Origin of the sequence: Psychrobacter sp. NPDC078501 (genome assembly GCF_044900935.1) — a bacterium.
Taxonomy (GTDB): domain Bacteria; phylum Pseudomonadota; class Gammaproteobacteria; order Pseudomonadales; family Moraxellaceae; genus Psychrobacter.
Genome location: NZ_JBJDOS010000004.1, coordinates 248,607 through 306,277, shown reverse-complemented (window position 1 = coordinate 306,277; position 57,671 = coordinate 248,607). Strand labels below are relative to the sequence as shown.

The window sequence follows — 57,671 nt, the reverse complement described above, 5'->3', positions numbered from 1 at the left end:
TACTGAGTGGTGACAGTAACTGTTTAAGATTTTTTAATCTTGTGAGGTTTAAAAGTTCATATTTCATTCATTGTGGAATCTTTGATTCTCTAATTTTTCTACGAAGATATATTTACAAATTTAATGTTCTAATAAAAGGTAACTTATTAATGTCAGGTTTACTCTTTACTAATAGTGAATCATAAAAGTAAAACGAAATGCTTAAAGAGCAAAATCTCATCCTACTATCAAATAATAAAATTAACAAGGAAACACCATTCACTAAGTAAATACTTAGGCTGTTTAATAATGATAGTCTATAAGTGGCCTACTCTAGGAGCTATAATCATCATCTAGAAATTAGATGCAGCAAAATTAATATAAACAGTAAGTAATCATTGATACCTTTAATTATGCTTAACCGTTATCTATTAATAAATACCTATTGGTGACTGTCGGTTATTTAGCATCGTATCTAGGTCAGACTAACGATATAATTACTGGTATTACTATTCATAAATAAAGCTTCCTTAGACTATGACTATCAATCAACAAGACCTCACGACATTACAATCAACATCAAATACTATAAATAACGATAATATCGAGAAAAATTCTGTCGAAGAAAATATCTCTCAAACTGTAAATAATAGTGCTGAAGAAGAGCTGCCTGAAGAAGATAGCATCGATATTACGCATCTGCGCACTCCTATAAAGGTAGACTTATCTCCTGTTTACAACTTTTTAGGTGCTCGAACCACGCAAGCTTGGGTAGATGCCGCGATTAAAAACCTACCTATGATCATTCAAGATCATGCTAACTGCGAAAAAAAGGCCGCTGGCACCGCGATGAATTTGATATTTCGTTATGAGTTCTCGTATGACTTGCAGCGTAAACTCGCACAGCTGATACGTGAAGAGATGCTGCACTACGAGCAAGTACTGGGTATCATGAATGAGCGCGGTCAGGAATGGAAATACCTAAGTGCTGGGCGCTATGCTAAGGGGATGTTGAAGCACAAACGCACTTACGAGCCAGCAGCGATGGTTGATGTATTGATAATTGGGGCATTTATTGAGGCGCGCTCTTGTGAGCGTTTTGCCACTTTGGCCGAAGTCATCGATGATGAGCGTTTAGCAAAATATTATCGTTATCTACTCAAGTCAGAGAGCCGTCATTTCGAAGATTATCTTGCACTCGCTCAATCGTTATCAGATGAGAATATAGACGAGCGAGTCGCGTTCTTTAAAGAAGTAGAAGCTGAATTAATCAGTAGCCCAGATGCTGAGCTACGTTTTCATAGTGGCACACCTGCTTAAAGCCCATGCCTTACCTAAACCTATTACCTATTACCTATTACCTATTACCTATTACCTATTACCTATTACCTATTACCTATATAATGTAGAAAGTAAAAATGTAGGAAGCAAAAAAAGGCACTGTGTTTGATACGAGTTATATACTCTTACCAAACACAGTGCCTTTTTATCTATATACAAATGCCTAGTTATGTACAAATACTAATAGCTATTGATATAGTTAATTTTTACTTGTCATCTTCCATCAATGGACTGTCATACTGTTTGTTACTCTTAGCGACATTATGCGGATCATGATCTTCTGTAGCCTTTTCTGCTGCGGCTGGATTTGCTTTCTGTAATGCATCATCAGGAACAATACCATTATTGTCATCTGCATCTTTCAAATTATGATCGTTATTGACGCTTTCGTTATGTGAGTTATTCATTGGTACTCCCTACTATGATAATTACTCGTCTAACCCAAGAAACACTATATATCTTTTGAGATTTAAACCCATTTAGTCTTTCTCATCAGGATTTAAGATACGGGTTTGTGCGTTATCAATATTGGCATAACGATTTAAATCATTAATACCCTCACTCTTGGGTGCTGCACTACCGACAGTATCTTCATTGATATTGTCATCAAACGCGGTACTGCCCTCTTGATCACGGCGATCTGGTTGACGCGCTGGATTGTCATTATCATTTACATGTTCTGAGTCGACAACAGACTCATCAAAAGTATCAGTTCCTTTGTTCTCAGTAGTATTTCTTTCAATTGCACTATGATCATCAGATCCTAGTACCTTTGTCTTGTCTATTGCTGAGTCTTTGGCTTGCATTATCATATCCTCTTTTTATATTTATAATTTTGTCGATTTGGTTAGCCCGCTGTTAGCTATACTCCTTTACTCATTACCTTTTTGGCTCAAGTCGTAGGCACTTAATTCTGCTGCATTCTTGCCACCTGCTGGAAGATTTTCTTCTTTACGTGGATCAGCATAAACTTCGTCAGTCTCTTGCGAGTCTTGCTCAGGGCCATCAATTTCAGGCTTGTGCTTGCGCCCTGCGTAGCTATCTTTAGGGTTTTCTAACTCATTAGCAGCAGGGTCATCCACGATTACTTTTTCTTCTGTTTCCGTTGCTACTGGTGTTACTGGTTCTTGCATAGTCATGGCGTATCCCTCGCTTTATTATTAATTATTAGGACGATGTTCGATGTTATAGATTACTTATCAGTACGTAGATCATCATCAATAAAAGGCGTTTGCTCTTCTTCACTTAATGATTCAGGGGCGTCGACTTTTTTATTCTCTGCTAAGTTTTTCTCAACTTCCTGACCATTTACCTGTTCTGCAGCTTGTTTTATATCTGAATTGTCATCATTAGTAGTACTCATGGTTTATTTCCTATTATCATGATTTGATTACATGGTTTTAAAACATTAAATCGATATACGTTTTGAACTTGTCCCAACGCCCAAATGAGTAACCAATACTTATCAAGTAGCGTCAGAATTGATATTAATTATAGGTATGACCTTGGGTAATGCACCAGTGTACTGCCGTATCAATATGTGAATAATTGTGAGGTTGCAAGTCAGTTTGTAACTTTTGCAATTGGTGAGCAAAAAAAACCAAGCACCAGTATTTACCAGTGCTTGGTTAGATATATAATCGAATAGCTGATTATCGCCTAAAGGTATCTTTGCAAATTAGCTAGACTCTTCGACACGATTAATCGTTTTTAATAAATGCTCTTGTGCGACGTGTGGCTCCTCACCTGCTGCTGGCTGTAATTGCTGCCAAACGCCAGTGCCATCAAGTGTCCACGCTTGCGTATTATCCTGTAAGTAGTTAATTAAGCCATCCTGATAAATCTGCTTAAATAGCTTCTTGTTCTCAATCGGGAACGCCACTTCTACGCGATGGAACAGGTTACGATCCATCCAGTCTGCACTACCGCAGTATAGACGCTCATCGCCATCATTATAGAAATAATAAACGCGCGTATGCTCTAAAAACCGTCCGATAACAGAGCGTACCGTGATGTTTTCAGACAGTCCTTTTACTTGTGGACGTAAACAACACATAGACCGCAAAATAAGCTCGATCTTAACGCCTGCCTGCGAGGCATCATATAACTTATCAATGAGGCGGCGCTCAGTTAGCGCATTGGCTTTGATAATAATATGAGAACGTTTGCCCGCTTTGGCATGAGCGATTTCATCATCGATAAAGCTCATTAATTTCTCATGCAAAGTAAAGGGTGCATGTAGCAGTTTTTTGAGGTTGGCAGGCTTACCCATGCCGGTTAGCTCTTGGAATATCTTGTGAACATCTTCTGAGATATCAGGATCTGCACTAAACAGACCATAATCTGTGTAGACCTTGGCATTTGCCGCGTGATAGTTACCAGTACCCAGATGCACATAACGACGGATTCGGTCGTCCTCGCGGCGTACGATTAGCATGAGCTTGGCATGGGTTTTGTAACCGACGATACCGTAGACCACGACCGCGCCTGCTTCTTGTAGATAGTTGGCAACTGCGATATTAGACGCTTCATCAAAACGCGCACGCAGCTCGATGACGGCCGTGACTTCTTTACCATTACGAGCGGCGGCGGCAAGTGCTTTGACAATTTCTGAATTGGTGCCTGAACGATATAGCGTTTGTTTAATCGCCAATACTTTGGGATCGCTGGCAGCCTGCCAAAGTAAATTGATAATCGGAGAAAAGGCATGAAAAGGATGATGAACAAGCACATCGCTCTTACGCATGGCAGCGAACATACTGGTCGATTTATCTGACTTATCCATTTCTCGGCGAAATGCCTTTGGCACGACATGAGTAAATGGCTGGTAGCGTAGCGCAGGAATATTAAAGTCAAACAGCAAGCGCGTTAGGTTAACTGGACCATTGACACGGTATAGCTGATTGTCATGCAGCTCAAACTCATTGAGCAGATACTCACTGATGTGCGTTGGGCAATCGGTTGTGACCTCAAGACGTACTTTATCACCGAAGCGACGGTTTTCAAGCTCGCCTTCTAGTGCTTTGGCAATGTCTTCGACATCATCGGCCAAATCTAAATCGGCATTACGTGTCAGCCTAAATTGATGACAGCCTGTCACACTCATCCCAGGGAATAGCTCACCGATATGCTCATGAATAATAGCGGATAGCATCACATGATGCTCTTTACCACCAGTCAGTTCATCTGGCAGACGAATCACACGCGGTAGACTGCGTGGCGCAGGTACAATCGCCAAGTTGATATCGCGTCCAAAGGCGTCTTTACCTTCCAAGGTAGCGATAAAGTTTAAGCTTTTATTCACTAGACGCGGGAATGGATGCGCCGGATCAATACTAATCGGCGTCAATACGGGTACGACTTGCTCCGTAAAATAACGCTTCATCCATGCAGACTGCTCAGCGTTTAGCTCATCACGTTTGAGATAGCGAATATCTTCGAGCGCAAGCGCTGGCAAGATGTCCTCATTGAGAATACGGTACTGCTCACTGATTGCGGCATGAGTGATAATAGATATCTCGTTTAGCACTTCGCTAGGACGCATGCCATGAGCACTGGTCGATACATCACCGATGTTGAGCTTTTGCATGATGCCAGCGACACGAATCTCAAAAAACTCATCGAGATTGGATGAAAAAATAATCAAGAAAAACAAGCGTTCAAGCAGTGGGTGACGTGAACTAGATGCCTGCGCTAATACTCGCAGATGAAACTGTAATAAAGACAAATCACGATTGATATAACTGCTCGGTGAATAGCTGCCATCTGCTGAGCGTTGCCATTCAATTTCGGCCAAGTCATTCTGGCTATTATCTACACTAATCTCTTCACTAATATTGTCATTAGCGCCATCTTCAACATTATTAACGTCAATCATATCGTTAACATCACTACTGCCCTGATTACTAGTCATCTCTACCACGTCACTACTCCTTTTGCGTTATCGATACGCCATCATCTTTTATCGTTCTGTCTTTTCTAGGGCATGTCCTAGTCTTATTCGAAATAGCCGATCCTACAACATTCGATCCTATAATCTAGGGCGTGTCCTCAATTCAAACGAGTGTCCTCTAAATGGGCTAAAAACAGCTAAATTTTGCCAAACATCGTCAAATAGTTGGTCAATATCTCGATATTATCTGCACTATTTTCCTTGTTTGACGGCAATTTATCTCATTTTTATCACCATTTTTATCACCATTTTTAAAATGAGGACACGCCCTAGCCCAACCCTCATGCTCTATATTTATGAAGCTGCTTGCGGTAATACGGCATTTTTCATACGTTTTTTGATAATACGTTGCTTATTACGCAAACGCTTATCACCTTGATTGTCTTCGTAGTACTTTGGATTGGTAAGCATCGCAATCAGAAGTGCTGACTCATCTCGGTTTAGATTGGCCGCAGACTTATCGAAATAATGATGCGCTGCTGCATCAATACCATAGATACCATTACCAAACTCCGCCACATTTAGGTAAGCGGTCATAATGCGCTGCTTATCCCATAGCGTCTCAATCATCACAGTGATGACAGCCTCTTCCGCTTTACGCACATAAGAGCGATGCGAGGTGAGGAACAAGTTCTTTGCCAATTGCTGAGTAATCGTTGAACCGCCAGCAGACATTTTGCCTGTCTCTTCATTTTTCTTTTGTGCCGCTTTGATACCTTTAAAATCAAAACCACTGTGCTGACTAAACGTCGAGTCTTCACTCACAATCGCCGCTTGCTTGGCAGATTTGGCAATCGCATCATATTCAGCCCATGTCTGAGTGACTGTGCCGCCCGTTAGGCGATGCGTCAACATAAACATGCTGTTGTTAATTGGCTGTGTTTTCCAAATTAATAGTAGCCCAACGACCAATATATGGAATGCGACAACCAATAGCATAATTGCCAATAACAGACGTTTGATAAATGTGCCAAAACTTGCCATGCGCGATATCCGAGTGGTTAAAAAAGTAATAAGATAAGGTAGATACTCTATTAATGACTATGAGACATCAACTAAGAATCGATGATTATAAACGGGCCATTTATAGCCAATCATTAACTGCTGAGCATTCGTCATTAATAATGATCAATAGCAGGTCATCTTACCTAATCTCACAATCGCTGTCATTATTTACCCCACTTCTTTATGATGTAATGACCGTTAAAGTATTTTATGTTTTAAATAAGCGCGTGCTGAGCATCATCGCTTTGCAATCCGTATGAAGATAAGAGACTACCCATGCACGATGATAATATAGAAGTATTACGAGCGCGTGTTACTGCAGCAAATCCAAGCCTCAACACTGCTGAAAATAACAATCAATGGTGGCTACTAGGGACCTCTGGTTGTCATTTGTGTGATATCGCTGAGCAAATACTTGCACAGTTTCAGTCGGTACAGCCAATCACTTACCAAAATGTCGATATTGCAGAATTTGATGAGGCGCTTATGATGGATTTTGCCACGTCTATCCCTGTGATTTTGACTCCATCAAAACGATTAGACTATCCATTTTCAGTCATGGATTTACAGCAACTGTTAGCTCACAACTAACGGCACTTTGTTTTGATGTTATAGAGCTTTTAAATTTCTTATATTAGAATATCTACCGCTAATTTTAGCTAGTATGGTATTTCAATATTTGCTAGACTACTTTTATATTCTGTTTGGTAAATTGATTATACTAATGCTAATGATTTACTGATCAATAATCTCAACTCTCTAACCTTGCACTCTGTTAAATCATATACATACAATTCTCAGCGAAAGCACCTAAGAGCAACTATTAGGGCGTGTTTAACACGCCTTAATAAATATAGTTAGCTGAATGTAAAACTGTTATGGATTTAAACGCGCTACTGGTATAAATTTTACTTGCGTGCTGCGTTCCCAGAGGCTGCGCAAAATTCATCCCAGTATCGCTATGACATTTTTAGAGTGTATCGACTATAGTAATAACTTAGTATGACTTTAAAACCAGTAAAAAATAAGCTGGTATACACAACAATAAGGACTGTTAATAACAATAAGGACTGTTAATTATGTACACTTTCTTAGCCTTAGCGCCAATTCTCGTTGTATTCATACTACTCATAGTTATGCGCCTGCCAGCTAAGATATCTATGAGTATTGCCTATTTGGTGACAGCTCTGCTAGCCTTTTTCATTTGGCACGCTAGTGGTGCTCAGGTAGCGGCTGCTACTGTTAATGGGATTATTGTGGCACTTACTATTTTATTCATTGTATTCGCAGCTATTTTACTGCTGAATACGCTGAAAGAAAGCGGCGCTCTTGTCGCCATACGTAAGGGCTTTATGGATATTTCACCTGATAGGCGCGTCCAAGCGATCATTGTGGCATGGTTGTTCTGCTCTTTAGTAGAAGGTTCATCAGGATTCGGAACACCATCTGCAGTGGGTGCTCCGCTGTTGTTGGCTTTAGGCTTTCCAGCGATGGCATCGGTCATGGTTATTCTTATCATTCAATCTACACCCGTATCATTCGGTGCAGTTGGTACGCCTCTACTACTTGGCGTTTGGTCTGGTATTACTGATAAACAAGATTTAGCACAGTCCATTGCCCCTACTACTGCCGAAAATTATTTATTACAGATTACAGCTAACGTAGGCCTTGTACATGCGCTTATTGGGTTTTTGATACCTTTAATTTTAAGTGCTTTTTTGACAAGGTTCTTTGGTGAAAAACGCTCCTTCATAGAAGGGCTTAAAGTATGGCCATTTGCCATTTTTGCAGGTCTTTGCTTTACTATTCCTTATTTTTTGGTTGCTAAATTTCTAGGGCCTGAGTTCCCTTCACTCATTGGCGGTTTCATTGGGTTGTTAATTGTACTTCCCGCTGCTAAGCGTGGTTTTTTGATGCCTAAAGATACTTTTGATTTTGCCCCTCGCGCAAAATGGGACAAAGACTGGCTGGGTACTTTAGACGAGGTAAAATATGATGATTCAGCAACCCCAAAGTTCTCTTTAATTCGTGCATTTTCGCCCTATTTCATTGTGATTGCCTTATTGGTCATAACTCGAGTGATTGCACCACTCAAAGCTTTTCTGGTAGGGGATTTAACAACCATTAGCCTTACTAATCTTTTTGGTACAACAATCTCTAGTAAGATACAGCTCGCCTATTCTCCTGGTAGCATTCTAATTATTACTTCTTTATTATGTATTTTACTGTTCAAAATGAATAGCCAAGCGGTAAAGCGCAGTTGGAGTAACTCGGCAAAGACCATGGTTGCTGCCGCACCAGCTTTGCTATTCTCGGTGCCTATGGTACAAGTATTCATTAATTCAGGCTCAGCCGCTGAAGTCGCTACTGCGCTACCGGCTATGCCAATATTACTGGCTGAAAGTGCTGCCGATGCTTTTCAAAATGCGTGGCCGCTAGTGTCTCCATGGATTGGGGCAATGGGTGCTTTCATCGCCGGTTCAAATACTATTAGCAATATGATGTTTTCATATTTTCAATGGTCAACAGCCAATCAGATCGGACTCAATAGCGACCTTGCAGCACAAGTAATAGCCTTGCAAGCTGTGGGTGGTGCGGCTGGTAACATGATTTCGGTGCATAATGTGGTAGCTGCTTGCGCAGTAGTCGGCTTGGTGGATAAAGAAGGCTATGTGATTCGCAAAACACTGCTAGCGATGATTTATTATGTCGTGCAAGCAGGTTTGATCGGTATGGCTATCATCTTCGGTCAAATATGGTGGTGGGCTTTAGCCGTTCTCTGGCCCATAACATTCTTTGGACTGATGTCTTTTTGTGGCAAATTTTCCCGTAGAAAACTGAATGGACGATAATCAGGCAAGCTGACGCTATTAAACTAGATCTAGTAGCGTTAGGTTAAGGTTGCCTTCTAGTTAAAACATAACAGCAATAAGAGATAAACCTATGAAAGACTTAACTAAAATCACCGAAATCGAAGATCTGCGCCGCGTTGCTGAGCGTAAAGTGCCGCGTATGTTCTATGACTATGTCGATTCAGGCTCGTGGACTGAGACCACCTATCGTAATAACGAGACTGACTTTGACCGTATCAAGCTGCGCCAGCGCGTATTGGTCGATATGGATAACCGCAGTCTGGCAACGAGTATGATCGGTGAGCCAGTCAAGATGCCTGTAGCCATCGCCCCAACGGGTTTTACCGGCATGATGTGGGCAGATGGTGAGATACATGCCGCACGCGCCGCTGAAAAATTCGGCGTGCCCTTTTCACTATCGACCATGAGTATCTGCTCTATCGAAGATGTCGCCACTCATACTAGTAAGCCGTTTTGGTTTCAGCTGTACGTGATGCGTGATCAAGCATTTATGGCCAATCTGATTCGCCGTGCCAAAGAGGCCAATTGCTCAGCACTTATCTTGACCGCCGACTTACAAGTGCTTGGACAACGTCACAAAGACATTAAAAATGGTCTATCCGCACCGCCTAAGCCAACACTAACCAATATCATAAACCTCATGACCAAGCCGCAATGGTGTATGAATATGCTGGGCACCAAACGTCGCACGTTTGGTAATATCGTCGGTCATGCACAAAATGTTGAGGATCTGTCATCACTCTCTGCTTGGACGGCAGAGCAATTCGATCCGCGTCTGAGCTGGGACGATGTGGCGCGTATCAAAGACATGTGGGGCGGTAAACTTATCATAAAAGGTATCATGGAGCCTGAAGATGCTATTATGGCAGCTCGCAGTGGCGCGGATGCCTTAGTCGTCTCAAACCATGGCGGTCGTCAATTGGATGGCGCGTTATCTTCTATCTCTGCCCTCGCAGACATCGTACAGGCAGTACAAGCCGAAAACAGCGATATCGAGGTATGGCTAGACAGTGGCGTTCGCTCTGGTCAAGATGTACTAAAGGCTATCGCATTGGGCGCAAAAGGCACGATGATCGGTCGCGCTTTTCTCTACGGATTGGGAGCGTATGGTGAAGACGGGGTGCGCCGCGCGCTTGAGATTATCTATAAAGAGTGTGATATATCTATGGCATTCTGTGGTCATACCGATATCAATACTGTCACGGATAATATCTTGGTAAAAGGCACGTATGAAAACCTCAAAGTGGGTCGTTTTTAGAGCGGTTTAATGTCTAGCGATCGACGTTTAAAACTGGCTATACATAACATAATTTGCTCATACCCTTTATACTGTCTCTATAACTTTTTGATGACAGTTAGCCTTTATGACCATTCAACAATTATTAAAAACAGCGCCCGTCACTACCCTGCTATTAGCCAGCTTTATCGGGCTATTTGTCATGCAGCTAGTCACGGGCGTCGATGCCAATAATCCCTCAACGGAGTCCCTGCTAAACTGGGGCGCAAACGCTCTGCCTTACACCATGCAGGAACAGCCATGGCGATTGGTCAGCAGTGCGTTTTTGCACATTGGTCTCATGCATTTATTGTTTAATGGCTTTGCGATGTATTTTTTTGGGCAGATTGCCGAGCCGATGTTTGGCTCAGCCAAGTTCTTAGCGTTATTTTTATTGGCGGCAATCGGTGGTAATTTACTCAACAGTTATGTCACGTGGCAAGATATCATCGCAGGTACCGGGCAGCCTGGTATATCAGCTGGCGCGTCAGGCGGCATCATGGGTATTGGCGCGGCATTATTAATCGCGGCACTATTTAAGATATCGGTCAATGGCATGGTGCTCAATCTCAAAAGCCTGATATTTATCATGGGCATCAACCTCGTCTATGGCTTTGCCGTACCAGGGATTGATAATGCGGGTCATATCGGCGGCGCACTCACTGGGCTCGTGATTGCCTTGGCTTTTGCGATTGGTTACCGTCAGCGTCTAGCCGTTGCTCTGCAAAACGCGGCGATTCAGCAGCGTAATTTCAATCCTTATCAAACCAGCTATCAGTATAATAGTCAATATAGTGGCCAGTATAGCGATCAACTTAACAATCAAGGGCATTATGATGCCGAACATAATGACCAGTCGCCTCACCTTGGTACCAATTCAAGCGAGCAAGATACTGCGTTTAACGACCATGATCTGAATACTCCAAATACGCATCGTGATGCTGCCAACAGCGTGACTGACATCCATTCACCGTTAGATAATAGCGCATTGCATAATACGGCTATTGAACCCAAAGCACTGAAGAAAGCCTCCACTATTTGGCAGCTATTACCTTGGATGGCGATGCTGCTTATCAGCATTGGCTTTGTCTGGTGGTGGCAAGATATTCATCAGCAAATCCTACAAGTACTAAAAGCCATTGAGTAAATGCTCATAGTTATCTATCATTGCTATATAGCTGCCGAAAACCGCATACTGATTCGTTTTATTGCTTCCCATTTTAAACACGTTTTGTCCAATCGCACCACTCAGTTATTTATACTCACTTACGAGACCCAATTATGTTAAATCTTGCCGCTCTCCCTAACATCACTACACGTACTATGGTTAGTGCGTTAACCGCTACTGCTCTACTCAGTGTCGCTAGCTTGTCTAACGCTGCTATTTTTAATGAAAACTTACCGACTGACAAGGACGCTGAGTTCAGCGTTGGGGTCAATGTCATGGCGGTCAATTCAGCCTACGATCTCGAAGACAACACTGAAGTGCGTGTGCTGCCAGGGGCGTTTTATGACAACAATCGAGTGTATTTGCGCGGCGCGCAAGCAGGTGTCTATGCAATCAATGATGGCGTCAATCAGTTTTCGGCCTATGCCAAGCTAGCAGGTAGCGAGTTCGATCCTGATGATGCCAATGGCGCGCTTCAAGGGCTTGATGAACGTAAGGCATCAGCAGAGGCTGGTCTTAGCTATCAACGCCGCACCCCTATCGGCGGCTTTCGCGCGCAGTTCGGTACGGATGTGCTCGATCGTAGCGGTGGCAATACAGCTCGCTTGACGTATCTTGCTCGAATCACCAAAGACAAGCTCACCGTCTATCCAAGCATTGGTTTTGAGTATCATGATGCTGACTACAACGAATACTATTATGGCGTCAGTGAAGAAGAGTCAGCAGAGACAGGTGTTGCTGCTTATAAATCTAACTCAAGCTTGAACCCTTATGTGAACATCAGTGCCAACTATGATTTCAATGATCGCTTTGCAGGATTTGCCAATCAAAACCTAAGCTATGTGCCAAACGAGCAATACGATAGCCCAATGGTTGACTCACGTACTGAGTCAACAACGACACTTGGTTTGCTTTATAAGTTCTAATTGAGCTTGGCTTTTCATGAAAAAAAAGACCTTACCATGTAATGTGGTAAGGTCTTTTTTTGGCTGATCACTTTATTCAACGGGTGAGATAGATTATTACCTGCCCTACCTTATGACTCTGTAGCGATCTTACTTGAATTATTTTCAAGTTTATTAATGGCTAATTGAACCAAAGCACATAAAGCATAGTAATTCATTTTATTAGAAGCTCTGTTTGCAGGATGCCAATAGTCAATGTAAAGAACACCTTCTGATAAGTAAGCTCTATCAGAAATTTTATGGTGTGAAATTTTTGTCCTTATTAGAGACCAAGTATTTCCACAAATCACTATTTTCGGTTGAATTATTGCAATTTGTTCAGAAATTAAATCCCAATCTTCTTCCACATATCTTGCTAAGTTTTTGCTACTAGATTTTTTTGCACCACTACTTTTTTTGATGTTGATAATAGATGAGGATAATAAAGCAAGCTTTACATCGGCTCCATCTTCTTGAAAAGGTATAATCTCTTTATTTTTCATAAGACCATGAATACCATATACCCATTGCGCCATAGGTTTGAAAGTTCTGCCAGAAACCTTCTCACGACGTATCAATGTTGGCAAATCCCATGATCCTTCAACTCTTTTTGAGTCATAAGCTTCTTTAAGCAAAAATAATACTTTATTTTTAGACTTATTCCAAAGCTCCTTATCAATTACTCCATCTGTTATGAATAGTTTACCCTTATGCGACTCTCTATTTTTCCAATCACCAAATAGTACTTCCAAAAAATGTCTCCTCACAGTTATATAATATATAAAAAATACAGCATGCCTTATAAGACTGAATAACTCTTTTCTTAAAGTATACCTGTTAATAGGTTTAATGGATTTCTATATTGGCACGTTTAGTAGTCATCATTAGGATTTAAAGATATTCCCACTCTGTGTCCGATTGACTGAGCAAAATAGGAGATAAAATCAAAATAAGCTCCGAAAACAAAAAAGACCTTGCCACATTACATGACAAGGTCTTTTCACTATTCTAAGAAAGTATTAAATAACCTACTTAGAATTTACCATATCAGCAGAAACAACCCACTCATCAAACTGAGCTTCAGTTAATAGATTGCGATACGTTAAACGCGATCACTAGCTTATAGACGTTTAGCTCTAAAAATCAAGCGTACTCAATAAGCTCAATAGAATCTAAGCATTACTTTTTAGGTACTCTAACATAGTGTCTGCATCTGATACTTCAAATGGGTCTATTGGACAGTTGTCGCCAAAATCAGCTTCCTTAAACACTTTTTTAACTTCTTTATTGTCGACAACCATCGAATAACGCCATGAGCGCATACCAAAACCAACATTACTCTTATCAACAAGCATGCCCATTTTACGAGTGAACTCACCATTACCATCAGGAAGTAAGAAAACGTTTTCACGGTTTTGCTTTAGACCCCATTGGTACATCACGAACGCATCATTGACAGAAATGCAAACTATTTCATCTACGCCTAATGCCTTAAACTCATTATAAAGCGCTTCATAACGAGGGAGATGGCTGGTCGAACAAGTTGGCGTAAATGCACCTGGTAGAGAAAACACGACCACTTTTTTATTGGCAAATAACTCATCTGTGGTTAGATCATACCATGTGAACGGGTTGTCTCCTCCAATAGAGTCATCACGAACACGAGTTTTAAAAGTCATATCAGGTACATGGGTAATCATTGTCTACTCCAAGTTAAGTTATTGTCTTTTTTATTTATAAATTCTCAGTCGAACAAATATGACGCTGCTAACAGAAAGACGAGTGAAAATGGCACTTATCGTACATTAAGCGAGCCTAACGCCGTAGCAGGTCACTACTTGGTCTACTGCTTACTTAGGATGTACCATATCAGCAGGAATGACCCACTCATCGAACTGCGCTTCAGTTAATAGCTCTAGCTCAACCGCCACTTGCTTCAAAGTTTTGTTTTCTTTATAAGCAGTTTTAGCAATTTTTGCTGCATTTTCATAACCGACATGACGGTTCAATGACGTTACTAGCATCAATGAGTTGTGCAAGAAGTCATCGATTTTGTCTTTTACTGGCTCGATACCAACGGCACAGTTTTCGTTGAAGCTATTGCACGCATCGCCAAGCAGTTTGATAGACTGTAACAAGTTAAACGCGATAACTGGCTTATACACGTTTAGCTCAAAGTTACCTGATGCGCCAGCCATGCTGATAGTTGTGTCGTTACCCATAACCTGAGCGACAACCATGGTCATTGCTTCTGACTGCGTTGGGTTTACTTTGCCTGGCATGATAGAAGAGCCTGGCTCATTTTCAGGAATCGTCAACTCGCCCAGACCACAACGAGGACCTGAAGCCAACCAACGTACGTCGTTAGCGATTTTATTTAAGCTAGCTGCTAGCGTTTTTAGTGCGCCTGACGCAAATACTTCTGCATCACGAGCGGCCAGTGCTTCGAATTTGTTTGGTGACGTAACGAATGGTAAGCCAGTCAAAGTCGCTAGTTGCTCAGCTGATTTTACCGCATAATCAGGGTGGGCGTTTAGACCAGTACCAACCGCCGTACCGCCTAGTGGCAACTCATATAGACCTTGTAGCGCGTTGTCGATACGAGTCAATGAATGGTCAAGTTGGCTCACATAACCGCTGAACTCTTGGCCTAAAGTCAAAGGCGTCGCATCTTGTAAATGCGTACGACCGATTTTTACAATGCTATCAAACTCTTTTGCTTTTTTGTCCAACGTATCACGTAGTGCTTGTACCGCTGGGATAAGCAAGCTATTGATCTGACGCGCAGCAGCCACACGAATTGCCGTTGGGAAGCTGTCATTGGTAGACTGTGCATGGTTCACATGGTCATTTGGGTGAATTGGCGTGTAGCTGCCGCGCTCAGAACCAGCGATTTCGTTGGCACGGTTGGCCAATACTTCGTTCATGTTCATGTTTGACTGAGTGCCAGAACCTGTCTGCCATACGACCAATGGGAACTGATCGACCAGACCACCATTGATGATTTCGTCAGCAGCTTGTACGATGAGATCACGTTTGTCGCCTTCGATACGTTCTAGGCTTGCGTTGGTAATTGCAGCGGCTTTTTTGACCAGTGCCATCGCTTCAATCATTGGACGCGGCAAAGTCTCGCCACCGATTTTGAAGTTTTCGCGGCTACGCTGAGTTTGCGCACCCCAATAAGCATCAGCTGGGACTTCTACGTTGCCCATGGTGTCTTTTTCGGTACGAGTTGCCTGATTCTGTGTCGACATAACTACCCTCTTGTCTGGTTTGTTGTTGTGTGGCTGAGCCATAAAAAATGCAACATCCACTGCACTTAAAAGGAAAATACGATATAAAGTGGCGTTATGATAGCATGACTAGGACGTGTTGAATATTCACAAATCGCCTTGAGCGATGCCTAAAAACGAATGTCTAAAAACGCCTGTCATCACCAATCTGATACTTCATTGGATAAGATACCTATGCACTCTGAAACCATGCACCCTAAACCAATACGCCCTGAACCAAATAACCTTGATTCAAATAATTCGGACTTAAAAAACGCTGAAACATCTGAATCTGTCATCAGCAATCCGCCTAGACGACACTTTACTCGCCAACGCCGTCAGTTGAGCGATGGAGAACGTAGACAACTTGCTCAGTCTGCAAGCTTACATTTGACCAAACTACAGCAGCGACTGCCTACACATGCGCGTGTTGGACTGTACTATGATGGCTTTGGTGAGCTACCTACTCAGTCACTATTGGATTGGTGTCAACGCTTAGGCTATTTACCTTATTTACCTGTTGTCGGTTCACTTGGTCGTACTAGCAATGGCAATGATGATAAACGATTGCGCTTTGTGCCTGTTTATCATTCAAAATTGATCAACATACCGACGCGTATCCATCGGTTAGGTATGAAGCAAAACCATCATCGCCGTCTACTTTGGGCGTGCGAATTGGATGTCATTATCTGCCCACTGGTGTCGGTTGATCTAAATGGTAATCGTATGGGCATGGGTGGCGGGTTCTATGATACGACCCTTGGGAAAAGTTATCGCTCAGGGGCTTCAAGGCCGTTAAAGATAGGCTGGTGCTATGATTTTCAAGTGGTTGAACAATTAGCGCGTCAACCGTGGGATGTGCCACTAGATGGCTTAATTACGCCAAGCGGCATAAGGTGGTTTTGATGAAAGATGATGAACAATTTGAAAAAGACTCTAGCGCTGCTGATTCCAGTGCAGACAGTGTGGATGAGTATTTACAAACGTTAGGCAATGAGGACGCTAGGGAGCAACGCTACTACAGTCAAGAGCAACCCTTTAGCGCTGATGAAATGACACGGCTCGTCAATGAAGAACGCTTAAATGAATTGCTAGCGCAAAGCGATGCGTTTTTGAGTAGTTTAAGTGACGAGTTGAGAGATTTTGAGGACAACAGTCATTGATATTTATTTTCAATTAAACAGAACTATTGTTTAAATTCAGAGTCTATCTTACTATGGATAATAATGATAATTATTATTGAATAGGATAGCAACTCTAGTGACAACTCTCTCTGTTAAGAAGTCTAGATCGTTTTATGTACTGACAGCTGCCCTGTTTTTTTGGATAGGAGTAACAATGTTTGGTATTTACTTTTGGGAGTATGATGATTCTGAAAGCTTAATATCATTCCTTTACTTTCTCTCCGCTTGTATTTTATTTATTCTCGCTAGCTATAGAGAAAGACAGTTAGAAAAAAAGCGTATATATGATAATAACTTGTTATCCATCAATAGCTTTTCAGCGCAACTGAATGCAGAAAATGAGCAACTAACTTTGGTTTCCGATAAAAACTTTTTATGGTTATCAACTTTCACTTTTTACGCTATATTAATCCTACTAATACTTTCCGTAGGTTTGCTGTTATACGGTTATATAAATGGCGATCTAGAGTATGGCATCTTTGTCTTTATTTATCTTGAACTCTTCTTTATGCACTCTATTAATAAAAACAGTAAACAAATAAAGCAGCGTATCTACGATAAAAAAATATCGTAGATACGTAGAAATCGATCAACTCGCTATGCATATACGCTACCAATCACAACACCATCGCCGCAATCCAACCAAACGCCAGTAGCGGAATATTGTAATGCAAGAATGTCGGTATCACACTGTCTTTGATATGGTCATGCTGTCCATCAATGTTTAGACCAGAGGTTGGCCCCAATGTCGAGTCTGACGCAGGCGAACCGGCATCCCCAAGCGCGCCAGCCGTACCAATAATCGCAACCGTTGCTAATGGCGAAAACCCTAATGAAATACACAGCGGTACATAAATCGCGGCCAAAATAGGAATGGTCGAAAATGAAGAACCAATGCCCATGGTCACAATCAAACCAATCAATAGCATAATAAATGCCGCCATCGCTTTGTTACCAGCGAACAGTGATGCTGCTCCATCGACCAATGGCTGAATCTGCTCAGTGGCTTTCATCACTTCAGCGAAGCCCTGCGCGGTAATCATAATAAAACCAATCATCGCCATCAGCTTGATACCGTCATTAAAGACGCCATCAGCATCACGCCACTTCACTACGCCAGTTGCCATAAAGACACCGAAGCCAAACATTGAGCCAAGTAGTAGCGAATCAGTATATAACTGCACCACAAAAGCAGTCACGATAGCAGCCAGTGCAACCAGCGTCTTTAGCTTGCTTTGCGACTGTGCGCCAGCAGCCGTTTTGCTTAATGCATCACCTTCTACTACTGCATCATGCGCTTGCTGATCTAACGCAATCTGCTGATACGCACGTGGCTTACGGTAGCTGATAAATACAGCAACCAGCAAACCAATTAGCATGCCCAACGCAGGAATTGCCATGGCTTGCACCACAGAGATATTGGCAACATCAATACCCGCTTCACCCACGTTTTTTAGCATAATCTGATTGAGGTAGATATCACCAAACCCATAAGGGATGAACATATAGGTGGTGACCAGTCCGAAAGTAATCAGACAAGCAATCAAGCGTCTATCAATCTGCATGCGATTAAATGCTAACAATAGTGGCGGTACCAGTAGCGGAATAAAGGCAATATGAATAGGGATTAAGTTTTGGCTGAAGCAGCTCATGGTAATAAGGCCTGCAAACAGCATATACTTAATCATGCCACTCGTACCCGCAGCATCAATACGTTTGATGACCGCACCTGCCAATGACTGCGGCAAACCTGAATGAGCAATCGCTACCGCAAACGCTCCAAGCAGTGCATACGACAGCGCAATCTCTGCGCCATTACGGATGCCTTCTTGAAAAGCATTGAGCGTATCAGTAATACCAAGCCCTGCCAGCAGTCCACCTGCTAGCGCCCCGATTAATAAACTGAGCACCACGTGCACTCGCGAAAGTGACAGTCCTAGCATAATAATAACTGCTAGCAATACTGCATTGATGGCCATGTGTTGCCCCTTGTTCTTTATACTTTGGTCTTAGTGAGACCTATGAATATTGAAACTAATGAATATCGCTCTGTTGTCTAAAACGTCTCAATATGAGAGCCTGTTTTAGACGCGCGCCAGTTTACCTTATTTTGGGTATAAAGCCTACGCATAGAACCGATTAGACATCATCATAAGCAGCCAAATATCATTTACACATCTAAACCCTCTTCTCTAATTTCTGACTGTTTTTATCCTTCATAGACCAGTTATACCGTTGACGACATGTCATTGGTAACATTGATTGCATTAATAACTGGACGCTCAGACAACTATTTAACAAAGATAAGCAGGCGACTTCACCATTCAGCCTTGCAATTTTTTTCGTGAGCACCATTTATCTAAACATGAACCACGAACTTGACTTTACAAGTCTGGGGAACGAGGAAAAACATATGAGTGAACATAATATTGATAAAGACAACATCGACATCGATTTATCATCTGCCCTGAACACTGACACGACGTCTGATGTAAATACTGACACTGACGCTAATATCAGTGCTGACGCGAATAATGAGACAGAAAGCTCATCTACGGATGCGTCAAATGCCTCGTCTAACGCTGTCAAAGACAATGAAGATGAAAGCTATCTGCCACTGCTGGCATTACGTGACGTCGTCGTCTATCCACACATGCAGATTGCATTGTTTGTGGGACGTGCGCCATCGGTGAAAGCAGTTGAGCTGGCACAAGCTGAGTATGGCAACAAAGTATTGGTAGTCGCGCAAAAAGACTCACTGACCGAAGATATTGATCAAGATAACTTGTATCAGTACGGTACGGTGTGTCGCATCGTCAGCACTATGCCACATGACAGCGATGAGAACTGCATTAAAGTATTGATCGAAGGTCAATACCGCGCTCGTGTCGATAACATAGAAGGCCATGATGATTTATTGATGGCGAGATTTGAACGTGCCGACCTTGATGTCAGTATGGATGAGAGCCAACAGAAAAACACCATTCAAGCGTTAACTACACTATTCGAAAGCTATGCAGATGCGCGACTTCGCAATGTACGTGAGCTGACTCGTGTGGCTAAGCGTATCGACGACTTGCTTGAGTTGGTTTATTTCATCTCAACTCGTGTGTCGATGGATCTTGATATCAAGCAGTCTTTCCTAGAAGAAGACGATATCAAAACGCATATCAACACTTTGACTGAATATCTGGTCAAGCAAAGTGCTGAGCAAAACATCGAACAAGATATCCAAGATGCTGTCCGTCAGCAAATGGAAGACAATCAGCGCGAATACTTCTTGAACGAGAAGATGAAAGCCATCAAAAATGAGCTGTCAGATATGAATGACGGTGCGTTCGACGGTGAAGATGATGCGGCTGAGCTAGAGCAGCGTTTAGAAGATGCTGACTTGCCAGAAGATGTGCGCAAAAAAGCGGAACAAGAATTCAAAAAGCTCAAAATGATGCCACCTGCATCAAGCGAATCGTCAGTGGTGCGCAACTATATTGAATGGATTTTGGACACGCCGTGGAATGCGACGACCAAAGTATCTATCAATCTAGACAAAGCCAAAACAGTATTAGACGAAGACCATTATGGTTTGCAAGATGTAAAAGACCGCATCTTAGAGTACCTCGCCGTGCAATCACGCGTGAAGAAACTTCGTGGTCCAATTCTATGTCTCGTCGGTCCTCCAGGTGTTGGTAAAACTTCATTAGGCGAATCTATCGCCCGTGCCACGGGTCGCAAGTTTGTACGTATGGCGCTTGGCGGCGTACGTGATGAAGCCGAGATTCGTGGTCATCGCCGTACTTATATCGGTGCAATGCCAGGTAAAATTGTTCAGTCATTGGCAAAAGTAGAAGTCAAAAACCCACTATTCTTATTGGATGAAATCGATAAGATGGCGCAAGACTTCCGCGGTGATCCAGCGTCAGCATTGCTTGAAGTATTGGATCCATCACAGAACGATACGTTTAACGACCATTATTTAGACATGGACTTAGACTTGTCGCAAGTGATGTTCATCTGTACTGCCAACAGCATGGATATTCCAGCGGCGCTTCTTGATCGGATGGAAGTCATTCGTCTGCCGGGTTATACCGAAGAAGAAAAAGTTAATATCGCACAGAAATACCTAGTGCCAAAAGCGATTAAGCAAAACGGTCTCAAAGAAGGTGAAATTGAGATTGTTGAAGCAGCATTGCACAGCATCGTACGTAGCTATACTCGTGAAGCAGGTGTCCGTAACCTTGAGCGTGAAGTGAACAAAATCTGCCGTAAAGTGGTTCGCGGTTCGGTTGAAACTCATGGCGCGCGTGCTCCGAAAAAAGCAGAACGTCAGCTAGTGACCGTCGATGACAAAAATATCGATGACTATCTAGGTGTACATCAGTATGACTACGGTCTGGCTGAAGAAGAGCCTGAAATTGGTCGTATTACTGGTCTTGCATGGACTCAGGTCGGCGGTGAGCTATTGACCATCGAAGCGGTCGGTATGAAAGGTAAAGGCGAGCTTAGCTTTACCGGTTCACTAGGCGATGTAATGAAAGAGTCGATTCGCGCGGCTATGAGTGTGGTTCGTGCTCGCGGTGATAGCTTAGGTATCGACTACGAGACGTTTAAAACAACAGACGTCCATGTCCATATGCCAGAAGGCGCCACACCAAAAGACGGCCCGTCTGCTGGTGGTGCACTGACGACAGCGCTCGTCTCTGCATTGACAGGTATTGCTATCCGTCCAGATATTGCGATGACAGGTGAGATTACCTTACGCGGTAAGATATTACGTATTGGCGGTCTCAAAGAGAAGCTACTCGCAGCACATCGCGGCGGTATCAAGCACGTCTTAATCCCAGCGACCAATGAGCGAGATTTGGCTGACATCCCTGATAACGTGAAAGAAGGCTTAACCATTCAGCCAGTCGCCACGATTGAGGAAATCTTAAAGGTTGCTTTGGTCAGTATGCCAACACCAATCAAACCTGCCAAAGTGACCGTTGATAAAACTTCTGGCAAAGCACTGCACAATTAATTGAACCTTTATTAAACTCGTCCTATAGATTAGGAAGCCGCTCATCACAATGATGGGCGGCTTTTTTACGCTTGTTTATTATTCATTTGCTTGCAGTTCGTAGCTTTCTTAGTAGGTTTCTCACGCATTTAAAGCCATTTAATTTCAAGGGTTATTTATATTGTCTCGTTTTTCAAACCCATACGATACTTACATTTATTAACTGATTGTTTCGCATTTGATGAATAACTATAGAGTTAGCTTGGCTATACTGACTCCGATGTTAACGAATATTGACACCGATTTTCATAGAACAATAACGATAGATATTCGTGGCTTTAATGAAGATTAAAAATAACAACTCAAACAATTGGAGATAATAATGAATAAGACATTACTTGCAAGTACCCTATTATGCGGTTCAGCGTTAGCAATGACTGGTTGCCAGACCGTAGAGAGTCAAATGCAAACGGGTAATCCTTTAGCACAGCCGACGCTAAAATCAACCATACAAACAGTAGATGGTGAGAAGAAAGAAGTTGGTCAAGTTTTCTTACGTCCAGTCGATGGCGGCGTCCAAGTTTACGGTAAACTTACTAACCTACAGCCAGGTAGAACTGTCTCATTACATATCCACGAAACAGGCAGCTGTGACGTTATGGGTAAAGCAGCAGGCGGTCACTTCAACCCAGATAACAAGCCACACTCTAATCCAGATGATATGAATGGCCATGCTGGTGACTTGCCAAACTTAACTGCTAATGAAGATGGTGTTGCTACTATTAACTATGTGAATAAGAAAATCGCAGCGACTGAAGCAGGTAAATATAGCGTAAATCGTTTGGCCTTTATCGTACATGCTGGCGTTGACGACTATACCAGTCAGCCTTCAGGTAATGCAGGCGATCGTATTGGTTGCGGTATCATCGTAAAAAACTAATATTGACCAAACCTATGGACTTAGGCTAAGTCTGCAAACGTAGACATGGCTTAAAAGAAATATTATAAGCAAAAAAAACCCTCTTAAATTATAAGAGGGTTTTTTATTGGAAGTAACTTTTGGGTTTGTTTAAGCCAATATAAAGCTAATACGAGAAAGACCAATGCAAATTGTACCTGTAGCACATTGAATGAGTCTGACGCTATAAAAGCATTATATTGGATTTAACTATAGTTACTCCTCTACCCATTCACCTTTACGCCAGTACACACCCCAACGTGTGGCCTTGCCGTTTTTCTCAGAGCCAATATACTGCTCTTTTTTCTTACGTGACCAGCGTAAGATCGTTGGGTTACCTTCAGGATCTTCATCTGGTCCTGCAAATAGATACTGGAACTTGTCTTCCATTTTATCTTTGATTTCTCGTAGCTCAGCCAGCTTTGGCGGACGTGTCTCGCGCACTTTTGGAAACTTAGACGCTGCTAAGAACATCCCAGCCGCCCCTTCACGCAAAATGAAATAATCGTCATGCTTGGTCGACTTTAGATCTGGCAGATGGATTGGATCCATACGCGGCGGCGCTGCTTCGCCTGTTTTTAGTACCTTGCGCGTGTTATCACAGTTCTGACAAGCAAAGTACGGACCAAAGCGTCCTGTTTTAAGCTCCATCTGCCCATCGCACTTGTTACAGTCAATGGTTGGTGCATCTGAGCCAGGAACTTCAAACTTGCCTTCTTCTAGGATATAACCATCGCAATCAGGGTTGTTACCGCAAATGTGTAGTTTGAGACCACCATCTACGATGTAACCATTCATCGCCGTGCCACATTTCGGACAGCGTTTTTTCTCCATCAAATCTTTAACTTCTGCCGCTTCGTCATCACCTTCCGCATCATCTAGATTGGCGAATGCTTCAACTGGCATTAGATTTTTGGTACCTTTACAACGTTCTTTCGGCGGTAGATTGTAGCCAGTACAGCCTAAAAATACACCTGTTGACCCTGTACGCAATTGCATCGGACGATCACAGATATCACAATGGACATCTGGCACATCAGTCGGATCGTTTGGACGCATGCCGTCTTTTTCTTTGGCACGCTCTAGAGTGGTTTTGAACTCACCATAGAAGTTATCAAGCACATCTTTCCAATCTTGATCACCTTCTGCCACATGATCGAGCTTGTCCTCTAACGCAGCAGTAAAGGTATAATCCATTAAGTCTGGGAAGCTAGCTGTCAATCTATCAGTGACGATATCACCCATTTTTTCGGCAAATAAACGCTTGTTTTCAAGCTTCACATAACCACGATCTTGAATGGTTGAGATAATTGAGGCATACGTCGATGGACGACCGATACCTTTTTTCTCAAGCTCTTTTACTAGGCTTGCTTCAGTATAGCGAGGCGCAGGCTTAGTAAAGTGTTGACTCGGATCTAACTTATCTAGATTTAACTTATCGCCTTTTTTGACATCAGGCAGTAACGTGTCGTCAGTCTTGGCCGGTGGCATCACTCTTGTGTAGCCATCAAACACCATGGTACGGCCACGGGCTTTTAGCTCGATATCATCTGCGCCTACAAACAGGTTCACTGACAGATACTTGGCAGGTAACATCTGACACGCCACAAATTGACGCCAGATTAGCTCGTATAGACGTATTGCATCACGCTCAACACCTTTGAGCTGCGTTGACTTCATATTGACATTAGAAGGACGAATCGCTTCATGCGCTTCTTGTGCGCCTTGCTTGTTACCATAGAAATTTGGTTTTTCTGGTACGTATTTTGCGCCATAGCTGTCTTCGATATGACCACGGACAGCAGCAAGCGCGTCGCCTGATAAAAATGTCGAATCGGTACGCATATAAGTAATATGACCCGCTTCGTATAGACGCTGCGCCAAAATCATGGTTTTCTTAACAGAGAATCCTAAGCGCGTGCTAGCAGCCTGTTGCAAGGTCGAAGTAATAAACGGTGCGCTTGGACGTGATTGCGTTGGTTTTTCTTCACGCTCTTTAACGATAAAGTCGCTTGCTTTGAGTACCTCTAAGACTTTATCGGTCTGCTCTTTATTACCAAGCTTTAAGGTTTTTCCACCTTGTTTGGTCGCCTCTAAACGTATACCGATTTGCTCGGCGTCTGAGGTTTTTTTGGCTTTGCCATTGGCGATGTGTGTATCAGCATGAATCTGCCAGTACTCTTCTGGAATGAACGCGCGAATTTCATGCTCACGCTCAACGACCAAGCGCATAGCGACTGACTGTACACGACCTGCCGACAGCCCTCGAGCAATCTTTTGCCATAATAATGGCGATACCATAAAGCCGACAACACGGTCCAAGAACCGACGCGCTTGCTGCGCGTTCACGCGGTCAATGTCTAATTTCGAAGGCTGCTTAAACGCACTTTGAATAGCTGACTTGGTAATCTCGTTAAAGACCACACGTTGATACTTGCTATCAGGGCCACCGATGACTTCTTTTAGATGCCAAGCAATCGCTTCCCCTTCTCTATCCATATCCGTTGCCAGATAGATTTTGTCAGCGTCTTTGGCTAATGCTTTAAGCTCTTTGATGACTTTGGTTTTGTTTGGTAGTACTTCATAGACTGCTGCCCAGTCATGCTCTGGATCTACACCCATGCGGCGTACCAGTGCTTGCTGCGCTTTTTCTTCTTTGGTCAGACTGTCATCTTTTTTAGCGGTCGTTGCTTTCTTTGCGCTTTTGCTCGCACTGACCGGCAAATCACGGACGTGACCGATACTTGAGCGCACAATAAAGTCATCACCAAGGTATTTATTAATCGTTTTTGCCTTGGCTGGTGATTCTACAATCACCAAAGACTTACCCTTTGGGCTGTCAGCAGCTGGTGCTGGACTTTTTTTGGTTGTGGTTTTTGCCATGTTTGACGACACCATAATATAAGTAAATTAAAAGTAAGATTAAATTCAGCAGCACGGCAATTTATGGAAGCTGATACTCATGGTTTGACCATGGTTCAGCTATTTATAGTAATAATCGCTGCTGATAAAAAAGGTTATAAAACAAATAATAACCATAAAATAAAGATATAGTTATAAAGACGTTACACTGCTAAGCGTTAAACTGTCAACTTTAAATAATTGGAATATGACAAACCGCTTGCATATTGCCCTTTAATGGAGACGAAAAAACGCTTTACTAGGTTTATGCTTTTTTTTGCATCTGTAGCGCCCACTTCTCAAGGTTTTGTTTGAGCACTAATAAGTCCGCTTCGATCCGTTTTTGATGATACGTAGGATTAGATGCTGGACGTACATAAGCAATATCTTCCCAATAAATAATAATGCTATTGGCCTTGGTCAATAGACCTTTAACAAACGGTTCGATACTTACTGGCAGCTCTAACGGCACTTGATCCAAGCTAAAATCAGTCTTTTTAACCGTCGGATTATTGCTGATTTGACTAGAACGAATCGCACTGGGAATAGTAAGCGTTTTATCATCTGTACTGGTATCAACAAAACTACTGTCTGGTCGCCACTGTCCATCAATCACTTGATAACGGGTATGCGGCAGTTTAGTGTTTTCAAATATCAGGCAGTACTGTCCAAGCATACCGCGGCCATACTCATTGTCACGGCCTTTGATCCAATCAGGGCACGAAACGAGCTTTGGATTGAGCTGTAAACGACGCGCGGTCATACGCAGCTTATCCAAACGCTGATCGATACCGTTCGGTTTGAGCGCCATCATACTCCCTAATACGAATAGTACAATGATAACGCCAATCAATGTTCCCATGATGGTCTGGCCTTTTGACTAAATGAAAAAGATACTAAGAGATATAGCGATAAATATCGCTAATGAACCGCTATTTATAAATAGTACATATAGTTTTGCGATTAGTACGATAATAAACAACGATATATAAGGGCTTATAATGAGCACGAACCGTTAAAAATCAAGCGTAGTCGTCCAATCGCGGTGCAACAAGTGCTTTTAAAGCATAAGATAATTTAGCAGGTTACGCTATTAAATCAGCTATTTAGCGTATATAAAATCACCGAACACAGCACGCTATAAAAACCAGATACGAAAAGTGGTCAGCCCAAAAAAGTGCTATGATAAACCATAATTTTAAACGCGCGCAGGTTTATTATGAATTATCTTATTGAGTCAAACTCATCGGGCGCTTATCACGCTCGCAAGCTGATGAGTAAAGTCATGAGCAAAACAGGCATGAGCCTATCGCTACTTGGCGCGGTCGTACTGACATTATCAGGCTGTGCCACGACTCAGAGCCTAACCCCGCAGCAGTGTCAAAGCAGCAACTGGCAAGAAGTCGGCTACGCTGATGGCTCACAAGGTCGTTCAGGTGCTTACTTCGGTCACTATACCAATAGTTGCGCCAGTGTCGGCGGTGCTAGCCCTAACCGTATCCAATGGGAGCAAGGCCGTCAACAGGGTCTCAAAAACTACTGTACTGAACTGAATGCTTATAAGCTCGGTCGCGAAGGCTATGACTGGCAACCTGTCTGTCCGTTAGAAGGTATTGAGAAGTTAGAAGAAGCTTACTCTCAAGGGCGCTACTACTATATCCGTCAGCGCGATCTCGACTACTTACGCTCACCTTACCCATTTGACTACAGACATGCAGGTTTCGGTTACGGCTATCGTCCATTTGGCTATGGCTGGTAAAAAAAGAAAACCTCACTAACGACTTAATTTGAGGTTTAAGTAGTTAATGAGGTTGGAGAAAATTTTATTATTTTAATTGTTTTTATTATAGCGGTGCTGGTTGTCTTACTGGTCGGGCTATTGATTTATCTAGCCAGTTTTCTCATATAAAGTTAAAGCTACTAGTACTAACTCACAGTGCTTAAACTATTCAATGCTTAAGTTATTCAGTATTTAGCGACTAAGCTACTCATTCACAAATGCGATTTTGGTCAGTCCAGCGTTACTTGCCGCTGCTAAGACTTGAGCAACCGTATCGTACTTGCCTTCTTTATCCGCACGTAACTGTACCGCTGGGTTCTTACCAGTCGCGCCTTGTTGCTGCAAGCGTGTCTCTAATTCTTCCATGCTGATTGGGTCACTATCCCAGAATATCCCCGCGTCTTTATCAATGCTGACTTGAATCGCTTCTGGCGGCGTTTCATTGAGCGCGGCACTAGTCTCTGGCAAATCTAAAGGCACTGTCGGATTCAACACGGTCGCTGTCAATAAAAATATAATCATCAATACCAGCATGATATCGATAAGCGGAATGAGGTTCATCTCATCCATGCTTCGTACGTCATCATCACCCAATTGAAATGCCATAGTTACTCTCAATGCTTTTGGTTATTTTCACACAGCCAAGCCGTTTTTTGACGGTTTGTCGACTTGTCGTTTGAGCCTTTACAGACCTAGCGCTTGCAGCCTTAATGTTTACAGACCTAACGTTTACAAAATCAGTATCTGTAGAACTAGTACTATCTATAGCTGCTTTGGCACAGAATTACTGTAGTTATTGGTATGCTGCGTCTCGCTCGTCGTTGAACGACTGCTTGTCGCAGCATGCACTTGTGAGGCGCTAACATGATTGCTCGCAGTTACCTTGGTAGTATCTACAAGACCCGTTGATTGCGCCAATAAATCGTGCGCTCTATCGTTGGCTTGATACATTATGCGGCGATTGATACGTACTGCAAGGTTATAAAACACCACAGCTGGAATCGCTACTGCAATACCAAGACCTGTCATAATTAGAGCTTCACCGACTGGCCCTGCAACCTGCCCCAATCCTGCCTGACCACTCATACCGATATTGTGCAAGGCATGGAAAATACCCCATACCGTACCAAACAAGCCGATGAACGGTGCAATCGCTGCCGTCGTACCAAGAATCGGCAGACCGCGCTCACTAGCAAAGCGATAGCGACCGATATGCTTGAGCAAAGTCTGCTCAGTCACCAAGCGGCGAGTGGCAGCATCAGTACCAGCCAAGTCAGACTGTTTGTCTTGTAATTGCTGACTCAAATCATCTGCTACATTGGTCGCCAGCTTACGGCTTTGCAATACGCGGACGATACCTGTCACCCAAGAGAGAATAGATAACGCAAGCAACAAAAAGAACAACGTTTTTGTCACCATGTCGCTGATTTGCCAGTATTGCATAAAGTCCATGTCAGACTCCTTAATGTGTAATGCCATTACATGATACTGAGGTAAATATCATGTTTAGTTTTATAATGAAAAATGATGAATAAATACGTTTTTATAAAGTATGAACCATCAAGGAACAGCGTAACTGATCGGTAAGGTCACATCACCTACCACGGGTACGCCATTCTTAGTAAAGGGTTTGAACTTGCCAGATCGAACTTGACGTCGGGCTTCTTTGTCTAGTAGCGGATTACCTGATGATTGAGCAACTCGCACGTTATCGATGCCGCCTTGTTTGTTGACTCGTAATACTAAGACAACGTTGAGCGTATCACCAGAACGGGCCCTACGTGCGGCGCGCTCAGGAAAACTAAAGTTTGGCGCAGATGCCCAGTTGGCTGAGCTGGCAGTAAAGCTCACAGGCTCATTACTCTGTGCTAAAGCAGCTGCTGCTTCTGCCTCAGCTCTTGCTTGTGCAGCGGCGGCCTCTGCGGCAGCCTTCGCTTGAGCGGCAGCTTTGGCATCGGCGACTCTTTTGGCTTCTTGCTCTGCCCTAGCTTGTGCTTCTTGCTCAGCTTTTCTAGCTTGTCGCTCTGATTCAGCTTGGGCAGCTGCTTGACGTTGTGCTTCGGCTGCTGAGTTATCAACCTTTGGTTTCGGTAGCGGCTCTTTTGGGGCTACTTTTTGACTGGTATCAGGACGAGGCTTTTCTGACGCTATCACAGGCGTCACTTTCGGCTCTGTATTTTTTACAACAGGCTCTTTTGGTTTTACGGGTGTCTCTGTTGGTTGTTTAACCGGCTCTTTAGGCTTAGGTTCAGGTTGCGGCGCTGGCTGAACTTGCACCTCAGGCTGTACTTCTTTTTTGGCTGTGACTGTTTGTTTTTCTACTTCAGTTGAGACCGTTTTTGCCGGTAATGACACAAACTTTATCTCAAGTGGTGACATCTCTTTTTTTGGCTCAGGTTTGAGTTCAGGCGTTTTTATTGCCACTAGTGCAATTGCGACAAGCACATGGAGTCCTAGTACTGCAACAATAGCTAGCAATAACGACTTAAGTGGTGGCGCGTCTAAATCCGTTGAACTCATAAAAGCCTAATGTTTATTACTCAGAGTAGAATGGCGTAGATAATAATGCAAACGATAATTATTATCAATAATAATTTACAATATTTTCGCTATTTAATACATCTCTGACACGTGATGTTGCTTAGTGGTTTTACCTATCACAACGCTCATTTTTATGAACGTTACCTACTTTTATACCTCACTACTATGAACCTTATCTTTTCATCAAATGATACGTAGCGTTTAATATAACAAGTACTGTTAATAAAAACCATTATCATTTATATTGATAATGAGTCTCAACTACTTTATTATAACGGCTGTGTTGTCTACTCATACTATTTTTATAAAAACTATTCGCATAAACAGTTAGTAATTGGTACTTAGTAGACTATTTATTTTATGCTTTTTATCTCAAGCATCTTTCAGACTTAATATTTTTAGCGTTATTCATTTGCAATTATTTTAGACAATTGCTTAAACATTTTTTGATAGACCGAGTTCATTATGCCGACACCTTTATTATCTAGCAGATCTACCGCCTCTTTTTTCAAACGTCCATTACTGACTGCTGCCATGACAGCGTTATTAGCTACGGTAGTGGCAGGATGTAGCTCGCCTGAATCTAATGACTCTGAGCCAGCAGACGCCAAAACCGAAAACCCAACGGCTGATGAATCACAGAACGTTGCTAATAACGACGCTGTATCTGCTGAGAAAATCATGGTCAATACTGTAAAAGGTGATGTTGAGCTGGCTATGAACCCATCGCCACTTGTCGTCTATGACATGACGTTGATGCAAGACTTGGCCGCGCTAGATGTGGCGGTCGATGGTATGCCTGGAGGTCTATTACTAAAGAACCTACACTCAGAGACGCAACCTGATCCAAAATCGGTAGGTACTGTGTTTGAGCCAGATCTTGAAGCGTTGAATGCGATGCAGCCGCAAGCTATTTTGGTCGGTTCACGCATGGCAGAAAAATACGACGAGCTATCAAGTATCGCGCCGACATTGGACATGAGTATTGATACAGCCAATATCTATGAGTCAAGCAAGCAGCGCCTGCATGATTTAGGTGCACTGTTTGGTAAAAGCGATCAAGCCGCAAAGTTACAACAGAACATCGATGGACTCATCACTGAGACCAAGAGTCTAACAAAAGAAAATAAAGGCACTGGCCTAGTCGTCATGGTCAATGGTAATAAAATGTCAGCCTATGGTGAAAAGTCTCGCTATGGTTTTATCCATACTGTGTTAGGTGTACCAATGGCAGATGACAAAATTGCCGATGCGCCTCATGGTCAGCCAATATCGTTTGAATACATCCAAAAAGCCAATCCAGATTGGTTATTTGTCATCGACCGTAGTGCCGCAATTGGTGAAGACGGTATTGGTGCCAAGGCTGTATTAGACAATCCATTGGTTGCCCAGAGCAATGCATGGAGCAAGCAGCAAGTGGTTTATTTGAGCCCAGATTCTTACTTAGCATTTGGCGGTTACTACCAGTGGATGCAGGATCTAACGACGATTAAAGATGCTTTTACTAACGCTAAGTAACGTCGTTGCTTATAAAAAATATTATTGCTCAAGTAGGTAATTATTACCGTTAACCCTGCTCATTTTTAAGCCAGTAGAGATTATGTCGTTATTTTCACACCGTACTCATGCTAGGCTCAAATCCAGTACTGCTACATCAGCGTCAAGTTGGCAGAGCGGTACTGGCAATGCGTTACATCGACGTACTGTCATACCACCGTGGTTCATCAATACAGCAAGCCTCATTCTTATGGGGCTTTTGGTGTTATTGAGCTTATCTATTGGGGTGGCTGACTTTTCGTGGTCAGGTATCTTGAAGAGTCTGCTGACTCAGAGTGCCAATTCCGATAGCTCGCTGCTATTGGTTAGCCGTATACCGCGTACCATCGCCATTATCTTGACTGGTATTGCGATGGCTGTGGCTGGCATGATTATCCAAGTGGTGCTAAAAAACCGCTTTGTAGAGCCATCCATGGTTGGTGCGACTCAAAGTGCTGCACTTGGTTTGCTGGTGGTCAGTCTGCTGTTCCCTGCCAGTGCGCTCATTGTCAAAATGGGCGTGGCAACCATCGCTGCCGTTTTTGGCATGATGCTATTTATGCTGATCATTCATCGCATTCCGCCTACTGATTTCTTGATGATTCCGCTGATTGGCATTGTCTTTGGTGGCATTATTGAAGCCGTCACTACCTTTATCGCCTATCAAACGGAATCATTACAGATGCTCAGTGTTTGGCAGTTTGGGGATTTCTCAGGCGTATTGGCAGGGCGCTATGAGCTATTGTGGCTCACGGGTGGACTGTGTGTGCTGGCTTATATTATTGCCGACAAGCTGACCATCGTCGGTTTGGGTGACAATATCGCCTTGAACTTGGGTATTAGTAAGCGTCAAGTCACTTGGATTGGCGTGGGTATGGTAGCCATGATGAGCGCTGTCGTGGTCGTGACTGTGGGCATGATTCCTTTTATTGGGCTGGTTGTGCCAAACATTGTGAGCCGCCTAATGGGAGATAAGTTGCGTCGCAGCTTGCCAGCAGTTGCCCTACTTGGTGCTTCAGCGGTGTTGCTGTGCGATATTATCGGGCGCTCTATTCGCTATCCATTTGAAGTGCCGGTCGCCACTATTTTTGGTGTGGTTGGTACGGTGCTGTTTTTATGGCTGTTATTACGTGCACCGGCTGAGCAGTAGCACTATGTTCACTAACTGTGTATTAATTTTCAGTACTCACTTACCGTCGTTCATTTTTTGCCTTATTAGATAAGCTTGGCACCATAGGATTTTTGTATGTTCTCATCAACTAAGCTTACTTCCACCAAGACTGATGCTACCAGAACCAGCACAGCGGTAAATAATTCATCTTCAGCAGATGGTCAGTATTCAGCCGCTGCACAAGGTCATTTGGCAAAGCTTTGGGCATGGATAGCTGCCCATCCAAAATCCATAGCAGCTATTATTCTACTTATCTCGATGAACTTGTTTATGACACTCAATGTCAATGGCTATTGGGACTTTGCACTACCATTACGCGGCAAAAAACTGTTGGCACTAATGGTGGTTGGCTATGCGATTGGCGTGTCGACGCTACTGTTTCAGACGTTGACTCACAATCCAATTCTAACGCCCTCCCTACTTGGGTTTGACTCACTCTATGTTCTGTTGCAGAGCTTACTGGTTTTCTTTTTAGGTGCGATTAGCTTTACCAGTCTCGATCCTATTGCCAAGTTCACGCTAGAGATTGTCCTGATGTTTGGGGCATCTTTATTATTGTTTAAGTTATTATTTTCTAAAAGCAGTCAGGATCTGACGCGGCTAATATTGGTGGGCGTTATCTTTGGCGTGTTATTTCGCAGTTTATCAGCACTCATTGCACGGCTGATTAACCCTGATGATTTTGTGGTCGTACAGTCTGCCAGCTACGCGCAGTTCAATACGGTCAACCCTCAGCTACTAGGTATCAGCTTATTTATCTGTGCCATCACCGCGATATTTGTATGGCGCTGGCGTTATCAGTGCGATGTATTGATGCTTGGACAAGCACAAGCCGTCAATCTTGGTATCAACTATCAACGTTTAGCATTTGGTCTATTAACTGTCATCGCTGTACTGGTTGCCACGGCTACTGCACTGGTCGGTCCAGTGACTTTCTTTGGTCTATTGGTTTGCGCATTGACCAATCGTATCGCGCGACATATGTATCACACTGAGCGGCTGATATTGGTCAGCTTGGTCGCTATGATTTGCTTAGTACTGGGTCAGACTATCTTTGAGCAAGTGCTAGATATGGCAGGCGTGTTGTCCGTCGTGATAGAGCTAGCAGGTGGATTGATGTTCTTAGCATTGATATTTATGTCTCAACGTCGTTCTTTATGATTACTTAGCCGACATTGTTTATTTAGCTGATTCTGTTGATAGAGAAAACCCTAAGACTTTTTAAATAAGACTGACTATGATTAAACTGAATAATATCTCTCACCATATTGGCAAACAACAAATCTTGCATGACATTACGTTGTCCCTACCAACGGCGCAGGTGATTGCTTTGATTGGGCCTAATGGTGCTGGAAAGTCTACGTTGTTTTCTGTTATGGCTCGCTTGCAACCGCTGCAATCTGGGCAGGTGAGCTTCGCTGTAGATAATGAGGAACGTGACATTGTCAGCTGTCAGGCGCGCACACTGGCCAAAACTGTCGCTATGCTTGGGCAAGACAATCATGTGCAAGGACGACTGCGCGTACATGAGCTACTGATGTTTGGTCGTTACCCTTATCATCAAGGGCAACCAACCGCAGACGATCAGCAAAAAGTACAGGAAATCCTCGAACGCTTTGAGCTTGAGCCACTTGCCGAGCGTTTCTTGTCAACGCTATCAGGTGGACAGCGTCAACGCGTGCTGATCGCTATGATTGTCTGCCAAGATACACCCTATCTATTGCTCGATGAGCCACTGAACAACCTAGATATGTATCATGCTGGTCGGCTGATGCGTGAGCTACGTCAGCTTAGCCACAATCAGCAAAAAACCGTGGTAATCGTCCTGCATGATATCAACCAAGCGGCACAGTTTGCGGATACTGTGGTTACGATGAAAGCAGGAGAAGTGACGGCTGTTGGTTGCCCTGCTGATGTTATTACTCAAGAGACGATGAAAGATTTATACAACGTCGATGTCACTGTCCTAAGTCATCAGGGTCGTCCAGTGATTGTTGATGCGGTTTAAGTACAGCATCTTGCAAACGAAAAAAGGAATTGTCGATGCATAAAGCTTTATTGAGTAATCGATGGATAAACTATAAAAATCTATCTCTACTAGTTTTAGTAATTAGCTTTTGCTTATTCATTTTTAATGCTTTAAATAAAGAGATATCAAATACCTTTTTTTGGTTAGGAATGACCTTATATGGTCTAAGATTAGTGGTTATTCCTATGGATTTCACTCAAGATATTTCTTCAGTAGATTACACAAAGAACTATGATGAAAATAATAGTTGGCATAGATGGGTCATGATAGGTGAGACGTTTGCTTTCTTCATTTTTACTGTCTCGATAGCATACACAATATTTTTGCAATTAAATTTATAACTAGGGCATGCTTTTGATTCAACAGATAGCTATCTAAATAAAAACATACCCTAGAAATATCACTATATTACCTACCCTTTTGCAACGCCTTCAATCGACTTTGACGCCCTTTCCACCACAGATAGACGCCAGTAACTGACAACATTGTCACAGCCAAACCTACCAGTGCTAAAAATATTTGATACAGTAAGTGGCCAATGCCATGGCCAATATGACCCATATGTAAAGTCATCAACCAATTGTTAGTTTTGCTACCAAATGATGAGTTTTGGTAGCCAAAGTTCACCTGTTCAACGCTACCCGTTTTTGCATTGACCGTGATGGATGATGCACCGCCTTTTTTACCAATGTCCTTATCTGTCTTAAAGCGCAGCTGCCATTGACCCTCATCCTCAATCCAGCGTATGCCTAAAAACTCCCGTACTAGCATACCCTTGCTTTGGGCAGCGATGTTTGCCTGCTTACTTAAATAAGAAATGCTATTGGCTGTGTTGACCACATCAACAGCTTCGACATCGACAACCTCATTGTTTACAGCCTCAACCCTAGTCCCTGTTTCTGCACCAGAAGCCTGTTCTGCTTTTTCTGATGGCTTTCTTGAGTTCTCCTGTCTTTCCTCTCTGCCTTCAAGACCTACGACAGTATGCATCACAGGTTGATAGACCTCTCTTAGGTTAAAACCAACACTCGACCACGCGATGACAAACAGTATGAGCCATAACCACAGCCCAAAGGCATGGTGTAGGTCATAGTTGAGCTTAAAGAGATTGGTTTTGCGGCGGATTTTCCACGCTGGTAACCAACGTTTAAAAAAGGAGGCACGTTTTTTAGGCGAGGTTTGATTCTGTGCTTTTTTCTTGAGCGCTCTAGGAAACGTTAAGTAAAAGCCAATAAAGCAATTAATCGTCCACACGAGCGCAACAATCCCTAGTAGCAATTTTCCAATATCACCCAGTAATAAATCGCGATGTAACCAAAACACTTTCCACATGGTGTTGTGCCATGCCCACTCATCTCTATCACGAGTACCAATGATATCGCCAGTATAAGGGTGGACATAAACTTGTTGAAACGGTGCTTTTGGTTGGTTTTGGGCGGCTTTTCCTCGCGCTCTATCTACCGAAAATACGGCTGACCTCTCTGCTGCTATCGAGGTTGGCATGCTAGAAAAAGCATATTGTGGATACGCACTGATGACCTTATCATGAAGCTCTGCAATAGGCAGATGTGATGCGTTTTGTTTCTCGACCTGAGCCAGTTTATGGTTGAAGATATCATCTAGCTCGTCATGAAATGCCAATAATGTGCCAGTAATACCAGTAATAATTAAAAAAGCTGCCATGGCAAGCCCAGTATAACGGTGAATCCAAAGACAGCTATAGCGAAAATTAAATGACATAAATAAATCTGCTGTTATATTGTGATAGTAAGTTATTGAATTATTAAAAATATTTACGGGGGCATGGGCTTATTTTGAAAATGAGAACCTGCCCTAACAACACAAAAGGTCTAAGCAAATAGCTCAGACCCTTTTCTAACTTAACAAACTCTGCGTCTACCTCCTAAAAATCAACGCTAACGTCGAACACATAAGTACGACCAGGTTCATTGAACGTACGTGCACCTGCGTTCGTAGCGGTACCCTCACGATAAACACCCTCATCAAATAAGTTTTTGATACCAGCACCAACGGTTATACCCTTAGTCAAATCATAGCGAGTGCTCACGTTGGCAATGGCATACGGTTCGCGATCAAGCAACGGGTCACCACTATCTTCTCCAGTCGTCACTGAAATCGTAGGGGCTTCAATCGTGCCGTAGTAGCTCACATCAAAGTCGGCATTCCAGCGAGGCGTAATATCCCAATCCACACCCGTGTTCACAGTGAACTTAGGAATGAGTGATAATGGCTCGCCATTGTCTTTTCGCTCTGAGCGGATGTTACTGGTGATATTGGTAGACCACGAAACATTGTCAGTGACTGGTACTTGTACAAAACCTTCTAAACCTTCGACAATTGCTTCACCTTGATTGTCCCATTGAAAAATAGAACGATTTGTCGCTGTATCTACCGCCACACGATCCGTACCAGCACCAATGCGGTTATCATAGGCATTGTGATAATAAGTCAAGCCTGCATTCAGTCCAGTACCATCATCATAAGTAAAGGTGATCTCTTTATTCCAAGATGTCTCATTTTCTAGGTCAGGGTTCCCTAATACGTGGCAACCTCTTTCATCAAGAGGTACCCAAGATGGACAACCATTGCCACCAGTATAGTAAATATAGTTTGGATCAAGCTGATATAACGATGGGGCTTTAAACGCACGACTGACGCCGCCTTTCACTGACCAATCAGGACTAAAGTGCCAAGTAGTATTGATACTAGGCGACCAATTACTACCAGCCTCGCTATGATAGTCGAAGCGTAGACCTGGAGTCACATACCAGTCAGGTGTGATCTCGTAGTTATCTTCTAGATATACACCAATAAGATAAGCATCTGAAGTTGGATCACGCTGTTCAGGATCGGTCTCTACATCACCAAAATCAAAACCATCTGCAAATGCCAAATCAGATACCACGGGGTTATCTAGCTTTTCGCCGCGAAACTCTGCACCAGCAGTCAAGGTATGACGATCAAAGTAAATATCCCATTCTGATTTGGCATTTAGCGTATCGTAAGTCGCCTCTGTCCACTCAAAATCTTCGCCATCGTCAGGTATGACAATCTGTCCTTCGCCACCACCCGCACTACCTTCACCCAAACGCTCATTAACTGTCCGAGTATACTCAATGAAACTGTTACTACTAGCGTCATCATACTCACCGCGATGTGTGATCGCCGCGCCATAGCGTTGCATTTTGCTCGTTGTTTCACCTTCTAACTCATCTATCAACGTTTCATTCACGGTTTGGAACAATGAATCACCCGCCCAGCGGTTTTCTTGACGGCTATAATTCACTTCAAAACCGACCGTATTCATCGCATCCATCGCGTATTCAAACACTTGGCGCACATCGATATTTTCGACACCTTCAGTACCTGCTGCTACTGAGTCATCTAGCGCTTCTGCTGCATTAATAGAAGGGTCATCAGCTTCACTATCATGATATCCAAGGGTCGTACGAGAGGACAGTTTATCCGTCAATGCACCTGCCATATTGATATTGGTACGCCAGCTACTGCCTTCTAGATCGCTCTCTGGTGCCTCATAGTGACCACTGATAGAAAACTCTGGCTCAGTCGGGCTCTTAGTAATGATATTTACCACGCCGCCCATACTACCAGAGCCATAACGGGCTGCTGCTGGACCACGCAATACTTCGATGCTTTCGATAGCACCTGGTGGTACCCACTGCGAGTCACCACGCGTGTCTTGCTCACTCCCACGACTAGGTCGTGAGGAATTGCGAGAAGTGACAGGACGACCGTCGATTAAGATAAGTGTATTGTTTGGCCCCATACCACGCAAATCAATTTGACGTTGGTTACCACGCTGACCTGACGTCGATGAACCCGACAAATTCACACCTGGCATCTTACGTACAATCTCTGAAATATCATTAGAAACTGATGCTTTTTCGATGGCTTCTTCACTAATAATAGACAGCCCTGCTGCTTGTTCTAGCTCGTCCCTTGCTGCCCGCACCACAATTGTATCCAATGTAGCTGTAGGCACAGCTTCTTGGTCGGTCGCCCCTTGCACAGCTACCTCATCACCCTCGGCAGCAAAAGCGGTACTACTAAGAATAGAAGTCACAGCGATACTTAGTAAAAGCTTACCAGTCACGACGCGTTGAAGTTTTTTTGGAGAAGTGATGACTGAGAAATCAGAGCAACCTGATTGGTTTGACATAAGTAATATTCCTTGAAGCGCACAATTTCGTTAATACCTGTTTATCTCATCGTCAGTGAATGGTTTTAGCCACTTTTTATGCAATGCTTCGGATGCATTCTCGGTGCAAGTACACATAAATAAACGTCTAAAATTGACATACGATTGTCGGATAGACGTGTCCGTAAATATATATGTTATAAAAACATGACTAAAATATCGCCAAGAGGCTTAGCTATTGAGAGTAAACGAATAAGGGTATGTACTGAGTAGGGTTAAAAGTTTGATGACGCTGTAACTGTCATTAGTCAACGAATTAAATATTTAGTTTAAAAAGTCTCTATAAATGGAATAGAGCAAAGAGCCATTAACTGTTCTGTAATGAACGAAACACACTTTAGCAAGATACATATAAGAATGCAAACATTAATGATAATAATTATCATTAATGTTTGCATTCTTATATGTGGTTCAGTTAACGGTTTAATGGATGCTCAATATATTTATAGAAATGCCTGTTAGTTTCAGTTGTATAAGCGCTACACTGTCAAACCTTATCGATATTTCCAATATGATAATTCGGCCAGTTAAAAACATTATGCGTCAGCTTCAGAATTTCGACGTTTGATTACTCTATGCCCGTATTCATTCACAATCATTTCCTGATAATTTGAGATATATAAATGAGCTTCGATGATAGCTCGCTGTTGTTTAGAGTATTGGCGTAGTGCTCGCATAAGATTTAACTCATATACTATTTATACGGTAGCCTCACCTTCTACCAAACGAGCAACTTAACATCTACTCTTAGATAAATCGCACTCTCAAAAATCTCGTAAAAAAAGCCAGCTCCCGTATAAGACAGCTGACTTTATAAGTACGATTAGACTGAAATTCGATAAGCTAGATTAGAACTGATAAGTCAAAGACGTTTTGATATTACGTCCCATTTCAAAATCAGTATAGTCATCATCAATAGAGTTACGTGACGCATGGCTTGCATAAGTCTCATCAAAGATGTTGTATACACCTAGTGTGGCTTTTAAACCTTCAATTTGAGTTGGCGTATAAGTCATAAAGATATCGTGTACGTCATAGCCTGGTTTTTCGTTGTCATCACCAGCGGTATTTGGTGTCACATCGGCCACATAAGTACTGCGCCAGCCAAGCTCAGTAGTATTGGTTGGAGCGTAACCTAAGTTGACCATGTACTTGTCGCCAGACTCAGATCCACTACCACTGACAGAAGAGATATTGTAACCCGTATCTTCGCCTTTGCTACGTGCACGAGCATAGCTTAGCCCCATGTTGAAGTTATCTGCTCGATAGTCGGCCGATAGCTCTACACCTTTGATTTTGAAATCTTCATCATTATTAATGACACCTTGGCAGGCTTCAGGGGCAGCACTTGTACCTAGTTGCCCAGTGGTACAATTCATGCCAGTTCTACTACCACCTGCACGTACAAACTCAATATAGTTTTCGATATTGGTTTCAAAGTACTTAGCACTCAGCTTTAAAGAGTCGTCAGCCATGGTCAAACCACGCAGCGTTGTCGCAATACCGACTTCTGCATTGTCACCTTCTTCTGCTTTTAGTTCATTGTTCACATAGGTATCAACACCGTCGGAATTAAAAATCGTTTGGCTAAGATCTGGACCATTAAATAACTGCGTATAGCTCGCAAATAGTTGAGTACGCGGTGCAATCTCATAGCTAGCAGCCAATGCGCCAACGACATTGTCATAAGTCTTGCCAGCAGATACATACTCTGGAGACTCATAACGGTCATAACGGACGCCTGGCGTTAAGCTAAGCTTACCCATTTGCCATTGGTCTTCTAGATAGACTGAGGTATTGGTTGCTTCATCGGTGCTCGCATTACCAAAGTCACGTGTCATCTCAGATTCTTTTTTGTAATGCTCAACTCCAGCGATGAACTTATGAACCCCTGGTACACCATTGATGATACTGCTATCGATGATACTGGTGTTTTGTACTTTTGCGCCTGTGGTTTGGACTTCTGCATCAAACTCAAACCCAGGTTCGCCATCAGAGTTACGCAAAATCTGCGTGCTGGTCTGATATACATTGGCGTCTACATTGACCAATTGGTTGGCAGGGTTGTAAGCATAGTCAAGCGCATAGGTATCACGTTTGACTTCCTGCGGGATGATTGGGTTCCAGCCACCAGCAGGAAAATCTGGACGTAATGGGAACTTGCCTTTGTTTTCGGTACGGCTAAAGCTAGCACCTACATGATGATCACTACCGACATAAGCACCCGCTTTTAATAGGATGTTTTCGCCTTCGCTGTTTTCCGTTTGGATTTTACGGCCTTTACCGTCTTCACCAGCGTCCGCATTGCGCTTACCATAATAAGCCAGTAAATCAACATTTTCTGTTGGCGCACCATACACAGTAGCTGAGGTTAGCAGTTCATCATTGTTACTAGCATAACCTGTATGCAGCTTAGCACCTACTTTTTGACCTGGCTTGAGTAAATCTGCCGCGTCGACTGTCTCAAAAGCAACCGCACCGCCGATAGCATCATTACCTAGCGTCACCGAGTTATTACCAACAGCGACTTCTGCTTGTTTTAGCAGATCTGGATCAATAGTGACGTCACCCATATGGTAGAACAACGCGCCTTCTTGACGTGCGCCATCAATCGTTACTTTTAGGTTGGTATCATCAAGACCACGTACACGAATACGTTGGTTGACCGATGAGGTACCACCCACGCTTACCCCTGGCACAACGTCCAGAAAATCGCTCAAATGGCTGGCTTGTGCAGCTGGGGTGTAGTCATCTATGTAGACAGAGTCTTCTTGTACAGCGTCACGTACTGAGCTATTTGCTGTTACAGTAATAGTCTGCAATGTCGTGTTTGGTATATCTGCTGCTGTTGCGGCACTGGCAGCTTGTGTCCACAATACAGCTGCGACACCGATAGACAATACTGTCAATTGACTAGATAACTTTACTTCGCGCATAACACATTTACTCACTTTGTTTACTGTCAGAAATTAGAATTTTTAAAAGTTGTCGTCAAATAACTCTTAAAATAGTGCCTACCAGAAGATGGAATGTCTTGAAAACGCTTAAAATCATCGTGCGAATAACATGATTAATGTTAATGATAATAATTAGCGTTTAAATAATGAGAGGCATAATAACTAAGTATTAACAATTTGGCAATAATTAATATTATACATTCTCAATTCTAGTGCTTAGTATGCCAAGGAAACACAGCAACGCTTGGTACCAACTATAAATATGCTATCAAATATGACAATGACTACGAGTTGAATCTGTATAAACAAGGCTTAAAAATCATCACTTCTACAGCAGCCTGCTATTAACTCAACTTATCACTTGTATTTCTTGTACTACTGTACTAGAATACTGAAACAAGATGGTTCTCAGCGAAAAATCGCTCAACAAGCGACCTATCTATTTTCTTTGGCTAAGATGACCTATTATGACTACCGATCCTTATCAGAGCTTAGTGAAACATTTGACCAACTGTACTGATAGCGCAGATATCGAAAAGCTGCTCAGTGCCTTGCTGACCGATAAAGAACAGCATGACATCGCCAATCGTATTCGCATTTTTGACTTGCTAGATCGTGGCATCACCCAACGTGATATCTCTGAGCAGCTAGGCGTTGGTATCGCCACTGTCTCTCGTGGTGCCAAGGCCAAGCAAAGCCATGATGTCAGCGCGTTACTGGCCACTCATAGAGACCGCTCTTAGCCTCTGACGACGATACTATCTAGCTTTTTACTGACGACTCCCACACTTATTAATCAACAATTATTAATCAACACATATTTGAACCATTTCGGACTTTGTTATGACCTCTAGTACTCGCACACAGACCAAGCCTGCTCCTATCGATATCCCGAGCAAACCACAACGTATCAAACTGACGCAAGATATCGATTTTTTTGCATTATTCAAGCGTATCGAAAGCGCGTTTGATACCTGCTATTTACTCGAATCATTGGGCGAAGACAGCCACATCTCGCGCCATCATGCGATCGGCTTTGACCCTGTGACGACTATCGCAGCCTTAGACCGCAACACGCTTGCTATTACCGATAATAAAACCGCTGAGACAAGCCATTATCAAACCGACAACCCTTATCAATTGCTGCGTGACATAACACCGCAGCATGTCATCGCCCGTGACCAAAGCGGCGGTCTGGTCGGGTATTTGGGTTATGACTGCGTGAACTTCTTTGAGCCTAGCCTTAATGCAAAAGCCAGCGAAGACTTTGAACCATTTAAGTTTGGCGTGTATCTAGATGGATTGACCCTAGATAAGATGACTGGGGAAATTTTCTATTTTTATTACCCAACTGCTCAGCAAGAAAACCGCATCGAGCAAATCAAAGCCCTACTCGATGAGCCAACGCCTAGTTATGAAGCGCCTAAAGTTGAGTTTTTAGGTGATGGTATGAGCCAAGAAGAGCATGCCAATGTCGTCATGCAAGTTAAAGAAGACATCATCGCTGGGCGTATCTTTCAGTGCGAGGTAGGCTTTAAGTCTAAGTATCGTATTGCCGGTGACAAGATGCCGATTTATGAAAAGCTGCGTGCCGTCAATCCATCGCCACACATGTATTTTATGAAATTTGCCCAGCAGTGCATCATCGGTGCGTCTCCTGAACTGCTATTTCGCTTGCGCCAAGGTGAAATGGAAACCTATCCGCTCGCAGGGACTGCCAAGCGCGGCGCCGATGTGATCGAAGACCGTAAGCTTGCCCGCGCCTTGCTCAACGATGACAAAGAAATTGCCGAGCACAATATGCTGGTCGATTTGCATCGCAATGATATTGGCCGTGTGGCACGATTTGGTACAGTAAAAGTCCGTAGCCTGATGGATATCAAACGCTTCTCTCACGTGCAGCATATTTCTTCTGAAATCGTTGGTATCTTGCATCCTAACGAAGATATGTTTAGTGCCCTTGCCAGTAACTTCCCTGCTGGGACGCTATCAGGCGCACCTAAAGTAGAAGCCATTAAGGTGATCAATGAGCTAGAGCCAGATGGTCGTGGTGCTTATGGCGGTGCATTAGGATCGTTCAATTTCAATGGTGATTGTATCTTTGCCATTCCTATTCGCAGTCTGTTTATCAATGGCGAGTCTGCTTACGCCCAAACTTGCGGTGGTAACGTTTACGACTCAAACCCAGCTGATGAGTACTTAGAGATTCAGCGTAAACTATCGGCGATGAAAGTCGTATTAGACAGCTTTATGCAATCATAATTGAAGCTAAACGTACTGAATAAATTGACCATATTTTACCTAGCACTATTTTTACAAAAGAGTTTATGACCCATGAATGTTTTAATTATCGATAACTACGACTCGTTTACCTTCAATCTCTACCAATATGTGGGTGAGATTTTGCAAACCTTAGACAGTGACAAAGAAGCCAGCGTCATCGTTAAACGCAATAACGAAATTACTTTAGCAGACGTAGAAGCGATGAATCTTGATAGAATCATCATCTCACCTGGCCCTGGCTCCCCTGATGATCCAGCGTACTTTGGCATCTGTAGCGAGGTCATTGAGAAACTAGGCAAAACTGTACCGCTATTAGGTGTCTGCTTGGGTATGCAAGGCATTGCTCATGTGTTTGGGGGTGACGTGGTACGCGCCAGTGTACCGATGCATGGCAAAGTCTCATCGATTCGCCATGATAACTCAGGTATCTATCAAGGCTTACCACAAGAGCTTGAGATCATGCGCTATCATTCACTGGTGGTAAAAGCCGACACCATCCCAAGCTGTCTGACAATTACCTCGGTAGTCGCTAATGACAGCCGTGCTGAATTGAGCTTTGCTGAGTCAGCATTGACTGGTGATGAGATTATGGGACTGGCGCACAAAGAGTATCCAATTCAAGGCGTACAGTTTCACCCTGAGTCGTTTGCCACTGAAGGCGCTAAGCGATTGCTGAGTAATTTCTTGCTGCAGGTATAAACCTATATGTCCGTCTCCATGTCTAGCTCAAGCCTAAATACTTCCAGCTTACTCAGACATACTGCGTTGCTCTTGAGCTTAATGCTAATGACGTCTGTCAGTTCGGCTGTAGCTCCTGTACAGGCAAACTTTACAATGGGCATGAACATCCAAGGTCAACGTCTTAACCTTTATGAGAGCTGTGCAGAAGGAAGCGTCACTTGCAACAATATGCTGCTAGTCGCTCCTGATTTAGGACGGCTATTGCAGACAACACAAGAACCTAGTAAGTCGCCCTATGCTGTCAAATACTACTCTGCGCAAACCAAGCATAGCTTATGTAAAGATGGCGTGACCCCGTGTCGATTTCAGGGTTATACCTTTGAAGGCGAAGGTTTTGACGGGTTTATAAATACATCAAACCATGAGATATCTATAAGAAGTAAATGGACAGTCGATACCTATAGTGCCACCTACAAAGAAAACGCGACTTATCTACCATTAGCTTCACAAGCTGCTCTGATTGATCAGATATATAACACGTCTGATAAAGCATTGAATGAAAGCTACAGAGTAACGCGAAATGAAGTCAGACGCCTGTACGGTGAAGATATGGCGGCTGATCTTAAAAAAGAGCAGACTCAGTGGATAAAACAGCGCTCAAAAAACTGCGGGGCTGATACGGATCATCTGCCAAGAACCCAAGTGGAAAAAGTGTGCTTTATTCAGCAAAATGCTCTCCGAGAGCAAACATTCTTTTTATGGATTGATTAACAAAGACTATAGAAATAAAAAAAATGGTGCGAACACGAATGTGATATTGGTTAATTATTCGATATTCTTTAGGTTATTTAGCAAACGCTAGCCATTTTTTAGCAATTTGAATAACTATTGATTGAATTTAGCACACGACCTAGTAGTCATTTATTATCTTTTAGTGATAGACTGAAAAGAACAAACAAAAGACAGCCTTTAATCAGGTTGTCTTTTCTTATTTCAGTATTGCTTGGAGAGATTGTATCAATAGCAATCTTACAACATCTTGTGTCACTTAGAGCGTAAGAAGAAAACAGTATGGCAAACATCGACAACGGAATGACGAACCACTCGCACCAATCATGGCTAGGCACCATTCAAATCATCACGGCTGCTATTTGTTGGGGTACGTTGGGTATATTCTCGACCTATCTCAACCAAATTGGGTTTAGTGGTTGGCAAGTAACCATATTACGCATCGTCACGGCAGCCTTTATCATCTTAGCCATGCTACCAACACTGTGGCCACACCTTATCAAATTACAGCCAAAACAGTGGCTTGGACTGGCGATGCAGTCGTTAATAGGTGTCCTTGGTATGTCGGTCTGCTATTTTTTTGCGGTCAGTTACGTTGGCGCTGGCCCTGCCGTTGCGTTGCTCTATACCGCGCCCGTATTTAGCTTATTGTTCTCAAAATTCTTACTGAGTGAGTCCATTACTCGTAAATCAGTGTTGCTAGCACTCATGGCGGTGTTTGGCGTAGGTTTAACGATGTTAGGTGAACAAGCAAAAGTTAACTGGGGCATTTTACTCGGCCTATCAGCGGGAATGTGTTATTCGTTATATGGCGTATTGGGCAAGCGCGCGATGCATTATGCTCACCCTGCCCCTCTGGTATTTTTCACTTCCATTATCATTAGTGCTGGCGTACTACTGCTCTTGCCTGAGACCTATAACACTTATGATCAGCTATTAGATCTGCCCTTGATGACTTGGGGCTATGTTTTAGGATTGTCACTGCTGGGAACTGTCGTGCCATTTGGGCTATATATGAAGGCATTAGAGAAGCTGCCTGCCACTCGTGCATCGGTATTTACGATTTTTGAGCCATTAACTGCGATTGCGCTCGCAATGCTGTTACTGCATCAATCTTTGTCTTGGATTCAATATCTGGGTGTGGCGCTTATTTTGCTGGCGGCTTTGTTAAATGCTGTATTAAATGGTACTGCTACTCGCGTACCTCGCTGGTTAAAGCAACGACAAAAAATATAGTTTACTGTCTATTATTTGAAATACGTCCTATTTATTGCGATAAAAAAAGCCCCAACCATTGCATCATGATTGGGGCCTTTTTGTTTTATTACTTACGCAAAAACAAACGTTTTTACTGCTCAATACGTTGCAAAAATGCCTGCGTACGAGGATGCTTTGAGTCTTCAAACAGCTGCTTGGCACTGCCTTCTTCAACCACATGACCGTCTTCAATCAGTACAACATGATCGGCAACATCGCGGGCAAAGTTGATTTCGTGAGTCACTACGACCATCGTCCAACCTTCAGAGGCGAGCTGTTTCATCGTCTCAAGCACATCCTGTACCAACTCTGGATCAAGCGCAGAGGTTGGCTCATCAAACAGTAATAATGACGGCTCAATAGCAAGCGCACGAGCAATACCAATACGCTGCTGCTGACCACCAGATAGCTGAAACGGATAGAGGTCCGCTTTGTCCGACAATCCAACTTTCTCAAGTAGTACCAATGCCTGCTCACGGGCTTGTGCTTTGCTCTGCCCTTGTACGACCGTAGGCCCAAGCATCAAGTTTTCAATGGCTGTCTTATGTGGAAACAAGTTATAAGACTGAAACACCATACCTGACTTACGCTGTAAGGCTAGTAGCGTTTTTTTGCTTGGCTTAGTCGCAAAGTCGACGCTCAAGCTATCGTCATCAAAAGCAATCACACCTTGATCAGGAATCTCTAGCGCATTTAAGCAACGCAAAAAGGTGGTTTTACCCGATCCTGAAGGTCCTAATATTACGACCACTTTGCCTTTATTAATGGTCAAGTCGATGCCTTTTAGCACCTGATTGCCACCGAAAGCTTTATGAATATTAGTGACTTTGATCATAAAAATTCCTGTTGTGCTAGGGCGTGTCTATTAAGCCATAATTTATTTTACTACGTAGCTTATTTTGCTACATAACGATCTAGTCTAGTTTCAAGCTTGCCTTGGATAAAGGTCAAAAACAGACAGATACCCCAGTAGATAATCGCGGCTTCGGTATAGACCAACATAAACTCATAGTTACGAGCTGTGATAATCTGCGCTTGTTTGAACAGCTCAGTGACCAGTACCAATGAGGCAAGCGAGGTATCTTTTACCAAACTAATGAAGGTATTAGACAATGGCGGAACTGACACTCTAAGCGCCTGCGGTAAAATCACATGGCGAAAAGTTTGTAGATACGTCAAGCCAACCGTTGAGCCTGCTTCCCACTGTCCTTTTGGTATTGACAAAATCGAAGCACGCACTGTCTCCGATGCATAAGCACCGATGTTCAGTGAAAATGCGATAATCGCTGAGGGAAAGGGATCAAGCTTCACCCCGACACTTGGCAGACCATAGAAAATAATAAACAGCTGAACCAGCATCGGTGTACCGCGAATGGCGGACACATAGACACGAGCGAGCCGATAGATGATTTCATGGAACCAAGTGGCACGCGGAATGATACGAATCAATGCCACTGTCAGTGCAATGGCCATACCAATCGCAAATGAGATCAATGCCAGCGGTATCGAATAATAGATACCGCCTTTGAGCATTGGCCAAAACGACGAGATGACAATCTGCGCTCGATCAGGACTCATAAATGGCAATACTGCCAATAAGTCCGCGAACCATGATGTAGACATTACAGAAGCTGACATGATAGAAACTGACATTATTTTTGTTGACTTATATCAGCACCAAAGAACTGTTCGCTAAGCTTAGTTAGCATACCTTCAGCCGCCAATTCAGCCATCGCTTCATCCAGTTTCGCTACAACTTCATCATCACCTTTGATAAGCACTAGGCCTGAACCAGTTTGTTCACTTGCAGGGGCAGTTAGTTTAATCTCAAGATCAGAATCTGGGAATTTTTTGAGATAATCTAATACCGCTAAATTGTCATTCATCGTAAAGTCAGCACGGTCTTGCTTAACCAATTGAATCGCTTGCGCCATACCATCGACAGGAACGATCTCTGCACCGTAACGCTCTGCAAGCTCACCATAGTTACTGCTAAGTGATTGCGCCGTACGTAGGCCTTTTAGACCTTCCCACGAGCTATAACGGTTGTCATCAGTAGGTGCCAATACGACCGCACCTGACCAGCTATAAGCCATTGCTTTGTCATACTTTGCTTTACGCTCAGGCGTGGTCAAACTAACTTGGTTAGCCACCATATCAAAGCGTTTTGAATCCAAACCTGCCAGCATCGCATCCCATTGGGTTTCTTTAAACTCAACGTCTACGCCTAGTTTATCCGCGACTGCACGCGTTACTTCGACATCATAACCCGTTAGTTTGCCACTCTCATCATGGTATGTGAACGGAGGATAAGTACCCTCTGTACCGACGTTGATAGTGCCGCCGTTATTGATACGTTGTAGCAAATCAGAACCGCCTGTTGCAGCGCTATCAGTCGCACTGGTATCGGTTTCGTTGGTAGTAGATTGACCACAAGCGGCAAGGAACAAGGTGCTGGCAGCAAGGGCTAAAAGAGTACGACGTTTCATAAGACGTCCTTATAAGAGTGAATGAATAAAGTAAAAACACATAATGCTAATAAGACACACAGCACTAATAAAATATACGGTGCTAATAAATAGGACAAGCCGACACAGAAGAACAATATGAGCTCCTCTATGATATTCGGCTTTGGTTGCCCGATTTGAGGCTATTCGGGCTATTTTTCAATACTGTTTCTATATTATATTTTAATTTTTAACGATTGTTCAAATATTCTGACGAGTTTAATTAACGCCAATTGCTATCTTATTAAATAGCAGCTTATGGATATAGTATCTCACTTTAGACAGAAAAACGTACACAATCAGTGAGCATACGTAAGCTATAGTCAGTTCAATATAATTTCGATACAAGGAAACCGAGTGCAAGTTATACATGAGTATGCTTAGCGAGGATGACGATGTAGAGGATTTATATAGGCTTGACTATATCTGCTACAACTCGCCTGAGAACTGATAGCGATCACCCGCATGCCACATTTTGACAAAGGTAACGACTTGGCCAGCTGAATAGGTCTGTCGACGCAACACAAGCGTTGGTGACTGCGGCGCAATTTGCAAAAATTCAGCTATTTCATCAGGGGCTGCCAATGCTCGGATGGTATAGCTACCACTCTCTAGAGGACTTTTGGCAATTAAGTAATCACTGGTATTGACCACACTAAAGTCCTGATCGATAAACTTCGGCACTTTTTTGGCATCGACCCAGCGTTCTTCAAACTGTATGGGCTGACCATCAGCAAAATGAATAATTTTTACTTCATACAGAACAGCTTCATCACTAGCATCTGTCTGAGCGCTTGTGTTAACAGGCACAGACTCTTCATTAATACCAAACTTACGACGCAATTCATTATCGAGCATATCAGCCGTAATAGCACGCTTACTCACGACCTGTGCCTCATAATCGCGATTGGCTGACTTTAGATCCTCAGCGATGTTGCGTACCTCAACAAACGTATGATTGAACTGCTGCTGCGCGACAAACGTGCCTGACCCTTGCCGACGCTCTAACACCCGCTCCTCGCTCAGCTCTTTTAGCGCACGGTTGACCGTCATTCGTGACACGCCGAACTTTTCAGCCAATGCCATTTCTGTCGAAATCGCGTTACCCGCTTGCCACTTACCAGAATGAATGTTGTCTAGTATGGCGTTTTTTATACGTTGATACGCCGGAATCGTCTTTGTCATATCCGCCTTGACCGTCAGTTTTGCTAATAGGAATGACCACATAATATCACGAGACCACCATGCAAGCCTTAGTCAAAATGTCTGAGCGTTTAGTCTCGACCGAGTAAATAACAAAAATAATGCGTCCATAAATAAAAAAACCTTGCATGAAAAAAGCATCTTTGATAATTTGTATATACAACTTTGCAGCAGTGCTAGAAAATTTGTTTTATCGATTCGATATTTCTATGAATTTAGATGAATGCTTAGTAGATAAATACTTAGACTGACTGTAAGACACTTACTTTAATGACTTTATCGCCCTATTCGCTATCACAAGGATATGATCATGACTACTGACAACGGAACCAACAAAGAGACTAAGCTGACTCGACGCGATGAGAGCCGTAATATTGCTGCGCCTACTGGCTCCACGTTACATTGCAAAAGCTGGCTAACCGAAGCCCCTTATCGCATGCTGCAAAACAACCTGCATCCTGATGTGGCGGAAAATCCAAAAAGCCTAGTCGTCTATGGTGGTATCGGACGCGCAGCCCGTAACTGGGAAAGCTATGATCAAATCTTAGAGTCATTAAAAGAATTAGAAGATGATGAGACGTTGCTAGTACAGTCTGGTAAGCCAGTCGGCGTGTTTCAAACACACGAAAATGCACCGCGCGTCTTAATCGCCAATTCAAACCTTGTGCCGCGCTGGGCAACGTGGGAGCACTTCAACGAGCTAGATCGCAAAGACTTAATGATGTATGGCCAAATGACCGCTGGTAGCTGGATTTATATCGGCACGCAAGGCATCGTCCAAGGTACTTATGAGACTTTCGTTGAAGCAGGTCGTCAGCACTATGATGGCAGCTGGGCGGGTCGTTGGATTCTGACCGCTGGTCTTGGCGGTATGGGCGGCGCGCAGCCACTAGCCGCTACTTTTGCAGGGGCAACTTCATTAAACATCGAGTGTCAGCAGTCTAGTATCGATTTCCGTTTGCGCACTGGTTATGTTGATAAACAAGCAGACGATCTTGACCATGCTTATGAGTTAATCAAACAACATACGGACGCGGGCGAAGCCGTCTCTATTGCTCTACTTGGTAATGCCGCAGATATCTTGCCTGAGATGGTCAAGCGTGCTAATGCTGGCGGTATGAAGCCTGACTTGGTCACCGATCAAACCTCAGCGCATGACTTGATCAATGGCTATCTACCAAGCGGCTGGACGGTAGAGGAATGGAAAGCCGCCCAAGAAGATTCAGAGCAACATGCAGCACTGATCAAAGCCGCTGCTCAATCTTGTGCGGTACATGTACAAGCGATTTTAGACTTGCAAGCGATGGACATTCCAGCGACTGATTACGGTAATAATATCCGTCAGGTCGCTTTCGATGAAGGGGTCAAAGATGCCTTCAACTTCCCAGGTTTTGTCCCTGCTTATATTCGTCCGCTATTTTGCCAAGGTAAAGGCCCATTCCGCTGGGTAGCGTTATCAGGTGATCCAGAAGACATCTATAAAACTGATCAAAAAATCAAAGAGCTATTCCCTGAAAATAAACATATTCATCGCTGGTTAGATATGGCAAAAGAGCGTATTCAATTCCAAGGCTTGCCTGCTCGTATCTGCTGGTTAGGGCTTGGTGAGCGAGATAAAGCGGGCTTAGCATTTAATGAAATGGTCAAAAACGGCGAGCTAAAGGGCCCAATCGTCATTGGTCGTGATCACTTAGACACGGGTTCTGTCGCTAGTCCAAACCGCGAAACAGAGAGTATGAAAGACGGCTCAGATGCGGTATCTGATTGGGCGCTATTGAACGGTATGCTAAATGTGGCTGGCGGCGCAACTTGGGTATCACTACATCATGGCGGCGGTGTCGGCATGGGCTATTCGCAGCATTCAGGTATGGTCATCGTAGCGGATGGCACGGACGCCGCGGCCAAACGCTTATCGCGAGTACTTGTCAATGATTGCGGCTCAGGCGTTATGCGTCACGCCGATGCAGGTTATGAGTTGGCGATTAAGACAGCGAAAGATTATGGTCTAAATCTGCCAATGATCAAATAGTTTGTCCCTTGTCTTTATACGCCGTAGCTGGGTATAAGGACATAATCGGCGTTTTATCAAGGAGGATAATATGATTGAACAAAATACAGCATCTGATCTGAACGATGAAAATGCAACGACATCGTCAAAAAAACTGCTATCAACCCCTATTGCTTTAATACAGCTGATCGTATTCAGTACGATCGGTTTAGTGATGTTTTTTGTGCCATTTACCATTGGTGAAAAAAGCACGATTTTGTTCGATCATGGCGCAACCTATCTAGTCACTCAGCAGCATACCTTGTCCGTGACGCTATTATTTTTACTCATCCTCTATGGAGTGAGTAAGCCATTTATCGATGGCTCATGGCGCAAAAATATCACCCATATGATTATGACGACTTTCAAGATCATCGGTCTGATGTTGGCAGTGATGTATGTGGCTGACATAGCGCCTACCTTTATGATGGAAAAGGACATGCTGCCGTTTCTGTTTGAAAAACTGGCCTTACCAGTCGGCATGATTGTACCGCTTGGGGCACTAATATTGGCCTTCTTGGTTGGCTTTGGCTTATTAGAAATGGTTGGTGTGCTCATGCAGCCGATTATGAAACCTATTTGGAAAACCCCAGGTTCATCAGCGATTGATGCTGTAGCTTCCTTTGTCGGTAGCTACTCCATTGGCTTACTCATCACCAATCGTGTGTACTTGCAAAAGCAATATTCAGCGCGTGAAGCCATTATCATTGCGACCGGGTTTTCGACTGTATCAGCGGCGTTTATGGTTATTGTTGCCAAAACGCTTGATCTGATGGAATTTTGGAATATGTTCTTTTGGTCTACGCTAGTGATTACCTTTATTGTTACTGCGATTACTGCTCGTATTCCGCCTATCAGGCTCTTTGATGATAGCGTTGAACGTCCCGCTTTAGATCATAAAGGTGGTACACGGCTAGCTGCAGCATTTGACTTGGGATTATCCACTTCGCGCCGTGCCACTGACCTCAAACAAATCTTGTGGTCTAACTTTCGTGATGGGCTGACGATGGCAGCCGCCATTGTGCCATCTATCATCGCGGTCGGCTTAACAGGATTACTATTAGCAAAATATACGCCCGTATTCGATGCATTGGGCTTGCTTCTCTATCCCTTTACATGGCTTGGCGGCCTACCAGAACCGCTAGTCGCTGCCAAAGGCATGTCAGCGGGATTGGCTGAGATGTTCTTGCCAGCATTACTACTAAGTGAGGCAGATATTCTGACACGCTATGTCGCAGGGGTCATCTCCATCAGCAGCGTGCTGTTCTTCTCAGCCATGATTCCGTGTGTGCTTGCGACCGAGATTCCTGTCTCCGTTGGCAAAATGGTCATCATTTGGTTCGAGCGCGTGGTACTTAGTATTTTATTGGCTGCGGCTTTCGGACATCTGGCTATGTACTTCAACTGGATTGGCTAAAAAATTCAAGCTCAATAATAAGTATTTCGCTGATTAAAAACCTTTCAACAACTTCATTTTGAAAAAGATACGAAACAAAAATAATATAACCCATATAGTCGATTCAATTTAAAAGTAGTACAAGGCAACCGAGTGTAGATGTATATGTGATACTTCAAGCGAGGTTAACGCTGTAATACTTTTATAGTGGAATGACTATATGACTTACAATACTAGGATTACCCCTATGAACGACATCAAACAACTAACCCTACATCCTCGCCAGCTTAGCTTTAAAATGCTACGTGATATCTACGAGCAGCCTGTCGTATTGACACTGCCTGAGAGTGCTTATGAAGCGATAGATGCCTCGCACGAAGATGTACGTACCATCATTGCACGAGACAAAAGCGCTTATGGTATTAATACTGGTTTTGGCCTATTGGCAAAGACGCGTATCAGTGACGACCAACTTGAGCTACTTCAGCGTAACCTAATCGTTTCTCACTCAGTGGGCACTGGTGAAGCACTTCCTGCCGGCGTAGTACGACTGATTATGGTAATGAAAGTTGCCAGTCTGGCGCAAGGTGTCTCTGGTGTACGCCGCGAGGTAGTTGATAGTTTACTTGGCTTAATCAACAATCAAATCACACCCAATATCCCAGCCAAAGGTTCAGTTGGCGCATCTGGTGACTTAGCGCCATTATCACATATGACGCTTGCGATGATGGGTGAAGGTGATGTGTTTGTCGCTGGCAAAAAAGTACCTGCAGCAAACGCGCTAGCCCAGCATGGACTTGAGCCAATTACCCTAGCAGCCAAAGAAGGCCTTGCACTGATTAATGGTACGCAGGTATCAACTGCACTGGCATTACGGGGTTATTTCTTAGCGCGTGATTTGCTTGAGACCGCCACCATTGTCGGCTCGATGTCGATTGATGCGGCCAAAGGATCAGACTCACCATTTGATGCCCGTATTCACGAAGTACGTGGCCATCATGGTCAAATCGAAATCGCCAAAGCACATCGTCAACTCATCAAAGGCAGTGCTATCCGTGCCTCACATGACAGCGAGCAAGACGATAGAGTGCAAGATCCTTACTGCTTACGCTGTCAGCCACAGGTCATGGGTGCCTGTCTTGATATCATCAACCAAGCAGGTAAAACGCTATTGATCGAATCCAATGCGGTAACTGACAACCCTCTTATCTTTAATAACGAAGATGGCCCTGTCGCCATATCAGGTGGTAACTTCCATGCTGAGCCAGTTGCTTTTGCCGCTGATATTTTAGCGTTGGCAATCGCCGAGATTGGCTCTATGTCTGAGCGCCGTGTGGCCTTGTTAATCGATGCGACGCTATCAGGTGGCTTACCGCCATTCTTGGTTGATAATGCCGGAGTCAACTCAGGCTTTATGATTGCTCATGTGACCGCCGCAGCACTGGCGTCAGAAAACAAATCTATCGCCCATCCTGGTAGCGTCGATAGCATCCCGACTTCTGCCAACCAAGAAGACCATGTGTCTATGGCGACCTATTGCGCACGCCGCCTATATGAGATGGCGCAAAACACTGCGACCATCATTGGCATTGAGTTATTAGCTGCTGGTCAAGGCATCGACTTCCATCGCGGACTAGATACGTCAGAGCCGCTGACTGTGGCACATCAGAAACTACGTGAGAAAGTGACTTTCTATGATAAAGATCGCTACCTAGCCCCTGATATCGAAGCAGCCAAGCAGTTAGTATTAGACGGTACGCTTGCTGAACATTGGCAGTCACTACGCAGCGATTGGTACGAGTCTAAATAAATATTGATGCGCGGAGAGCAGCGATGACTATAGCGATAACAACAGCACCGAATACCACAACCATTAGCCATACACCTGCTGATATGACCCAGTGGACAGGACGTGCAGAGCCATTTGAGACTACGCGTGCCCGCTATTGGTATCAGCTTGCTCAGCCTTACGAGGATCAAAACATTGGGCTAATTGGCTTTGCCTGTGATCAAGGAGTCAGACGCAACCAAGGCCGCGTGGGCGCAAGAGCCGCACCGCTATTGATTCGTCGAGCATTTGCTATGCTGCCAGTCATCGCTGATTTACAACAACGCTTTGATGGTCAATTATCAACCTTATTGGGTGATGCTGGTGACATTCATTGTGATGATAATGATGGCTTTGCTGCGCACACTCTTGAGCAAGCTCAGATCAAATATGCCGACGCAGTGAGCACTATCGTCAAGCAAGGTGGTCTACCCATCGGGCTTGGTGGCGGTCATGCCATTGCTTATGGTAGCTTTTTAGGATTATGGCAGACCTTAGAAAATACAAACGAAGCAACTATCAGCACAAACACAGCGCCTACTATCGGGATTGTTAATTTCGATGCCCATCTTGATATTCGTCAGTCGGATGTAGCAACCTCTGGTACACCGTTTCGCCAGATTGCCGAGCATCTTGACGCACATGGTCAGCCCTTTCATTATTGCTGTATTGGCGTCAGTCGCTTTTCTAATACTGCCGCACTCTTTGATCGCGCTGAACAATTGGGCGTACAGGTTATTAGTGATGAAGACTGTCATTATCAGCCTTGGGATACACTTGCTGAGCGGGTCAAAAGCTTTGTCAATCAGGTCGATATCGTATATTTAACCATCGATATGGACTGCTTGCCATCTAGTGTCGTTCCAGGTGTGAGCGCACCTGCCGCCTTTGGTATTGAGCTGGGTTTCGTTGAGCGTATGGTCAAAACCATCATGGCATCAGGCAAAGTAAAAATGGCAGATATTGCTGAAATCAACCCGACCTTTGATGTTGATAGTCGTAGCTGCAAAGTTGCTGCTCGACTGCTAGCCACTATTGTAGAGCAGCACTTACTTAGCGCTTAGATCTTGCCAATAAAGATCACTAACTTCACAAAAATCAGGAGCATATTATGAATGAATTAAAAAACTCCGTATCGAAAAATCCTACAGAACAGATGCTAGACGAGTCTACTATGACATCTTTTGATCACGTTATTATTAATGCCAATATCGCCACCTTTTCAGCGCAGCATGGTTTTGGTATGGAGACAAGTGATGATGAAAACGAAGATGCTGATAGCATCCCATATGGTCAGCTACACAATGCGGCTATCGGTATTAAAAGTGGCAAAGTCGCTTGGATTGGCACACAGAATCAAATCACTGCTCACTTGCCTAAATATCAAGCTAGCCAAATCACAGATGTAGATGGTAAATGGATAACCCCAGGGCTTATCGATTGCCATACGCATATCGTCTATGGCGGCAACCGTAGCAATGAGTTCGAAGCACGTTTGCAAGGTGTCAGTTATCAAGACATTGCAGCACAAGGCGGTGGTATTGTCGCGACGGTCAGTGCCACTCGCGCCGCCAGTA

48 protein-coding genes (1 of these 48 only partly in view) are annotated in these 57,671 nt (G+C 43.5%); 26 read left to right on the top strand and 22 right to left on the bottom strand.

Annotated features, from left to right (window positions below):
• The first annotated feature begins 516 nt into the window (after positions 1–516).
• Positions 517–1,299 carry a tRNA-(ms[2]io[6]A)-hydroxylase gene (locus ACI2IW_RS09555; protein ID WP_404693503.1) on the top strand — a complete coding sequence of 261 codons (783 nt, stop codon included), beginning with the start codon at positions 517–519 and terminating at the stop codon, positions 1,297–1,299.
• 227 nt (positions 1,300–1,526) lie between these two features.
• Here ACI2IW_RS09555 and ACI2IW_RS09550 read toward each other — a convergent pair whose 3' ends face one another.
• The 6 genes from ACI2IW_RS09550 to mtgA form a co-directional block, all read right to left on the bottom strand.
• Complete coding sequence (locus ACI2IW_RS09550; RefSeq protein WP_102093063.1) at positions 1,527–1,727, bottom strand: hypothetical protein; 201 nt, start codon at positions 1,725–1,727, stop codon at positions 1,527–1,529.
• Between the two features lie 72 nt (positions 1,728–1,799).
• Positions 1,800–2,126 (bottom strand): hypothetical protein, encoded by a 327-nt coding sequence (locus ACI2IW_RS09545; RefSeq protein ID WP_102092250.1) that lies wholly within the window; start codon positions 2,124–2,126, stop codon positions 1,800–1,802.
• Positions 2,127–2,192: 66 nt separating this feature from the next.
• On the bottom strand, positions 2,193–2,459 hold the full coding sequence (locus ACI2IW_RS09540; RefSeq protein WP_102093062.1) for a hypothetical protein: 267 nt from the start codon (positions 2,457–2,459) through the stop codon (positions 2,193–2,195).
• 53 nt (positions 2,460–2,512) lie between these two features.
• Entirely contained in the window at positions 2,513–2,683 is a 171-nt protein-coding gene (locus ACI2IW_RS09535) for a hypothetical protein (RefSeq protein ID WP_185156594.1), read from the bottom strand.
• Positions 2,684–2,998: 315 nt separating this feature from the next.
• The gene (gene ppk1, locus ACI2IW_RS09530; protein WP_404693533.1) at positions 2,999–5,233 is read right to left on the bottom strand and encodes a polyphosphate kinase 1; all 2,235 of its coding nucleotides are present in this window, start codon (positions 5,231–5,233) and stop codon (positions 2,999–3,001) included.
• Positions 5,234–5,566: 333 nt separating this feature from the next.
• Positions 5,567–6,256, bottom strand: coding sequence for a monofunctional biosynthetic peptidoglycan transglycosylase (mtgA, locus tag ACI2IW_RS09525; RefSeq protein ID WP_102093061.1), 690 nt, complete (start codon positions 6,254–6,256; stop codon positions 5,567–5,569).
• Positions 6,257–6,553: 297 nt separating this feature from the next.
• Between mtgA and ACI2IW_RS09520 the strand changes: the two genes are divergently transcribed.
• The 5 genes from ACI2IW_RS09520 (at position 6,554) to ACI2IW_RS09500 (ending at position 12,520) form a co-directional block, all read left to right on the top strand.
• Complete coding sequence (locus ACI2IW_RS09520) at positions 6,554–6,868, top strand: glutaredoxin family protein (protein WP_238052112.1); 315 nt, start codon at positions 6,554–6,556, stop codon at positions 6,866–6,868.
• A gap of 488 nt (positions 6,869–7,356) precedes the next feature.
• On the top strand, positions 7,357–9,129 hold the full coding sequence (locus ACI2IW_RS09515; protein ID WP_093071257.1) for an L-lactate permease: 1,773 nt from the start codon (positions 7,357–7,359) through the stop codon (positions 9,127–9,129).
• Positions 9,130–9,220: 91 nt separating this feature from the next.
• Positions 9,221–10,408 carry an L-lactate dehydrogenase gene (locus ACI2IW_RS09510; protein ID WP_404693502.1) on the top strand — a complete coding sequence of 396 codons (1,188 nt, stop codon included), beginning with the start codon at positions 9,221–9,223 and terminating at the stop codon, positions 10,406–10,408.
• 106 nt (positions 10,409–10,514) lie between these two features.
• Positions 10,515–11,573, top strand: a complete 1,059-nt coding sequence (locus ACI2IW_RS09505; RefSeq protein WP_404693501.1) for a rhomboid family intramembrane serine protease — start codon at positions 10,515–10,517, stop codon at positions 11,571–11,573.
• A gap of 134 nt (positions 11,574–11,707) precedes the next feature.
• Positions 11,708–12,520 carry a MipA/OmpV family protein gene (locus tag ACI2IW_RS09500; RefSeq protein ID WP_404693500.1) on the top strand — a complete coding sequence of 271 codons (813 nt, stop codon included), beginning with the start codon at positions 11,708–11,710 and terminating at the stop codon, positions 12,518–12,520.
• A 110-nt stretch (positions 12,521–12,630) separates the two neighbouring features.
• Here the strand turns inward: ACI2IW_RS09500 and ACI2IW_RS09495 are convergent, their stop codons facing one another.
• The 3 genes from ACI2IW_RS09495 to fumC all read right to left on the bottom strand — a co-directional run bounded on the left by ACI2IW_RS09495 (position 12,631) and on the right by fumC (position 15,792).
• Positions 12,631–13,290, bottom strand: coding sequence for a hypothetical protein (locus ACI2IW_RS09495; protein WP_404693499.1), 660 nt, complete (start codon positions 13,288–13,290; stop codon positions 12,631–12,633).
• A 420-nt stretch (positions 13,291–13,710) separates the two neighbouring features.
• Positions 13,711–14,238 (bottom strand): peroxiredoxin, encoded by a 528-nt coding sequence (locus tag ACI2IW_RS09490; RefSeq protein ID WP_404693498.1) that lies wholly within the window; start codon positions 14,236–14,238, stop codon positions 13,711–13,713.
• A gap of 150 nt (positions 14,239–14,388) precedes the next feature.
• Complete coding sequence (fumC, locus tag ACI2IW_RS09485; RefSeq protein ID WP_404693497.1) at positions 14,389–15,792, bottom strand: class II fumarate hydratase; 1,404 nt, start codon at positions 15,790–15,792, stop codon at positions 14,389–14,391.
• Between the two features lie 213 nt (positions 15,793–16,005).
• On the opposite strand from fumC, the gene ACI2IW_RS09480 reads away from it, so the two are divergent.
• From ACI2IW_RS09480 to ACI2IW_RS09470, 3 genes are all read left to right on the top strand, one after another.
• Entirely contained in the window at positions 16,006–16,716 is a 711-nt protein-coding gene (locus ACI2IW_RS09480; RefSeq protein WP_404693496.1) for a 5-formyltetrahydrofolate cyclo-ligase, read from the top strand.
• Entirely contained in the window at positions 16,716–16,973 is a 258-nt protein-coding gene (locus ACI2IW_RS09475; protein ID WP_404693495.1) for a hypothetical protein, read from the top strand. The genes ACI2IW_RS09480 and ACI2IW_RS09475 overlap by 1 nt, the downstream gene beginning before the upstream one ends.
• Positions 16,974–17,070: 97 nt before the next feature.
• A complete protein-coding gene (locus ACI2IW_RS09470; protein WP_404693494.1) occupies positions 17,071–17,568 on the top strand; it encodes a hypothetical protein in 498 nt (165 codons plus the stop codon).
• 43 nt (positions 17,569–17,611) lie between these two features.
• Here the strand turns inward: ACI2IW_RS09470 and ACI2IW_RS09465 are convergent, their stop codons facing one another.
• Positions 17,612–18,973, bottom strand: coding sequence for a Na+/H+ antiporter family protein (locus ACI2IW_RS09465; RefSeq protein ID WP_227684752.1), 1,362 nt, complete (start codon positions 18,971–18,973; stop codon positions 17,612–17,614).
• 434 nt (positions 18,974–19,407) lie between these two features.
• Here ACI2IW_RS09465 and lon point away from each other — a divergent pair, with 434 nt between their 5' ends.
• Entirely contained in the window at positions 19,408–22,011 is a 2,604-nt protein-coding gene (lon, locus tag ACI2IW_RS09460; protein ID WP_404693493.1) for an endopeptidase La, read from the top strand.
• A gap of 361 nt (positions 22,012–22,372) precedes the next feature.
• A complete protein-coding gene (locus ACI2IW_RS09455) occupies positions 22,373–22,930 on the top strand; it encodes a superoxide dismutase family protein (RefSeq protein ID WP_179797811.1) in 558 nt (185 codons plus the stop codon).
• Between the two features lie 234 nt (positions 22,931–23,164).
• Here ACI2IW_RS09455 and topA read toward each other — a convergent pair whose 3' ends face one another.
• Positions 23,165–25,831 (bottom strand): type I DNA topoisomerase, encoded by a 2,667-nt coding sequence (gene topA / locus ACI2IW_RS09450; protein ID WP_404693492.1) that lies wholly within the window; start codon positions 25,829–25,831, stop codon positions 23,165–23,167.
• 283 nt (positions 25,832–26,114) lie between these two features.
• Positions 26,115–26,711, bottom strand: a complete 597-nt coding sequence (locus ACI2IW_RS09445) for a hypothetical protein (protein WP_404693491.1) — start codon at positions 26,709–26,711, stop codon at positions 26,115–26,117.
• A 357-nt stretch (positions 26,712–27,068) separates the two neighbouring features.
• Between ACI2IW_RS09445 and ACI2IW_RS09440 the strand changes: the two genes are divergently transcribed.
• On the top strand, positions 27,069–27,608 hold the full coding sequence (locus ACI2IW_RS09440) for a DUF2799 domain-containing protein (RefSeq protein ID WP_404693490.1): 540 nt from the start codon (positions 27,069–27,071) through the stop codon (positions 27,606–27,608).
• Positions 27,609–27,833: 225 nt separating this feature from the next.
• Here ACI2IW_RS09440 and ACI2IW_RS09435 read toward each other — a convergent pair whose 3' ends face one another.
• The 3 genes from ACI2IW_RS09435 to ACI2IW_RS09425 all read right to left on the bottom strand — a co-directional run bounded on the left by ACI2IW_RS09435 (position 27,834) and on the right by ACI2IW_RS09425 (position 30,149).
• Entirely contained in the window at positions 27,834–28,235 is a 402-nt protein-coding gene (locus ACI2IW_RS09435; protein ID WP_025651314.1) for a biopolymer transporter ExbD, read from the bottom strand.
• 156 nt (positions 28,236–28,391) lie between these two features.
• Entirely contained in the window at positions 28,392–29,081 is a 690-nt protein-coding gene (locus tag ACI2IW_RS09430) for a MotA/TolQ/ExbB proton channel family protein (RefSeq protein ID WP_404693489.1), read from the bottom strand.
• A 108-nt stretch (positions 29,082–29,189) separates the two neighbouring features.
• Entirely contained in the window at positions 29,190–30,149 is a 960-nt protein-coding gene (locus ACI2IW_RS09425; protein ID WP_404693488.1) for an energy transducer TonB, read from the bottom strand.
• A 486-nt stretch (positions 30,150–30,635) separates the two neighbouring features.
• On the opposite strand from ACI2IW_RS09425, the gene ACI2IW_RS09420 reads away from it, so the two are divergent.
• The 4 genes from ACI2IW_RS09420 to ACI2IW_RS09405 all read left to right on the top strand — a co-directional run bounded on the left by ACI2IW_RS09420 (position 30,636) and on the right by ACI2IW_RS09405 (position 34,885).
• Entirely contained in the window at positions 30,636–31,688 is a 1,053-nt protein-coding gene (locus tag ACI2IW_RS09420; protein WP_404693487.1) for a siderophore ABC transporter substrate-binding protein, read from the top strand.
• 82 nt (positions 31,689–31,770) lie between these two features.
• Complete coding sequence (locus tag ACI2IW_RS09415) at positions 31,771–32,856, top strand: ABC transporter permease (RefSeq protein WP_404693486.1); 1,086 nt, start codon at positions 31,771–31,773, stop codon at positions 32,854–32,856.
• A 96-nt stretch (positions 32,857–32,952) separates the two neighbouring features.
• Positions 32,953–34,038, top strand: coding sequence for an iron chelate uptake ABC transporter family permease subunit (locus ACI2IW_RS09410; RefSeq protein WP_404693485.1), 1,086 nt, complete (start codon positions 32,953–32,955; stop codon positions 34,036–34,038).
• A gap of 76 nt (positions 34,039–34,114) precedes the next feature.
• The gene (locus ACI2IW_RS09405; protein WP_404693484.1) at positions 34,115–34,885 is read left to right on the top strand and encodes an ABC transporter ATP-binding protein; all 771 of its coding nucleotides are present in this window, start codon (positions 34,115–34,117) and stop codon (positions 34,883–34,885) included.
• A gap of 429 nt (positions 34,886–35,314) precedes the next feature.
• Here ACI2IW_RS09405 and ACI2IW_RS09400 read toward each other — a convergent pair whose 3' ends face one another.
• The 3 genes from ACI2IW_RS09400 to ACI2IW_RS09390 form a co-directional block, all read right to left on the bottom strand.
• Complete coding sequence (locus ACI2IW_RS09400) at positions 35,315–36,589, bottom strand: PepSY-associated TM helix domain-containing protein (RefSeq protein WP_404693483.1); 1,275 nt, start codon at positions 36,587–36,589, stop codon at positions 35,315–35,317.
• A gap of 220 nt (positions 36,590–36,809) precedes the next feature.
• Positions 36,810–39,107 (bottom strand): FepA family TonB-dependent siderophore receptor, encoded by a 2,298-nt coding sequence (locus ACI2IW_RS09395; RefSeq protein ID WP_404693482.1) that lies wholly within the window; start codon positions 39,105–39,107, stop codon positions 36,810–36,812.
• An 887-nt stretch (positions 39,108–39,994) separates the two neighbouring features.
• The gene (locus tag ACI2IW_RS09390) at positions 39,995–42,082 is read right to left on the bottom strand and encodes a TonB-dependent receptor domain-containing protein (RefSeq protein ID WP_404693481.1); all 2,088 of its coding nucleotides are present in this window, start codon (positions 42,080–42,082) and stop codon (positions 39,995–39,997) included.
• A gap of 488 nt (positions 42,083–42,570) precedes the next feature.
• Here ACI2IW_RS09390 and ACI2IW_RS09385 point away from each other — a divergent pair, with 488 nt between their 5' ends.
• The 5 genes from ACI2IW_RS09385 (at position 42,571) to ACI2IW_RS09365 (ending at position 47,092) form a co-directional block, all read left to right on the top strand.
• Positions 42,571–42,846, top strand: a complete 276-nt coding sequence (locus ACI2IW_RS09385; protein ID WP_057761242.1) for a Trp family transcriptional regulator — start codon at positions 42,571–42,573, stop codon at positions 42,844–42,846.
• A 100-nt stretch (positions 42,847–42,946) separates the two neighbouring features.
• Positions 42,947–44,365, top strand: a complete 1,419-nt coding sequence (locus ACI2IW_RS09380; RefSeq protein ID WP_404693480.1) for an anthranilate synthase component I family protein — start codon at positions 42,947–42,949, stop codon at positions 44,363–44,365.
• A gap of 72 nt (positions 44,366–44,437) precedes the next feature.
• The gene (locus tag ACI2IW_RS09375; RefSeq protein ID WP_404693479.1) at positions 44,438–45,085 is read left to right on the top strand and encodes an anthranilate synthase component II; all 648 of its coding nucleotides are present in this window, start codon (positions 44,438–44,440) and stop codon (positions 45,083–45,085) included.
• Between the two features lie 6 nt (positions 45,086–45,091).
• Positions 45,092–45,838 (top strand): lysozyme inhibitor LprI family protein, encoded by a 747-nt coding sequence (locus ACI2IW_RS09370; protein ID WP_404693478.1) that lies wholly within the window; start codon positions 45,092–45,094, stop codon positions 45,836–45,838.
• A gap of 300 nt (positions 45,839–46,138) precedes the next feature.
• The gene (locus ACI2IW_RS09365; RefSeq protein WP_404693477.1) at positions 46,139–47,092 is read left to right on the top strand and encodes a DMT family transporter; all 954 of its coding nucleotides are present in this window, start codon (positions 46,139–46,141) and stop codon (positions 47,090–47,092) included.
• A 112-nt stretch (positions 47,093–47,204) separates the two neighbouring features.
• Here the strand turns inward: ACI2IW_RS09365 and ACI2IW_RS09360 are convergent, their stop codons facing one another.
• The 4 genes from ACI2IW_RS09360 to ACI2IW_RS09345 all read right to left on the bottom strand — a co-directional run bounded on the left by ACI2IW_RS09360 (position 47,205) and on the right by ACI2IW_RS09345 (position 50,805).
• A complete protein-coding gene (locus ACI2IW_RS09360; protein ID WP_057761251.1) occupies positions 47,205–47,948 on the bottom strand; it encodes an amino acid ABC transporter ATP-binding protein in 744 nt (247 codons plus the stop codon).
• Positions 47,949–48,007: 59 nt separating this feature from the next.
• A complete protein-coding gene (locus tag ACI2IW_RS09355) occupies positions 48,008–48,691 on the bottom strand; it encodes an amino acid ABC transporter permease (protein WP_179797881.1) in 684 nt (227 codons plus the stop codon).
• Between the two features lie 74 nt (positions 48,692–48,765).
• The gene (locus ACI2IW_RS09350) at positions 48,766–49,602 is read right to left on the bottom strand and encodes an amino acid ABC transporter substrate-binding protein (RefSeq protein WP_404693476.1); all 837 of its coding nucleotides are present in this window, start codon (positions 49,600–49,602) and stop codon (positions 48,766–48,768) included.
• Between the two features lie 447 nt (positions 49,603–50,049).
• Positions 50,050–50,805, bottom strand: coding sequence for a UTRA domain-containing protein (locus tag ACI2IW_RS09345; RefSeq protein WP_404693475.1), 756 nt, complete (start codon positions 50,803–50,805; stop codon positions 50,050–50,052).
• 328 nt (positions 50,806–51,133) lie between these two features.
• Between ACI2IW_RS09345 and hutU the strand changes: the two genes are divergently transcribed.
• From hutU to hutI, 5 genes are all read left to right on the top strand, one after another.
• Positions 51,134–52,852 (top strand): urocanate hydratase, encoded by a 1,719-nt coding sequence (hutU, locus tag ACI2IW_RS09340; RefSeq protein WP_404693474.1) that lies wholly within the window; start codon positions 51,134–51,136, stop codon positions 52,850–52,852.
• Between the two features lie 70 nt (positions 52,853–52,922).
• Entirely contained in the window at positions 52,923–54,287 is a 1,365-nt protein-coding gene (locus tag ACI2IW_RS09335; protein ID WP_404693473.1) for a YjiH family protein, read from the top strand.
• A gap of 226 nt (positions 54,288–54,513) precedes the next feature.
• Positions 54,514–56,076 (top strand): histidine ammonia-lyase, encoded by a 1,563-nt coding sequence (hutH, locus tag ACI2IW_RS09330; RefSeq protein ID WP_404693472.1) that lies wholly within the window; start codon positions 54,514–54,516, stop codon positions 56,074–56,076.
• Between the two features lie 23 nt (positions 56,077–56,099).
• Positions 56,100–57,158, top strand: a complete 1,059-nt coding sequence (hutG, locus tag ACI2IW_RS09325) for a formimidoylglutamase (RefSeq protein ID WP_404693471.1) — start codon at positions 56,100–56,102, stop codon at positions 57,156–57,158.
• 92 nt (positions 57,159–57,250) lie between these two features.
• Positions 57,251–57,671, top strand: partial view of an imidazolonepropionase gene (gene hutI, locus ACI2IW_RS09320; protein ID WP_404693532.1) — the beginning only. The gene runs 875 nt beyond the window's last position; only the first 421 of its 1,296 coding nucleotides appear in the window; the start codon lies at positions 57,251–57,253; its stop codon lies beyond the right edge, outside the window.

Coding starts and splice junctions, on each gene's coding strand:
- ACI2IW_RS09555 (WP_404693503.1), top strand. CDS start 517: ATGACTATCAATCAACAAGACCTCACGACATTACAATCAACATCAAAT.
- ACI2IW_RS09550 (WP_102093063.1), bottom strand. CDS start 1,727: ATGAATAACTCACATAACGAAAGCGTCAATAACGATCATAATTTGAAA.
- ACI2IW_RS09545 (WP_102092250.1), bottom strand. CDS start 2,126: ATGCAAGCCAAAGACTCAGCAATAGACAAGACAAAGGTACTAGGATCT.
- ACI2IW_RS09540 (WP_102093062.1), bottom strand. CDS start 2,459: ATGACTATGCAAGAACCAGTAACACCAGTAGCAACGGAAACAGAAGAA.
- ACI2IW_RS09535 (WP_185156594.1), bottom strand. CDS start 2,683: ATGAGTACTACTAATGATGACAATTCAGATATAAAACAAGCTGCAGAA.
- ppk1 (WP_404693533.1), bottom strand. CDS start 5,233: ATGACTAGTAATCAGGGCAGTAGTGATGTTAACGATATGATTGACGTT.
- mtgA (WP_102093061.1), bottom strand. CDS start 6,256: ATGGCAAGTTTTGGCACATTTATCAAACGTCTGTTATTGGCAATTATG.
- ACI2IW_RS09520 (WP_238052112.1), top strand. CDS start 6,554: ATGCACGATGATAATATAGAAGTATTACGAGCGCGTGTTACTGCAGCA.
- ACI2IW_RS09515 (WP_093071257.1), top strand. CDS start 7,357: ATGTACACTTTCTTAGCCTTAGCGCCAATTCTCGTTGTATTCATACTA.
- ACI2IW_RS09510 (WP_404693502.1), top strand. CDS start 9,221: ATGAAAGACTTAACTAAAATCACCGAAATCGAAGATCTGCGCCGCGTT.
- ACI2IW_RS09505 (WP_404693501.1), top strand. CDS start 10,515: ATGACCATTCAACAATTATTAAAAACAGCGCCCGTCACTACCCTGCTA.
- ACI2IW_RS09500 (WP_404693500.1), top strand. CDS start 11,708: ATGTTAAATCTTGCCGCTCTCCCTAACATCACTACACGTACTATGGTT.
- ACI2IW_RS09490 (WP_404693498.1), bottom strand. CDS start 14,238: ATGATTACCCATGTACCTGATATGACTTTTAAAACTCGTGTTCGTGAT.
- fumC (WP_404693497.1), bottom strand. CDS start 15,792: ATGTCGACACAGAATCAGGCAACTCGTACCGAAAAAGACACCATGGGC.
- ACI2IW_RS09480 (WP_404693496.1), top strand. CDS start 16,006: ATGCACTCTGAAACCATGCACCCTAAACCAATACGCCCTGAACCAAAT.
- ACI2IW_RS09475 (WP_404693495.1), top strand. CDS start 16,716: ATGAAAGATGATGAACAATTTGAAAAAGACTCTAGCGCTGCTGATTCC.
- ACI2IW_RS09465 (WP_227684752.1), bottom strand. CDS start 18,973: ATGGCCATCAATGCAGTATTGCTAGCAGTTATTATTATGCTAGGACTG.
- lon (WP_404693493.1), top strand. CDS start 19,408: ATGAGTGAACATAATATTGATAAAGACAACATCGACATCGATTTATCA.
- ACI2IW_RS09455 (WP_179797811.1), top strand. CDS start 22,373: ATGAATAAGACATTACTTGCAAGTACCCTATTATGCGGTTCAGCGTTA.
- topA (WP_404693492.1), bottom strand. CDS start 25,831: ATGGCAAAAACCACAACCAAAAAAAGTCCAGCACCAGCTGCTGACAGC.
- ACI2IW_RS09445 (WP_404693491.1), bottom strand. CDS start 26,711: ATGGGAACATTGATTGGCGTTATCATTGTACTATTCGTATTAGGGAGT.
- ACI2IW_RS09440 (WP_404693490.1), top strand. CDS start 27,069: ATGAATTATCTTATTGAGTCAAACTCATCGGGCGCTTATCACGCTCGC.
- ACI2IW_RS09435 (WP_025651314.1), bottom strand. CDS start 28,235: ATGGCATTTCAATTGGGTGATGATGACGTACGAAGCATGGATGAGATG.
- ACI2IW_RS09430 (WP_404693489.1), bottom strand. CDS start 29,081: ATGGACTTTATGCAATACTGGCAAATCAGCGACATGGTGACAAAAACG.
- ACI2IW_RS09425 (WP_404693488.1), bottom strand. CDS start 30,149: ATGAGTTCAACGGATTTAGACGCGCCACCACTTAAGTCGTTATTGCTA.
- ACI2IW_RS09420 (WP_404693487.1), top strand. CDS start 30,636: ATGCCGACACCTTTATTATCTAGCAGATCTACCGCCTCTTTTTTCAAA.
- ACI2IW_RS09415 (WP_404693486.1), top strand. CDS start 31,771: ATGTCGTTATTTTCACACCGTACTCATGCTAGGCTCAAATCCAGTACT.
- ACI2IW_RS09410 (WP_404693485.1), top strand. CDS start 32,953: ATGTTCTCATCAACTAAGCTTACTTCCACCAAGACTGATGCTACCAGA.
- ACI2IW_RS09405 (WP_404693484.1), top strand. CDS start 34,115: ATGATTAAACTGAATAATATCTCTCACCATATTGGCAAACAACAAATC.
- ACI2IW_RS09400 (WP_404693483.1), bottom strand. CDS start 36,589: ATGGCAGCTTTTTTAATTATTACTGGTATTACTGGCACATTATTGGCA.
- ACI2IW_RS09395 (WP_404693482.1), bottom strand. CDS start 39,107: ATGTCAAACCAATCAGGTTGCTCTGATTTCTCAGTCATCACTTCTCCA.
- ACI2IW_RS09390 (WP_404693481.1), bottom strand. CDS start 42,082: ATGCGCGAAGTAAAGTTATCTAGTCAATTGACAGTATTGTCTATCGGT.
- ACI2IW_RS09385 (WP_057761242.1), top strand. CDS start 42,571: ATGACTACCGATCCTTATCAGAGCTTAGTGAAACATTTGACCAACTGT.
- ACI2IW_RS09380 (WP_404693480.1), top strand. CDS start 42,947: ATGACCTCTAGTACTCGCACACAGACCAAGCCTGCTCCTATCGATATC.
- ACI2IW_RS09375 (WP_404693479.1), top strand. CDS start 44,438: ATGAATGTTTTAATTATCGATAACTACGACTCGTTTACCTTCAATCTC.
- ACI2IW_RS09370 (WP_404693478.1), top strand. CDS start 45,092: ATGTCCGTCTCCATGTCTAGCTCAAGCCTAAATACTTCCAGCTTACTC.
- ACI2IW_RS09365 (WP_404693477.1), top strand. CDS start 46,139: ATGGCAAACATCGACAACGGAATGACGAACCACTCGCACCAATCATGG.
- ACI2IW_RS09360 (WP_057761251.1), bottom strand. CDS start 47,948: ATGATCAAAGTCACTAATATTCATAAAGCTTTCGGTGGCAATCAGGTG.
- ACI2IW_RS09355 (WP_179797881.1), bottom strand. CDS start 48,691: ATGAGTCCTGATCGAGCGCAGATTGTCATCTCGTCGTTTTGGCCAATG.
- ACI2IW_RS09350 (WP_404693476.1), bottom strand. CDS start 49,602: ATGAAACGTCGTACTCTTTTAGCCCTTGCTGCCAGCACCTTGTTCCTT.
- ACI2IW_RS09345 (WP_404693475.1), bottom strand. CDS start 50,805: ATGACAAAGACGATTCCGGCGTATCAACGTATAAAAAACGCCATACTA.
- hutU (WP_404693474.1), top strand. CDS start 51,134: ATGACTACTGACAACGGAACCAACAAAGAGACTAAGCTGACTCGACGC.
- ACI2IW_RS09335 (WP_404693473.1), top strand. CDS start 52,923: ATGATTGAACAAAATACAGCATCTGATCTGAACGATGAAAATGCAACG.
- hutH (WP_404693472.1), top strand. CDS start 54,514: ATGAACGACATCAAACAACTAACCCTACATCCTCGCCAGCTTAGCTTT.
- hutG (WP_404693471.1), top strand. CDS start 56,100: ATGACTATAGCGATAACAACAGCACCGAATACCACAACCATTAGCCAT.